At 68.9% G+C, this 56,513-nt stretch carries 53 protein-coding genes and 1 tRNA gene (1 of these 54 running past the window's edge); 22 read left to right on the top strand and 32 right to left on the bottom strand.

All coding sequences use genetic code 11. From position 1 onward, the window contains the following. The 8 genes from FMQ63_RS23440 to FMQ63_RS23405 form a co-directional block, all read right to left on the bottom strand. Positions 1-37, bottom strand: partial view of a DsrE family protein gene (locus FMQ63_RS23440; RefSeq protein WP_225909328.1) — the start only. It extends 425 nt beyond the left edge of the window; 37 of the gene's 462 nt are visible here — the first part of the coding sequence; its start codon is at positions 35-37; its stop codon lies off the left edge, out of view. Between the two features lie 43 nt (positions 38-80). Continuing rightward, on the bottom strand, positions 81-1,124 hold the full coding sequence (locus FMQ63_RS23435; protein WP_011554315.1) for a YeiH family protein: 1,044 nt from the start codon (positions 1,122-1,124) through the stop codon (positions 81-83). A gap of 29 nt (positions 1,125-1,153) precedes the next feature. Further along, a complete protein-coding gene (locus FMQ63_RS23430; protein WP_011554316.1) occupies positions 1,154-2,752 on the bottom strand; it encodes a bifunctional UDP-sugar hydrolase/5'-nucleotidase in 1,599 nt (532 codons plus the stop codon). Between the two features lie 100 nt (positions 2,753-2,852). After that, positions 2,853-3,209, bottom strand: coding sequence for a rhodanese-like domain-containing protein (locus FMQ63_RS23425; protein ID WP_011554317.1), 357 nt, complete (start codon positions 3,207-3,209; stop codon positions 2,853-2,855). Positions 3,210-3,421: 212 nt separating this feature from the next. Next, a complete protein-coding gene (locus tag FMQ63_RS23420; RefSeq protein ID WP_011554318.1) occupies positions 3,422-4,183 on the bottom strand; it encodes an anti-sigma factor in 762 nt (253 codons plus the stop codon). After that, positions 4,170-4,697 carry an RNA polymerase sigma factor gene (locus tag FMQ63_RS23415; protein ID WP_011554319.1) on the bottom strand — a complete coding sequence of 176 codons (528 nt, stop codon included), beginning with the start codon at positions 4,695-4,697 and terminating at the stop codon, positions 4,170-4,172. Before FMQ63_RS23415 ends, FMQ63_RS23420 begins: the two co-directional genes overlap by 14 nt. Positions 4,698-4,791: 94 nt before the next feature. After that, positions 4,792-5,262 carry a DUF6691 family protein gene (locus tag FMQ63_RS23410; RefSeq protein WP_011554320.1) on the bottom strand — a complete coding sequence of 157 codons (471 nt, stop codon included), beginning with the start codon at positions 5,260-5,262 and terminating at the stop codon, positions 4,792-4,794. An 11-nt stretch (positions 5,263-5,273) separates the two neighbouring features. Beyond that, entirely contained in the window at positions 5,274-5,699 is a 426-nt protein-coding gene (locus tag FMQ63_RS23405; protein WP_011554321.1) for a YeeE/YedE family protein, read from the bottom strand. Positions 5,700-5,812: 113 nt separating this feature from the next. Here FMQ63_RS23405 and FMQ63_RS23400 point away from each other — a divergent pair, with 113 nt between their 5' ends. From FMQ63_RS23400 to FMQ63_RS23385, 4 genes are read left to right on the top strand one after another with little or no spacing between them, the layout of a single operon-like run. After that, the gene (locus FMQ63_RS23400; protein ID WP_011554322.1) at positions 5,813-6,514 is read left to right on the top strand and encodes an MBL fold metallo-hydrolase; all 702 of its coding nucleotides are present in this window, start codon (positions 5,813-5,815) and stop codon (positions 6,512-6,514) included. Positions 6,515-6,545: 31 nt separating this feature from the next. Further along, entirely contained in the window at positions 6,546-6,872 is a 327-nt protein-coding gene (locus tag FMQ63_RS23395; RefSeq protein ID WP_011554323.1) for a rhodanese-like domain-containing protein, read from the top strand. A gap of 26 nt (positions 6,873-6,898) precedes the next feature. Then, positions 6,899-7,693: a sulfite exporter TauE/SafE family protein gene (locus FMQ63_RS23390; protein ID WP_011554324.1), complete on the top strand. Its 795-nt coding sequence runs from the start codon at positions 6,899-6,901 to the stop codon at positions 7,691-7,693. Between the two features lie 28 nt (positions 7,694-7,721). Next, a complete protein-coding gene (locus tag FMQ63_RS23385; RefSeq protein WP_011554325.1) occupies positions 7,722-8,345 on the top strand; it encodes a class I SAM-dependent methyltransferase in 624 nt (207 codons plus the stop codon). Positions 8,346-8,599: 254 nt separating this feature from the next. On the opposite strand, the gene FMQ63_RS23380 is transcribed toward FMQ63_RS23385, so the two are convergent. The 3 genes from FMQ63_RS23380 to FMQ63_RS23370 all read right to left on the bottom strand — a co-directional run bounded on the left by FMQ63_RS23380 (position 8,600) and on the right by FMQ63_RS23370 (position 11,282). Continuing rightward, complete coding sequence (locus FMQ63_RS23380; RefSeq protein WP_141276719.1) at positions 8,600-9,058, bottom strand: hypothetical protein; 459 nt, start codon at positions 9,056-9,058, stop codon at positions 8,600-8,602. Positions 9,059-9,392: 334 nt separating this feature from the next. Further along, a complete protein-coding gene (locus tag FMQ63_RS23375; protein ID WP_225909329.1) occupies positions 9,393-9,980 on the bottom strand; it encodes a DUF1629 domain-containing protein in 588 nt (195 codons plus the stop codon). Between the two features lie 9 nt (positions 9,981-9,989). Continuing rightward, entirely contained in the window at positions 9,990-11,282 is a 1,293-nt protein-coding gene (locus tag FMQ63_RS23370; RefSeq protein WP_026113893.1) for an AHH domain-containing protein, read from the bottom strand. Between the two features lie 203 nt (positions 11,283-11,485). On the opposite strand from FMQ63_RS23370, the gene FMQ63_RS23365 reads away from it, so the two are divergent. Continuing rightward, a complete protein-coding gene (locus tag FMQ63_RS23365; protein ID WP_011554327.1) occupies positions 11,486-12,415 on the top strand; it encodes a DUF2381 family protein in 930 nt (309 codons plus the stop codon). Positions 12,416-12,426: 11 nt separating this feature from the next. Then, positions 12,427-12,927 (top strand): hypothetical protein, encoded by a 501-nt coding sequence (locus FMQ63_RS23360; RefSeq protein ID WP_020478659.1) that lies wholly within the window; start codon positions 12,427-12,429, stop codon positions 12,925-12,927. 120 nt (positions 12,928-13,047) lie between these two features. Here FMQ63_RS23360 and FMQ63_RS23355 read toward each other — a convergent pair. Continuing rightward, a tRNA-Thr gene (locus tag FMQ63_RS23355) sits at positions 13,048-13,122 on the bottom strand. Positions 13,123-13,459: 337 nt separating this feature from the next. On the opposite strand from FMQ63_RS23355, the gene FMQ63_RS23350 reads away from it, so the two are divergent. Beyond that, positions 13,460-15,010 (top strand): Glu/Leu/Phe/Val dehydrogenase, encoded by a 1,551-nt coding sequence (locus FMQ63_RS23350; protein WP_020478660.1) that lies wholly within the window; start codon positions 13,460-13,462, stop codon positions 15,008-15,010. A gap of 169 nt (positions 15,011-15,179) precedes the next feature. Here the strand turns inward: FMQ63_RS23350 and FMQ63_RS23345 are convergent, their stop codons facing one another. Continuing rightward, positions 15,180-15,539, bottom strand: a complete 360-nt coding sequence (locus FMQ63_RS23345; protein WP_013940932.1) for a PilZ domain-containing protein — start codon at positions 15,537-15,539, stop codon at positions 15,180-15,182. Between the two features lie 167 nt (positions 15,540-15,706). On the opposite strand from FMQ63_RS23345, the gene FMQ63_RS23340 reads away from it, so the two are divergent. Continuing rightward, the gene (locus FMQ63_RS23340; protein ID WP_011554331.1) at positions 15,707-16,342 is read left to right on the top strand and encodes a DUF6066 family protein; all 636 of its coding nucleotides are present in this window, start codon (positions 15,707-15,709) and stop codon (positions 16,340-16,342) included. A gap of 12 nt (positions 16,343-16,354) precedes the next feature. Here FMQ63_RS23340 and FMQ63_RS23335 read toward each other — a convergent pair whose 3' ends face one another. The 6 genes from FMQ63_RS23335 to FMQ63_RS23310 form a co-directional block, all read right to left on the bottom strand. Then, positions 16,355-17,788, bottom strand: a complete 1,434-nt coding sequence (locus FMQ63_RS23335) for a trypsin-like peptidase domain-containing protein (RefSeq protein ID WP_011554332.1) — start codon at positions 17,786-17,788, stop codon at positions 16,355-16,357. 99 nt (positions 17,789-17,887) lie between these two features. Continuing rightward, positions 17,888-18,517: a nucleotide exchange factor GrpE gene (locus tag FMQ63_RS23330; protein WP_011554333.1), complete on the bottom strand. Its 630-nt coding sequence runs from the start codon at positions 18,515-18,517 to the stop codon at positions 17,888-17,890. 106 nt (positions 18,518-18,623) lie between these two features. Next, positions 18,624-18,869 carry an RNA polymerase sigma factor region1.1 domain-containing protein gene (locus tag FMQ63_RS23325; protein ID WP_026113892.1) on the bottom strand — a complete coding sequence of 82 codons (246 nt, stop codon included), beginning with the start codon at positions 18,867-18,869 and terminating at the stop codon, positions 18,624-18,626. A gap of 112 nt (positions 18,870-18,981) precedes the next feature. Next, a complete protein-coding gene (gene ftsH / locus FMQ63_RS23320; protein WP_011554335.1) occupies positions 18,982-21,006 on the bottom strand; it encodes an ATP-dependent zinc metalloprotease FtsH in 2,025 nt (674 codons plus the stop codon). A 175-nt stretch (positions 21,007-21,181) separates the two neighbouring features. Then, positions 21,182-22,108, bottom strand: coding sequence for a hypothetical protein (locus FMQ63_RS23315; RefSeq protein ID WP_011554336.1), 927 nt, complete (start codon positions 22,106-22,108; stop codon positions 21,182-21,184). A gap of 1 nt (position 22,109) precedes the next feature. Beyond that, entirely contained in the window at positions 22,110-22,517 is a 408-nt protein-coding gene (locus tag FMQ63_RS23310) for a (deoxy)nucleoside triphosphate pyrophosphohydrolase (RefSeq protein ID WP_011554337.1), read from the bottom strand. A gap of 267 nt (positions 22,518-22,784) precedes the next feature. On the opposite strand from FMQ63_RS23310, the gene FMQ63_RS23305 reads away from it, so the two are divergent. The 3 genes from FMQ63_RS23305 to FMQ63_RS23295 all read left to right on the top strand — a co-directional run bounded on the left by FMQ63_RS23305 (position 22,785) and on the right by FMQ63_RS23295 (position 28,369). After that, positions 22,785-23,021: a helix-turn-helix domain-containing protein gene (locus FMQ63_RS23305; protein ID WP_013940940.1), complete on the top strand. Its 237-nt coding sequence runs from the start codon at positions 22,785-22,787 to the stop codon at positions 23,019-23,021. Positions 23,022-23,149: 128 nt separating this feature from the next. Next, entirely contained in the window at positions 23,150-26,959 is a 3,810-nt protein-coding gene (locus FMQ63_RS23300) for a serine/threonine-protein kinase (RefSeq protein WP_225909330.1), read from the top strand. Between the two features lie 78 nt (positions 26,960-27,037). After that, positions 27,038-28,369, top strand: a complete 1,332-nt coding sequence (locus FMQ63_RS23295; protein WP_020478661.1) for a serine/threonine-protein kinase — start codon at positions 27,038-27,040, stop codon at positions 28,367-28,369. Between the two features lie 5 nt (positions 28,370-28,374). Here FMQ63_RS23295 and FMQ63_RS23290 read toward each other — a convergent pair whose 3' ends face one another. Genes FMQ63_RS23290 through FMQ63_RS23280 form a run of 3 tightly spaced genes read right to left on the bottom strand, consistent with a single transcriptional unit; the run spans position 28,375 to position 34,524 of the window. Continuing rightward, positions 28,375-29,754, bottom strand: a complete 1,380-nt coding sequence (locus FMQ63_RS23290) for a sigma 54-interacting transcriptional regulator (protein ID WP_011554340.1) — start codon at positions 29,752-29,754, stop codon at positions 28,375-28,377. A gap of 57 nt (positions 29,755-29,811) precedes the next feature. Then, the gene (locus FMQ63_RS23285) at positions 29,812-32,130 is read right to left on the bottom strand and encodes a hypothetical protein (RefSeq protein WP_011554341.1); all 2,319 of its coding nucleotides are present in this window, start codon (positions 32,128-32,130) and stop codon (positions 29,812-29,814) included. A 15-nt stretch (positions 32,131-32,145) separates the two neighbouring features. After that, positions 32,146-34,524 carry an FdhF/YdeP family oxidoreductase gene (locus FMQ63_RS23280; protein ID WP_011554342.1) on the bottom strand — a complete coding sequence of 793 codons (2,379 nt, stop codon included), beginning with the start codon at positions 34,522-34,524 and terminating at the stop codon, positions 32,146-32,148. A 248-nt stretch (positions 34,525-34,772) separates the two neighbouring features. On the opposite strand from FMQ63_RS23280, the gene FMQ63_RS23275 reads away from it, so the two are divergent. From FMQ63_RS23275 to FMQ63_RS23250, 6 genes are all read left to right on the top strand, one after another. After that, entirely contained in the window at positions 34,773-35,987 is a 1,215-nt protein-coding gene (locus FMQ63_RS23275) for a BON domain-containing protein (RefSeq protein ID WP_020478662.1), read from the top strand. A 108-nt stretch (positions 35,988-36,095) separates the two neighbouring features. Beyond that, positions 36,096-37,751, top strand: a complete 1,656-nt coding sequence (hutU, locus tag FMQ63_RS23270; RefSeq protein WP_011554344.1) for a urocanate hydratase — start codon at positions 36,096-36,098, stop codon at positions 37,749-37,751. Between the two features lie 2 nt (positions 37,752-37,753). Beyond that, entirely contained in the window at positions 37,754-38,509 is a 756-nt protein-coding gene (locus tag FMQ63_RS23265) for a hypothetical protein (RefSeq protein ID WP_011554345.1), read from the top strand. Between the two features lie 3 nt (positions 38,510-38,512). Next, positions 38,513-39,778 (top strand): imidazolonepropionase, encoded by a 1,266-nt coding sequence (gene hutI / locus FMQ63_RS23260; RefSeq protein ID WP_011554346.1) that lies wholly within the window; start codon positions 38,513-38,515, stop codon positions 39,776-39,778. Positions 39,779-39,868: 90 nt separating this feature from the next. After that, the gene (locus FMQ63_RS23255) at positions 39,869-40,702 is read left to right on the top strand and encodes a class II glutamine amidotransferase (RefSeq protein WP_011554347.1); all 834 of its coding nucleotides are present in this window, start codon (positions 39,869-39,871) and stop codon (positions 40,700-40,702) included. A 37-nt stretch (positions 40,703-40,739) separates the two neighbouring features. Then, positions 40,740-41,870 carry a pentapeptide repeat-containing protein gene (locus FMQ63_RS23250; RefSeq protein ID WP_011554348.1) on the top strand — a complete coding sequence of 377 codons (1,131 nt, stop codon included), beginning with the start codon at positions 40,740-40,742 and terminating at the stop codon, positions 41,868-41,870. Between the two features lie 167 nt (positions 41,871-42,037). On the opposite strand, the gene tsaE is transcribed toward FMQ63_RS23250, so the two are convergent. The 8 genes from tsaE to FMQ63_RS23210 form a co-directional block, all read right to left on the bottom strand. After that, a complete protein-coding gene (tsaE, locus tag FMQ63_RS23245; RefSeq protein WP_020478370.1) occupies positions 42,038-42,523 on the bottom strand; it encodes a tRNA (adenosine(37)-N6)-threonylcarbamoyltransferase complex ATPase subunit type 1 TsaE in 486 nt (161 codons plus the stop codon). Further along, a complete protein-coding gene (locus FMQ63_RS23240) occupies positions 42,520-44,055 on the bottom strand; it encodes a bifunctional ADP-dependent NAD(P)H-hydrate dehydratase/NAD(P)H-hydrate epimerase (protein WP_011554350.1) in 1,536 nt (511 codons plus the stop codon). The genes tsaE and FMQ63_RS23240 overlap by 4 nt, the downstream gene beginning before the upstream one ends. A gap of 4 nt (positions 44,056-44,059) precedes the next feature. Further along, positions 44,060-44,440, bottom strand: a complete 381-nt coding sequence (gene acpS / locus FMQ63_RS23235) for a holo-ACP synthase (RefSeq protein WP_011554351.1) — start codon at positions 44,438-44,440, stop codon at positions 44,060-44,062. 6 nt (positions 44,441-44,446) lie between these two features. Further along, entirely contained in the window at positions 44,447-45,172 is a 726-nt protein-coding gene (locus FMQ63_RS23230) for a pyridoxine 5'-phosphate synthase (protein ID WP_026113891.1), read from the bottom strand. 111 nt (positions 45,173-45,283) lie between these two features. Next, the gene (gene glmM / locus FMQ63_RS23225; protein ID WP_043611988.1) at positions 45,284-46,678 is read right to left on the bottom strand and encodes a phosphoglucosamine mutase; all 1,395 of its coding nucleotides are present in this window, start codon (positions 46,676-46,678) and stop codon (positions 45,284-45,286) included. Positions 46,679-46,939: 261 nt separating this feature from the next. Continuing rightward, on the bottom strand, positions 46,940-48,154 hold the full coding sequence (gene folP / locus FMQ63_RS23220; protein ID WP_020478368.1) for a dihydropteroate synthase: 1,215 nt from the start codon (positions 48,152-48,154) through the stop codon (positions 46,940-46,942). Between the two features lie 85 nt (positions 48,155-48,239). After that, a complete protein-coding gene (locus FMQ63_RS23215) occupies positions 48,240-48,644 on the bottom strand; it encodes an OsmC family protein (RefSeq protein WP_011554355.1) in 405 nt (134 codons plus the stop codon). Positions 48,645-48,715: 71 nt separating this feature from the next. Beyond that, the gene (locus tag FMQ63_RS23210) at positions 48,716-49,264 is read right to left on the bottom strand and encodes a YceI family protein (protein ID WP_011554356.1); all 549 of its coding nucleotides are present in this window, start codon (positions 49,262-49,264) and stop codon (positions 48,716-48,718) included. Positions 49,265-49,398: 134 nt separating this feature from the next. Here FMQ63_RS23210 and FMQ63_RS23205 point away from each other — a divergent pair, with 134 nt between their 5' ends. The 3 genes from FMQ63_RS23205 to FMQ63_RS23195 all read left to right on the top strand — a co-directional run bounded on the left by FMQ63_RS23205 (position 49,399) and on the right by FMQ63_RS23195 (position 52,062). Then, entirely contained in the window at positions 49,399-50,280 is an 882-nt protein-coding gene (locus FMQ63_RS23205) for a LysR family transcriptional regulator (RefSeq protein ID WP_011554357.1), read from the top strand. A 128-nt stretch (positions 50,281-50,408) separates the two neighbouring features. Next, on the top strand, positions 50,409-51,104 hold the full coding sequence (locus FMQ63_RS23200) for a pirin family protein (RefSeq protein ID WP_011554358.1): 696 nt from the start codon (positions 50,409-50,411) through the stop codon (positions 51,102-51,104). A gap of 31 nt (positions 51,105-51,135) precedes the next feature. Continuing rightward, positions 51,136-52,062, top strand: coding sequence for a pirin family protein (locus FMQ63_RS23195; RefSeq protein WP_011554359.1), 927 nt, complete (start codon positions 51,136-51,138; stop codon positions 52,060-52,062). Positions 52,063-52,161: 99 nt separating this feature from the next. On the opposite strand, the gene ftsH (FMQ63_RS23190) is transcribed toward FMQ63_RS23195, so the two are convergent. After that, positions 52,162-54,078: an ATP-dependent zinc metalloprotease FtsH gene (ftsH, locus tag FMQ63_RS23190; RefSeq protein WP_011554360.1), complete on the bottom strand. Its 1,917-nt coding sequence runs from the start codon at positions 54,076-54,078 to the stop codon at positions 52,162-52,164. 180 nt (positions 54,079-54,258) lie between these two features. Next, the gene (tilS, locus tag FMQ63_RS23185) at positions 54,259-55,614 is read right to left on the bottom strand and encodes a tRNA lysidine(34) synthetase TilS (RefSeq protein WP_011554361.1); all 1,356 of its coding nucleotides are present in this window, start codon (positions 55,612-55,614) and stop codon (positions 54,259-54,261) included. Between the two features lie 454 nt (positions 55,615-56,068). Here tilS and FMQ63_RS23180 point away from each other — a divergent pair, with 454 nt between their 5' ends. Next, the gene (locus FMQ63_RS23180) at positions 56,069-56,272 is read left to right on the top strand and encodes a TIGR04563 family protein (protein WP_002638649.1); all 204 of its coding nucleotides are present in this window, start codon (positions 56,069-56,071) and stop codon (positions 56,270-56,272) included. A 6-nt stretch (positions 56,273-56,278) separates the two neighbouring features. Continuing rightward, the coding region (locus FMQ63_RS23175; RefSeq protein ID WP_141276716.1) for a TIGR04563 family protein at positions 56,279-56,513 on the top strand (235 nt) is incomplete at its 3' end.

The following is a 56,513-nucleotide window of genomic DNA, read 5'->3' as shown; positions in this document are numbered from 1 at the left end:
CGAGCGCGATGACGAGCAACGGCAGGAAGCGATTCATCTGGATGGACTCCGATGTGGTTCGAGGACGACGGGTTCGAGGACTACTGGATGGACAGCACATGGATGAGCCCCCAGGCGGCCAGCGCGAGGGCGGCGAAGCCAACGAGGCCCGCGTAGACGACCCGCATGCCCGCGCGGCGGACCATGCTCAGGTGGGTGCCAAGCCCCATGGCCGCCATGGCCATCACCATGAGGAAGACGCTGGCGGTGGAGAGCCACGCCTTGGCGGCGGCGGGCAACACGCCCACCGTGCCCAGCACGCCCACCGCGAGGAAGCCGATGACGAACCACGGAATGGGTGGCTCCTTCAGCGAATAGCGCACCTGCCCGCCCGCGCCGGAGACCAGCCCCAGCACCACGAGCGCGGGGGCCAGCAGCACCACGCGGGTGAGCTTGACCAGCGTGCCCAGGTCCCCGGCGGAGGTGCCCCAGGTGAAGGCCGCGGCCATCACCTGCGCCACCTCATGCAACGTGGCGCCCGACAGGATGGCGAGTTGCGCGGTGCTCAGCCCCAGCAGCGGCCCCACGAAGACGTAGAAGAGGACGCCCACCGTGCCCAGGATTCCGCACAGCCCCACCGCCAGCGTGGTGTCCTCCTCCTCCGCGCGGGTGACGGAGCTGGCGGCCACCACCGCGCTGGCGCCACAAATGGAAGTCCCCACCGCCAGCAGCGTGCCCAGCTTCTCCGGCACGCCGAAGCGCTTCGTCACCCAGCGGATGCCCAGAATGCCGCCGACGATGACGGCCAGGGCCAGCAGCAGCACGCGAGGGCCCACCTTCGCCACCAGCCCGAAGTCGAGCCGCGCGCCCATCAACACGATGCCCAACCGCAGCACCGTGCGCGCCGAGTAGCGCGTGCCCTCCATCAGGCCGGGGGCCAGCCCCAGGGCCGTCCGCAGTGAGATGCCAATCAGCAGGGCCACCGTGAGGGGCCCCACCACCTTGAGGCCGGGGAGTGTGGCCAGCCCGTAGCTGACCACCGCCAGACCAGCGGCGAGCCCGAGCCCCGGCAGCCGCCGGCGCCAGGGGCCTCCAGGCGGAGGCGCGGCGGAAATCGAGTCGGAAGTGGCGAGAGGTGCAGTCATTTCAGGGGGACGGTGGGGGGAAGTCGCGCTCACGGTTGAACCTGCTGGGTGCGGAGCACGGCCGGCAGGTCCAGGCCCACCGCGCGGCCCTCCAGCGACTCGCGCAGTCGCGGCTTGCCAGCGAGGAAGCGGCGCACCGCCTCGTGCGCGTCCATGTCGAGCACCTGCGGATCCTGGACCCCGGGGATGCGGCAGAGCATGTCCGGCGAGTCCCCCTCCCGCTCGCAGGCCGTCACGGTGTAGAGGCGCTCATCCACCACCGGCTCGCCAGCGACCTCCAGGGCGAGGAGGCGCTGCCCCTTGGGGGCCTCCGAGCGGAAGCGCACCGTCATCCCCGAGGGGCGCGGCAGCCACCCGCCGAAGCGCTTCTCCGGGTCCTTCGCGAAAACGTTCTCCAGCTCCTGCTCCCAGAAGGCGCGAAGCTGACGGCCACTCACCTTGCCCGTCTTCAGCTTGTTGGTGATGGGAAAGAAGTTCCACAGGTCCGCCTCACGCACGGGCCCGGGCAGCAGCGGCGTGCCGAAGCGGAAGCCGTTGGAGAGGCCAATCTCCGTCCCGCCAGCGGCGCGGATGGCGTCAGCCAGCACGTTGTCCAGCGGGTTCTCCACCACCGCGTAGCGCGCGAGCGTCACGTCGGTGTGCCCCACCGGCGAGGACAGCTGCTCGTCATAAGGCGCGAGCGCGGCGTCCACGAGCCGCGCCATCTCCGGGTCCTCGGGGAAGCGCGACGCGGTCAGCTCGATGAGCTCCCAGCGGCGGTCCACCACCTTCCCGTCCTCCAGCCACAAGTCCATCCGGCCGAGGAAGGAGCCGAAGGCGCCGGGCTCCACCACCCAGCTTCCGCCCTGCTCGATGGGGACATAGGTGCGCTCATGCGTGTCGCTGGACAGGTGGGCGTCCACGCCCGGCACCCGGGCGGCGATCCCCACGGCCTTGGCGAGCCCCACGTGCGACATCAAGAGCACCACCTGGGCGCCCTCGCGCTCGCGCACCTCGCGCACCAGCTCCGGCAGCGCCTCCGGGCCGTCGTAGCGCAGCCCCTTGCTGTACCCCGGGGGCTGACGGCGCGGGACGTCCGGGTCCGTGAAGCCCACCACGGCCACCTTCACCCCGCCCACCTCCTTCACCAGGTACGGCGGGAAGAGCCGTTCACCGCTGGCCGCGTCACGCAGGTTGGCAGCGAAGAGCGGATGCTTCAGCTCACGCGCGCGCTGGCGCAGCACCGCGGGGCCGTACACCACCTCCCAGTTGCCGGGCACCGCGCCGTCCAGCCCGAGCGCATTGAGCGGTTCGATGAGGACGCCGCCCTCGGTGAGAGCAGCCGCGCCCGAACCTTGAATCGTGTCGCCGGCGTCGAGCACCAGCACGTCACCACCGCGCTCGGCCCGAATCTGTTGGATGGCGGCGGCGACGCGGGCGAATCCGCCCGCCATCTCGATGCGCTCCTTCCCATCGTTCCAGAAGAGCTCCGGGTGGGCGCGCAGTTGCGCGTGCAGGTCCGCCACGTAGATGACGGTGAGCTGCTGGCGCTGAGACGTGGGAGCGCTGGCGGTGACCGGAGGCCGGGATGAAGCACAGCCTGAGGCCAGGACGAGCAGCGCGCCGAGCGCGGACAGGAGACGGGACATCGTGGAGCACCTTGCGAGGAGTGAAAGGAGACAGCGGAAGTGACACGAGGTGCGCCGCGCGAAGTTCCCGGACGGCGGCTCACCTCGAACGCCTCGCGCATCACGGCCACGTCGACATGGGGCCGAGATTGAAGACGTCCTGGAACCCCTGCTCCTTCAACAGGCGCTCGGCACGGCCGCTGCGTGCGCCACTGCGGCAGTAGACAACCAGGGGCGTCTGCAGCGAGCCAAGCTCTCCGAACCGCCGTGCCAGTTCATCCACCGGGATGTTCACCGCGCCGGGCAGGTGACCGGAGGCGAACTCCTCGGGCGTGCGGACATCCACCAGCGTGGCGCCTGCCTCCACCCTGCGGCGGGCCTCGGACCCCACCGCGGCGTCACCCGGACGCGGGCGCGTACAGGCGGTGAAGAAGAGACCCATGAACACGGCGGCGGCGACGACGAAAATGACCTTCATGGCGCGGCTCCAAGCGACACCGGTGGCCACTGGGCCCCGGGAAGTGCGTACAGCCTGGTGAGAGCCATGGCGATGGCTGAAGGATTCAGCGCCCTTCCCGCCCGGCAGCCCGGCTGCGACAAGGGCACGCAAACGCGCGCACTCCCGCCTCCCCCAACGGCCGGCGGGGACGGTTCGGCCGCCGCTTCCGGCAGGGCCCCGCCCCAGCCGCCTCAGGGAGAGAGGCGGGCCAGCGCGGCCAGGAGCACCGCGGGCTCCATTTCGGAGACGGCCAGCGCGGCCCGCTCGCCCCCACCAGGCAGCACGCAGATACGCTCGCCCACGGGCCCTTGCGTGCACCGAGGCCCGTCACCAGCGAAGCGGGCCGCCTCCTGCGCCGCCGCCGAGCCCGGCAGGGGAAGGAAGAGCGTCATCGCCTTGCCCTCCTCGTGCCGGTACAGCAACGAGGCGGAGAGCTTTCCATGCAACCGGCAGCGACGGGCACCCAGCAGCGTCGCGCCTGGCACCACCGGCACATCCACCGGATAGCCCACCTCCCGCTCCACCCACGCCTTCACCTCGGCCGGGTCCGAGGACTCGAACTCACAGGGGGCGATCCGGGAGAAGGCCTTGAGGTGATGCCGCTCGAGGTCCATCGCCAGCGCCTCGTTCATGCCACTGGGCCATGACGTCCAGAGGACCCCCACCGACGCGAGCACCGCGGCCAGGCCCGCCGCCAGCCTCCGCCTGGGAAAGGACGGCCGGGGGCGCGTCACCAGCCGCGTGACACGCTCCTCCAGTTCGGGCGGCACTTGCTGCTCCGCGGAGCCCTCCGCTCTCAGCGCCTGCCGCAGCGACGCATAGCGGGCAGCCTCCCGGGCACAGCCTGCGCATCGGGACAGGTGGTGCGCCACCGCCTGCTGTTCATGCGCCTGGACCTCACCGTCGAACCACGCGGAGAGACGCTCCTGCCACTGGGGGCTACAGGCTTCCATGGACCTTCTCCTTCTCGAGGAAGTCGAGCATCGCCAGCCGCGCCCTCGCCAGCCGCGAGCGCACGGTGCCCACCGGGCAGCCCTGCACCTGAGCAATCTCCTCGTAGCTCAGCTCCTCGACTTCCCGCAGCCACAACGTGTCGCGCCACTCCGGCGCCAGGGAGTCGAGCGCCGCCTGCATCCCCGCACTCAAGGTGCGGGCGTGCAGCTCCGCCTCCAGGTCCGCGGATGGCTCCGGAGGAAGCGCCCGGCCCAGCCCGCCCTCCAGCACCTCCAGGTGAGGCCGCAGACCCCGGCGGGAGTTGAGGAACACGGTGCGCTGTACGGCGAGCAGCCAGGCCTTGAGGCGCTCGGTCTCTCTCAGCGCACCGCGCTGCTCCAGGGCGCGCGTCAGCGTCTCCTGCACCAGGTCATCTGCTTCCGCGGCGCTGCCCGTCAGCCGACGCCCCACCCGCCTCAAGACGGGCAGGTGCTCCAGGGCACGTTCGATGAAGGCGCGGGCGCTCACGGGCATGAGGACACGGTGGGGCGGGTGAAAGGTTCCCGGAAAAGGACGAGGGCGCTCGAGAAGGAGGAGCGCCCTCGCCTTCCGCGTGGCGGACGCGGGGTTACTGAGCGGGCGTGGCGCCCACGTGCGGAGCCCCTGGACGCGGTGCGCCTACGCCGCTCCGCGCCTGCAGCACCTGCGCGAGGTAGAAGCCCGCGAACATGGCGGGCACGAAGACGAGCAACGGGAAGGCCCCGGTCGCCAGCGAGGTGAGCGCGGGACCGGGGCAGTAGCCGGCCAGCCCCCAGCCCACGCCGAAGAGGGCCGAGCCCACGAGGAGCTTCGCGTCCGGCTTGCTGGCGGCGAACGCAGGGAACCTGGTGGCGAACAGGGGCTGCGCGCGCCGGTGGATGAGGGGCCGCAGCGCCGCGTGAACGGCGATGGCGCCGCCCATCACGAATGCGAGCCGGTAGTCCCAGTCGCCTGCGATGTCGAGGAAGCCGAGGACGTTGGCCGGGTCCGTCATGCCTGCGAGGCCCAAGCCAATGGCGAAGATGAGGCCGCTGAGGAACGCACTGAGGGAGGAACGCATGGGGGCTTTCTCTAGAGGACGTGGCGGACCAGGAAGACGGTGAGGACACCGGTGGCCATGAAGGTGAGCGTGGCGGAGATGGAGCGGACCGAGCCCCGGCTGATGCCGCAGACGCCGTGTCCGCTGGTGCAGCCGTTGCCCAGCCGCGAGCCGAACCCCACCAGCAGTCCGGCCCCCACCAGCAGCCAGAGGCCGCCCGCGCCAGGAGTCGAGGGCGCCGGGAAGGAACCGGGGCGCAACCAGGCGAGCAGCAGCCCTCCGGCGAGCAGCCCGGCGAAGAAGAGCACGCGCCAGGCGACGTCACCGCGCACGGGGGCCAGCAGCGAGCCCACCACGCCGCTGATGCCGGCGACCCGGCCGTTGGCCAGGAGCAACAGGGAGGCGCTCAGCCCGATGAGGGCCCCGCCCAGGAGAGGAAGGAGGATGGAGGAAGTCATGTCGCGTGAGAGCCAGGCTCCAAAGAAAGGATTCAGCAGGGCCTGAGAATGGATTCAGCAGGGCCTGAATCCTTCTTCCACGCCCCGGCCTCTCATGGACAGGAGGCTTCGACATGATTTTCCGGCAGCTTTTCGATTCCGAGTCCTCGACGTACACGTACCTCATCGGCGACGAGGCCACGCGCCAGGCCGTCCTCATCGACCCCGTGCTGGAGCAGGTCGACCGCGACCTGCAAATGGTGGCCGAGCTGGACCTCACCCTCACCCACGTCTTCGACACCCACGTCCACGCCGACCACATCACCGCATCGGGCGCGCTGCGGGAGCGCACGCAGGCCACGGTGGTGGGGAGCGTGAACGGCGCCAGTTGCGCCAACGTCCAGGTCCGCCACGGGGACGAGGTGCGCGTCGGGCAGCTCGTCTTCCAGGTGCTCGCCACCCCGGGGCACACGGACGACAGCATCAGCTACCTGCTCGGCGACCGCGTCTTCACCGGGGATGCGCTGCTCGTGCGCGGCAACGGCCGCACCGACTTCCAGAACGGGAACGCGAGCCAGCTCTACGACAGCCTCACGCGCGTCCTCTTCACCCTCCCCGATGAGACGCTCGTCTACCCCGGCCACGACTACAAGGGCCGCACGGTGACGAGCATCGCCGAGGAGAAGCGGCACAACCCTCGCGTGGCCGGCAAGAGCCGGGAGGAGTTCATCCACATCATGGAGAACCTCAACCTGCCCAGGCCCAAGCTGATTGACGCCGCCGTCCCGGCCAACCGCGCCTGTGGGCACACGGCGCCCTCACCCCAGGGGGCCTGAGTCCCCTGGCCACTTCGCAGGAGTCCCGACCATGACACTCCGCCCCTATCAGGACATCACGCCCTCGCAGCTCGACACGCTCGGCCCCGAGGTGCGGCGCATCGATGTGCGCGAGCCGGACGAGTACACCGGCCCCCTGGGCCACCTGCCCGGAGCCGAGCTCATCCCCCTGGCCACACTTGAGGCCGCCGCCAGCGCGTGGCCGCGCGAGGCGCCGCTGCTGCTCATCTGCCGCTCGGGCGGGCGCTCCGCGCAGGCGGCGCGGTTGCTCGCCCACGGCGGCTTCAAACACCTCTTCAACCTGGCGGGCGGGATGCTCGCCGTGCGCGAGCCGCTCGCGCCGCGGCCCCAAGGTTGAGCGCGCGTCGCGACAGGACGAACACCATGCCCCTTCTCGGCTTCTCCCTCGCGGCGCTCATGGGCCTGTCGCTCGGCCTGCTCGGCGGCGGTGGCTCCATCATCACCGTCCCCATCCTCGTGTACGTCATGGGCTTCGGGGCCAAGGAGTCCATCGCCATGGGACTGGCCGTGGTGGGCATCACCAGCCTCTTCGGCGCGGCGAGCCACTGGCGCAGGGGCAACGTCCAGTGGAAGGCGGCCCTCGTCTTCGGGGCGGTGGCCATGGCGGGCACCTACGCCGGGGCGCGCCTGTCCGCGCTCATCTCCGGGACGACGCAACTGCTGCTCTTCGCCACGGTGATGCTCGTCTCCGCCGTCTTCATGTTCCGCAATGGCCGGAAGGACTCCGTGCAGGCGCCCGAGCCCAAGAAGGCGTCCTTCCCCCTCATGGCCCTGGCCGCCCTCGGGGTGGGGGGCCTCACCGGTCTGGTCGGCGTGGGCGGCGGCTTCCTCATCGTCCCGGCGCTGGTGCTGCTGGTGGGCCTGCCCATGAAGCAGGCGGTGGGCACCAGCCTGCTCGTCATCGCCCTCAACTCCCTCGTGGGCTTCGCCGGCTACCTCGGCCACGTCGAGGTGCCCTGGGTCTCCCTTGGCATCTTCACGGCCATCGCCGTGGTGGGCATCCTGCTGGGCACCTGGGCGTCCCACTTCGTCTCCCAGGCGACGCTCAAGGCAGCCTTCTCCGGCTTCCTCGTCGTGATGGGCGTCTTCATCTTCTTCAAGAACCGGGAAGCGTTGGGGCTGGGGGGCGGCGCCGCCACGACGCAGAATGCCCACTGACGTCACGCAGAACTCCAGGAGGAGCACCATGGCCGAGCAGCCCCCCGACGCAGCCGCTCAATGGGACGCACGCTTCAGTCACCCGGCGTATGTCTATGGCACCCAGCCCAACGACTTCCTCGTGGAGATGGCCTCGCGCCTCCCTCCCGGCGGGCGCGTGCTGAGCCTCGGTGAGGGTGAGGGCCGCAACGCCGTCTACCTCGCCTCCCTGGGCCACGCCGTCACCGCCGTGGACGCGTCGAGCGTGGGACTCCAGAAGGCCAAGCAGTTGGCAGACGAGCGCGGCGTCAACATCGAGACGCGCGTCAGCGACCTGGCGCACTTCACCTTCGCGCCGGAGGCGTGGGACGCGGCCATCGTCATCTTCTGTCACCTGCCCCCCGCACTGCGGCGGCGGGTGCATGGCGCGCTGGTGAAGAGCCTCCGCCCCGGTGGCCTGGTCCTCCTCGAAGCGTACACGCCCGCTCAGCTGGGCTTCCGCACGGGCGGCCCGCCTGTAGAGGAGCTCCTCTACACGGCGGAAGCCCTGCGCGAGGACTTCGCGGGGCTGGAGTTGCCCGTGCTCCGTGAGCTGACGCGCGAGGTCCGCGAGGGGACCCTGCACACCGGAAGGGCCGCCGTGGTGCAGCTCGTCGGTCGCAAGGCGACGTGAGCCTGAACCTGCACGGGTGGAGGACCCCTGTTCCGGCGCCGTGTCCGCCCTCGCCACCGACCTGCTGAAATCAAACCTGGATACCGAAGCATGATGCCGCCAAGGAGCTTTCCTCCCTGCCCCTCCCCGACCAACCACCCATGATGCGGGACTTGACCTCCGGGAGTGGGTCAGGTGTGCGAGGCAAGGCCCGGGCGATGCTGCGCATTCTCTTGAGGGACATTGAGCATGCGCAGGGATGCGCCGGCGGTTTCCTACGGGTTTGGCGTCCAGCAGAGGAATGGTTCCTCAATGAAATTTGAAACGTAGCCATTGGCGTCAAGCACGCGGAATCGGATGTACTTGGTGTAGTATCGTCCGCCTGTAAAAAAGCCATACCTGCACGGCTCACTGAAAGTAGTGGAACCATTGCGCCAGTAGAAGTTACCTGGGTCTGGATTGGCATCGAGATTATGTGCCATTTGCCACTGATAGATGTACGGCGTTACGCCGCCGCTTGCACTTCCAGAGCACTCAATTCTTGTGAATGATTCATTCTGGAAACAGCTCCCAGTCACTGTCGGAGGCGGTATGTCAAAGGCGACTACCGTGTCGCCCGTATCGACTTCCCTTCCTTCGGCGGAAAGAGGCTCCCCGCAGGCACTGAGCAAGGCCACCGCCGAAGCAGTCACTGCGACGATCGGAAGGTACTTCCTGATGGTGCGAACCGACATGGGCGCTCCTGTGGCAAGGCCGAAAAGGCAGTCGAAATTTAACTGACTTTCGTGAAATTCAGCCTAAGCAGGTGGGAAGTGTTCTGAACTGCTCAGATGCTGCGAGCGTCCGTGGGGCTGCCATCCCCGTTGGCTCGGTCCGCAACTGGGTAGCCGTTCAGCGGGGCAAGTCCCGAATCTTGTGTAGCTATTTCGGAGGGGGATCAAGCAGCGCGGCAATGGTTTCGTGAGCGCTGTCGTGTGGCCCTCCGGGTCGGGGCCACACGCGACACCAGAGGCAAGCCATAGACTTTGAAGATCGGAATCGTCGTCGGCTCGGCCATCAGCCCGACCGTCAATGAAGGTCGGGAGCCTCGGTCACGCGCTCGAACGACACGCCCAGATTCCCGACCCGTTCGAGTTCGTTCTTGATGTCCTCCGAGACAATGAAGGCGATCTTGAACTTTTTCAGCCGAAAGACGTGCGCGCCCTCAGTCTTCGAGGGATCGATTCGCAGTCCGTAGATCCAGTTGTACTCGCCTGGGTAATCAGGGGACGGTTCGTCCTCGTCATAGTGATGCACCTCCCGGCACCGTGCCTCGTCTATGGCGTCAACCACCCTGATTGCATTGACGACGAAGTACCGTTCGGGCTCTCCCTCTATCGACACCGGAAACAGTTGGACGTCATCGGGAGCCAGTGTTCTGAAGACGTTCGCGAGTGCTTCGCTGACGATAGGCGTGCGCTCAACCCCTCCAAACACAAACTCGCGCTTCGTACCCGGATGTGAAATCTGAGAATTGATGGAGCCAGGGTCTGTAAGGACGCACCCATCTGTGAACATCCAAGGCTCGTCGAACTCTTCGCCGGATGTCCGCGTGGGTGTCTCAACAAGCCATCGAGGCACGTCCGCCAAGCCTACCCAATAGAAGTTCCGTTCCACCTTACCCTCCTACTTTACGATGAAGCTGCGCAATTCTGAGCCCGGAGTAAGCAACTCGTCTGCAATCTTCGCGAGCTCCTTCAGCAAACTGGCCCGGCAGCTCTCCGTCGTTCTGCAACGCACAACAGAACGTTCAAGGCGAGTCATCACCTGATTGTGATAAAATTCGGGATGAGGCCCCTCGTGCCCATTGAGCCGCACCTTGTTTGCAGCGTCCTCAAGAGTCATCCCTGCCTTCTTGAAAATCCTCTCGCACTCTGGCGTCCAAGGACCGCCAGTCGCTGCGGAAATCGTGTTCCTGCTCGTGCAGATGTGGTGAACGGGCCCTTCAGTGTCGCCCGGGAAGCGCCCGTCCGAGTACATCGCCAGGGCCGCAGCGGCTCCGGGTGATAGGGCGACGTTCAACACACCGGCAGCGGGAAGTGCGATGGACGTGACGCCGCCATTCATGGCCGCACCGAGCTGAAATCCCGCCTCGGCCTGCGCTCGAATCGCGGCCTGAGGGAAGCCCGGGAGCTTCGGCCCCTGGGCCGCCATCGCGTTCGTTCCTCCAAGCGCCGCCATGACGACGAGCACCAGGACGCGCGTGCCGTTCGTGCCGAGCACCCGCCCGAACCTATGCCCGATGTCTTGTAGCTCGATGACGCTCATCGCCGTCCCCGCATCATCCCACAACCGGACGAATCCGCGCCCAATCTCCCAGACGGGCACCACGCCCAGGTAGGCCACCATCGCCGCCGTCAGCGCCACCGCGATGACCTTGGTGACGGGCTCGGGCAACGCCAGCGTGAGGAGCAGCGTCAGCGCGGCCGACGTCACCAGGGCCTTGAGCGCCGCTGGGTTCAGCACCTTGCCGACCTCGGCCTCGACGCTCTCCCATACGGTATCGAGCGCGAAGGACAGCGCCATGAGCGTCCGGTCCTTTCGCGAGAACGTCAGCCCCGTCCCACCCACCAGGGTCAAGCAGTCGTCCGCGTCGGGGCAGATGCGCGCGTACAAAGATTCAGGTGAACTCCCCGACCCCGAATCCGCGAGGCCCTTCGAGGACGCGATCAGGGCCCTGGAGCGCACCCATCCTCGCTCATCCGCCGCTTCAGCCGCTCGGAACGCAACGTCCATGCGCATGTCGAGGATGAGCCGCGTGAGGACAGACTTGAATTCGCCCTCGCTCACTTCGACTGGGTCAACATCTACCGACTCGTGGACGACTCGCTGACCATTTCCAGCATCGATATTGACGATGCGAGTGGTCGCACACCCCGCTGAAAGAAGCAGCAAAGACACCACTGCAACCCATCTCATAGCATCCCCCGAAGACACCCCTGGGAATCAGGATGCGCTGCAGCCTGACTCCGGGGTCTGACAGCTCCAGCAGAGTTCGCGCGCAGCCATACTACTACATGCATCCCAAATAAATTTCCATACCCTCCAGGTTGCACTGCCCTTCAGACACCACCGAGCAAGAGTGGATTGCCCCACCACGCTCCTGGTAGGTTGTTCGCGCTATGAGACCTACCCAATTCACAAGGTCCATCCTGACTTTCGCAGCGCTAGCGACGTTGAGTGCGCAGGCCGCCGATCACTATCGGCGGTCCATCCTGCTCTCCGAGCATCCGGAGAACGGGACCCACTCCGTCTACGTGAAGGGGCAAGTCATCACGACGTTGCGCTTCGAGCAGCCCGTCAACCCGAGCAAGACGAAGGTGCTCGGCTGGGAAGGTCGACTCGAACCACTCACGGTGGTCCACAACAAGGTCATCCTGGAGCCCATCCGGGATCTCCACCGCGATGACGGCCTTCCGTTGGTCGTGACCTTGACGGATGGAACGGAGGTCCCGTTCCTTGTGAGGCCACCTTGGCCGAAGAAAGACAACGACTGGGCACCAATCCTCGACCAGCAGATCGACGTGTTCAAGAACCGGGAGAGCCACGCGTCGATGCACGCCGCGCTGGTTGATGCACTCGCGAAGAACGACGCCCTGATGGAAGAGAACGAACGCTACCGCAAAGAGGAGACCTCCGAGGACCACGCCCTGGCTGCCCTGCTCGCGTCGGGGGCGGTTGCGCAGACCCCGTTCACAATCTTTGACCACGTTTCTGGCAAAGATGCGGATGCCGAAGTTGATGCCACGATCTTCAAGGGCAAAGGCAAAGCGGCTGTGATCTTCAAGGTCAAGAACCTTGCCACCGAGAAATCCTGGAGCGTCAAGAGGGTGCGCCTTGTGACTGTGAATGGCGGTCATGACCGAGCGGTCGCTGTTCGTGCGACGGTTCGCGAAGTCATGCCCGGCGGGTCTGGTGTGCTGGCCGTTGTCGCTGACGGTGCCGCTTTCGTGGACGACGGCGTATTGACCAGCCTTTGGCTGGAGCTCTACCAACACGATGGACTGCGGCAGGCATTCGTCCAGCTAGATCCCACCCTCATTGCGAGATAAGAGCGGGGGGCATGGCCTCCGACAAGTTCGCGCTCTTGGGCTGCGTCGTCCTGCTCGTCACGTCCACTGGATGCCCTGGCTCCGCGACGGGTGGTGTCGCCGTCCGTCCCGATGGCAGCCCAGGGCCCCAAGCGTGCCCCGAGAAGGCTCGTGAGGCGATGAACTACCTCCGCATGTTCGTGGGGGAAGCCGCGTGGGTACAACTCGATGCGAACCAAACACGAGCGCGTCCCATCACTCTTTACGATGGGAACATCGAGTCCGTGCTCGAGGAGAACATCGGACTGATGGAGGCACCCGCACGGCTTTACGGCCGAGTCTGGACTGGCGGGCCGCAAGTCGTCATCCGGTACTACGCGGCCCAGCCGGTGAAGGGTGGCGACCCAGTGCCCATCTGCGCCGTGGCTCGCCTCGGGTTCGGGCAGCTCCGAAAGCACCCGGAGTCCAAGCCAGGGACAGCCATCCTCGATTCGCCCCGCGCAGGGGTCTACATCGTGGACGAGTTCCGGTGAGGAAGCAGGGCCGCTGAAAATGTCGCGGCCCCCAGCCTGGTTGGAGCAACGCCTGAGCGTCGATCGCGGCGGAAAAGAAAAAGGGCTGGTTGCCTGAAGCAACCAGCCCTTCTCTCTTCTTGGAGCCGACACCCAGGATTGAACTGGGGACCTACTGATTACGAATCAGTTGCTCTGCCGCTGAGCTATGTCGGCGCGACAGGTGCGCGGGGAGTACCATGGCGGCTCATGCCCGGCAAGCAGAAATGAAGGCGAGTACTCACCCTCCCCGCCACCTCGCCCGTTTTCCGCCCGCCCGCATCGTTGGTTTTCCAACCATCCCAACGATTGACCACCCTGACACGGATGACACACCGCGTCTGTCGTAGGTGACACATCGCGTTGACATAAGTGCCCGTTATCGCTCCAGATTCTTGGGAGAGGACGGGTGCTTGGCGCGGTTGAAGTCTCGGAGCGCCTATGTACATAAGGGCCCCGCTACCCCCACGTGCCTCGCCCACGAGCGGCGACGCGACAAGGAGCATCTCCCGTCATGGCCAGCGAAGAGAATTTCATGCGTGCCCCGGCCCCTACGCCCAAGCGCACCGTCTACACCGAGGCGATGGAGATCTTCCATCGTGCAGCGGACCTCATCGCGCTGGACAAGCGCGTCCGCCTCGAGCTGGAGGAGCCGGACTACGAGCACATCTTCTACGTCACGGCGAAGCTGAAGGACCGCCTCGTCCCGCTCTCCGAGGAGAAGGCGCGCACCTTCTCCAACCTTCCCGAGACGCAGGTGCGCAACAAGGAAGGCCTGGAGCTGCTGGCCAACGGCAACATCATCCTCAACGGCCGCGCCCTGCTGGGCTCGGACGTGGACATCCGCCAGGGCCACCTGCGCCTGCCCGACGGCAAGGTGTACCAGTTGGTCCCCGGTGAGTCGCAGCGCTTCAAGGCCTACCGCGTGCAGCACAACCAGGCGCGCGGCCCCTACAAGGGCGGCCTGCGCTACCACCGCGAGGTGTCCCTGGACCTCTTCAAGGCCCTGGCCGCGGAGATGACCTGGAAGACGGCCATCGCCGAGGTTCCGTTCGGCGGCGGCAAGGGCGGCATCCAGATCGACCCGCGCGAGTACGGCCGCGAGGAGATCGAGGCCATCACCCTGCGCTTCATGTACCGGCTCAAGAGCATGATTGGCCCGGACATCGACATCCCGGCGCCGGACGTGGGCACCAACCCCGGCATCATGGCCCTGCTCTACCGCCAGTACTCGGACGGTGAGCGCGAGCGCCACAACCTGCGCGGCATCGTCACCGGCAAGGACGTGCGCATCGGCGGCTCCGAGGGCCGCCACAAGGCCACCGGCCAGGGCGTCGCCTTCTGCATCGAGGACTACTACGCCGACCGCGGCGAGTCCGTGAAGGGCAAGACGTTCATCATCCAGGGCTTCGGCAACGTGGGCAGCCACGCCGCCAACATCCTGTCGCAGATGGGCGCCCGCCTGCTTGCGGTGAACGACGCCGACGGCACCATCTTCAATGGTGACGGCATCGACGTGACCGCGCTCTCCGCCTACGTGCAGGACCCCAAGAACCTCAAGCGCAGCGTGCTCGGCTTCCCGGGCGCCCAGCGCATCGAGAAGAAGGACCTCTGGGACGTCCAGGCGGACATCCTGGTCCCCGCGGCCCTGGGCGGCGAAATCACCGCCGACGTGGCCGAGCGCCTGCGCGTCAAGCTGGTGGCCGAGGGCGCCAACGGCCCCACCACCCCGGAGGCCGACCGCATCCTGGAGAAGCGCGGCATCGAGCTCATCCCGGACATCATCGCCAACGCCGGTGGTGTGACGGTGAGCTACTACGAGTGGATCCAGAACAAGCGCATGGAGCGCTGGAGCGAGGCCGAGGTCGACCAGCGGCTCGAGCGCGCCATGAAGCGCAACTACCGCATCATCCGCGACATCTCGCGCAACCAGCCGCGCAAGACGGAGATGCACGACAGCCGCCAGTACTGCATCGGTGAGACGGTGGACACCCGCTGCGCCGCCATGATTCTGGCGCTCAAGCGCATCGAGGCCCACTACCTCCTCGAGGGCTTCTCGCAGTAGTCGAAGCCACGGGCACCCGCCCACCGCTGGAAACACGAAGGGCACGGTCCTCCATCTGGAAGGCCGTGCCCTTTCGTTTTCACCGGGTCCGGAGGTTGGCTTGGGCGGCCCCCGCTGCTGTTCCGGGAAGCGCCAGGCCGCGAAGCCCCTCACGGGCCCCGGGCGGACGTCAGTGCATCACCCGCTCGCGGTCGACCAGCAAGAGGGGCGCGTCGTCCTGCGTCTCATAGGCCACGATGCGCAGCCCCACGCCGCGGCTGCTGCCCTCGCGCCCGTCCTTGCGCCCGAAGGCCAGGGCCACCTGGTAGCGGACCTCGCACAGGCACGTCATCTCCGTCCCGTCCTCGCCCGCGAACGTCACCTTCAGCTTCTCGCCCAGGCCCACCTGGTCCCGGACCTCCACGAACATGCCCCGCGCGCTGATGTTGCGACCCACCCCCCGAAGCATCCCATCCTGGGTGGTGAGGTAGACGGTGAAGACCTTGTCGAAACGGAGGTGGGAACGGCGCTCGTGAGGACGCTCAAACATGGGGGTAGCTCCCGGAACAGGTGGTGACAGGCGCAACCTACACGGTAGCCACATGTAGGCAAGTTCTTCACCCACATCCACCCTCACACACCCATGTAACGAGTGCCGGATGCTTTCCGAAATGGCACGATTCCGGGCTGAACCCCTGTTCCCCGGAGACCTCGCCCGTGAATCGCATCCTCCTCGCCGCCGCCCTCTTCCTCGCGCCCGCGCTTGCCCTGGCGGACGCGGACCCTCGCTTCGCCAAGCTGCGTGACGAAGCCGAGCCGCTGGGCGGGCTGGGGACCTTCTTGGATAAGTTCGTGGGCGCGTGCGACGGCCCCTTCGTGGACTCGCAGTGCAAGGCCAACGCGGAGGCGTTCCGGAAGAAGTACCAGGGCAAGCGGCTGTACATGATCGTCACCGAGGACGACGCCAGCATGCTCACCCCGGGGCCCTATTCGCTGGGAACGGGCGAGTACAGCATCAACATCACCCCGTTCTTCCCCGGCGGCAGCTCGGCGCTCACCCACGGGGCGCCCAAGAAGACGGACGGCAACGGCAACCCCATCCTCCCCTACCTCACCGTCACCGGTGACATGCCGGCGGGGTGGAACCTGCAGATGTTCAACCGCCTCTTCTCCACGCGCTCGGTGCGGGCGCAGATTGTCTTCACCCCGCAGAGCGTGTGGACCCTGCCCAAGAAGGGCGGCGGGAAGAGCCACGGCGTGACGGCGCGCATCGAAGCCATCTTCATCACGGAGGGTCGCAGCGGCCAGGCCATGGGCCTGTGGCTCCACGGCAAGGACGCCAAGAAGCGCTAACCGGGCGTCACCTCACCGGGCGATGGCGATGTACTGGAGCGCCTCGCCCCGCTTCACCCGCAGGAGGATGCTGACCCCGGCGCTCCCCTTCCCCAGCGCCGCGCGCACCCCAGCCACGTCCTTCACCCGGCGGCGGTTCACTTCCGTCACGACGTCTCCCGCCCGCAGGCCGGCCGAGTCCGCCGGGCTGCGCGGCGTGACACCCGACACCAGCACGCCGGACCAGGCCGTCTCCCCCAGGGGCGCGGCCACCTCCGGTGTGAGGTCACGGATCACCAGCCCCATCTCCTCCTCGCTGGCCGTCCGCTGGATGAGCCCCTCGGTGGCCTCCTGCGCGGGGCGCGCCACCAGCCGCACCGTCACTTCCTGCGTCTCAGTGCCCCGCGTCAGCGACAGGCGCGCCTCGGTGCCCGGCGCCAGCAGCGCCACCTTGCGCAACAACTGCAGGTAGGAGCCGATGGGCCGCCCGTTCACCGCCACCAGCCGGTCTCCCGGGCGGATGCCCACGGCCGCGGCCGGGCTGCCCTTGTAGACGTCCTTCACCAGCGGGGCCTGGCGCTCACCGCCCCCATTGCTCCCGTCGTCATTGATGACGACGCCCAGCCACCCACGCGCCAGCTTGCCGTTCTCCCGGAGGTTGGGCAGCAGCTCCTTCACCAGGTTGCTGGGGACCGCGAAACCAATGCCCTGCCCCTGACTGATGATGGCGGTGTTCACCCCCACCACCTCCCCCTTCATGTTGAAGAGCGGCCCACCGGAGTTGCCGGGGTTGATGAGCGCGTCCGTCTGGATGAAGTCGTCGAACTGGCCCACGCCCAGGACGCGCTCCTTGGCGGAGATCATCCCGTGGGACACGGAGTGGTCCAGGCCAAAGGGGTTGCCTATGGCCACCACCCAGTCGCCCACCGCCATCCGGTCCGAGTCCCCCAGGTAGACGGCGGGCAGCTTACCCAGGTCCACGCCACTGAGCCGCAGCAGCGCCACGTCCGTGGAGGCGTCACGGCCCACCACGGAAGCGGCGAACTCGCGGCCATCCGCCAGACGCACGGCAATCTGCTGCGCGCTGGCCACCACGTGGTTGTTGGTGACGACGAGCCCGTCGGGCGTCAGCACGAAGCCGGAGCCGGTGGACTTCTTCATCCCCTCCAGGCCACCGGCCCGGGGCCCCACGGTGGTGATGTTGACGACGCTCGCCTCCACCGCGCGGATCAGCGGCGCCAGCGAGGACGGGGGCACGAAGTGGGGGATGCCCGGGTCTCCCTCGGCGCGCTCGCGCCACAGGCCCAGGCTGCCCGTCTGCCCCTCGACACCGGCGGCCTGCGCGGCGAACCACGCAGCATGCTCCCGGGCCCGCGCGGAAAGCCACGCGTCGAGAGGACCCTCGGCGGCCGCCGCGACCGGGGCGAGCGCCAGCACCAAACACAGGGAGAAGAATCGGGAGAACACGGAGCGGCAGTCTACACGGCGGACCAGGGTCGAGCGGACTCAACAGCCTGGCCCGGCGCCCCCTTCCCGTGAGTGACGGGGGCGCCCTGGACGGCGGCGTCAGGCCTGGACGGGGGCGACGTACTTCGCCACCTTCACCCGGGCCGGACGGATGACGCGGTCCTTCAGCCGGTAGCCCGCACGCAGCTCGGCGACGATGCGGTGGTCGTCGTCCGGCGTGGCGGTCACTTCCATGTCGACGGCATCGGCCGTGTTCGGGTCGAAGGTCTGCCCGACGACCTGAAGGCGCTCGATGCCCGTGGACTGCGCCTTGCGCAAGAGCTCGTCACGAATCATCCGGACGCCCTCGGCCAGCGGCGAGGTGTCCTGGGCGCTGACGGACAGGCACCGGTCCAACTCGTCGATGGCCTCCAGCAGCGTGACAGCCACGTTGCCGCGCTCCACGTCCAGCATGCGCTCACGCTCCCGCGTCACGCGCTGCTTGAACTCCTCGCGGTCCTTCTCCGCGGCCTGCACCGCGCGGACGGCGATGTCGAACTTCTTGCGAAGCGTCTCCAGCTCCGCGACCATCCGCTCCCGCTCCGCGTCCTGACCGGCAGCCGCGTGCTCCTCCGGAGCCTGCTGCTGGGAGGAAGCCTCCTCGGCGGCGGAAACAGGTCCCTCGCCATTGGCCGAGGGGGGCTGCTGGGGGGCTTCGGGGGCTGCGTCGGTGCGGGTGTTACCGGCCATGTCTAACCTGAGGCGATGGTGGATGCGCAGTCTCGCGCGATAAGGTAGGCAGTCACTGCTGCCCGGAACCTAACCGCGAGACGGCCCCTGTCAACGCGGGAGCGAGCTAGTGCTCCTGCGGCGCGGCGGGAGCCTCGGCCATGAAGCCGTGGTCCACCTGCCCTGTCACCTCGTCGATGATTTCCACCTGGGCGGCCCGCAGCGAGTAATAGAGGAGCCACCGCTCCGCCGCCGTCAGGGTTCCCGCCGGCAAGGCCTCCTCAATCTCCTGAACCGTGAGCCGGCCCTCCTTGAGCCCCTTCGCGAAGAGGGCCTTGCGGGCGATGTAGCTCTTACCGATCCTGTTCTCCACGGCGACGCCTCCTTTCCTCCAAAGATAATTTCGCCCACCGGTCACCGCAGGACGTCGCGGTGGCGGTGGGTTTCGGGACGGCAGGAGGGCAGGCGCCCAGCCAACCGAAGTCTCAGGAGTCGAGCGCGTCCGAGTGCTGCGTGGGCGGCGTCTGGTCGTCACCGCCCCCGACGTCCACCGGGTGCGCGGAGATGACCTGACGCGCCTCCGGGTGCAGCAGGCCACGCTGCGCCAACACCTTGGGACCCAGAATCGTCACCATGGTGTCCTCCTCCACCACCTCCACGGCCAGAAGCCGGGCCGCCAACGCCTGGGCCCTGTCCTTGTGGGTGGTCAGCACCTGACGGGCCCTGTCGAGCGCTTCACTGACGAGCTTGCGCACCTCCTCGTCAATCATCCGCGCCGTCTGCTCGGAGTAGCTGCGCGTCTCCGGCACGCCCGCCGAGCGGAGGAAGCCCGGGCCATGGTCCGCGCTCAGGGCCACCGGCCCCAGCGTGCTCATGCCGTAGTCCCGCACCATCATCCGGGCCATTTCCGTGGCCTGGCGGATGTCGTTGGACGCGCCGGTGGAGATTTCCCCGATGAAGATCTCCTCCGCGGCCCGGCCGCCCATCATCCCCGCCATCTTGTCGCGCAGCTCGTCCAGCGACATGAGATAGCGGTCCTCCAGCGGCAGCGACATGGTGTAGCCCAGCGCCGCCAGGCCGCGCGGGATGATGGACACCTTCGTCACCCGCTCCGCGTGAGGCAGCATCCACCCCACCACCGCGTGGCCCGCCTCGTGGTGCGCGACAATCTCCTTCTCACGCTCGTTCATCCGGCGGTTCTTCTTCTCCAGACCGGCGACGACACGCTCGATGGCTTCCTCGAAGTCCGCCCGCATCACCGCGTCGCGGTTGCGCCGCGCGGCCAGGAGCGCGGCCTCGTTCACCACGTTGGCCAGGTCCGCGCCCGCGAAGCCCGGGGTGCGCGAGGCAATGGCCTTGAGGTCCACGTCCGGTCCCAACTTCACGCCCTTGGCGTGAATCTCCAGCACCCGCTCGCGGCCCCGCTTGTCCGGCCGGTCCACCAGCACCTGCCGGTCGAAGCGGCCCGGACGCATCAGCGCGCTGTCCAGGATCTCCGGACGGTTGGTGGCCGCCAGGATGATGAGACCCGCGCGGCTGTCGAAGCCGTCCATCTCCGCGAGCAGTTGGTTGAGCGTCTGCTCACGCTCGTCATGCCCACCGGCCACGCCCGAGTTGCGGCTCTTGCCAATGGCATCCAGCTCGTCGATGAAGATGATGCACGGCGCCTTCGACGTGGCCTGGGCGAACAAGTCGCGGACTCGCGCGGCGCCCACGCCGACGAACATCTCCACGAACTCGGAGCCCGACAGACTGAAGAAGGGGACGCCCGCTTCACCCGCCACGGCTCGCGCCAGCAGCGTCTTGCCCGTACCCGGAGGGCCCACCAGCAGCACCCCCTTGGGGATGCGCCCGCCCAGGCGGCGGAACTTCTCGGGCGTCTTGAGGAACTCGACGATTTCACGCAGCTCGTCGACCGCCTCGTCCACGCCAGCCACGTCCTTGAAGCCCACGCCGGTATCGGCCTCGGCCTGCACCTTGGCGCGCGTCTTCCCGAAGCTCATGACGCTCTGCGGGCCCTGGCCCATGCCGCCGGCCACCCGGCGCATCATGAAGCTCCAGAAGAGGAAGAAGAGGCCCAGGGGCAACAGCCATATCCACAGCGCCTCGCCCAGCCCTGACTGCGGCACGGCCTCGAACTGGATGCCCTTCTGCTCCAGCAACGGCACCAGCCCCTCGTCACCGGCGACGCGGTAGGCCATCCACGGCAGGGCGCTCGGCTCGCCGCGCAGCGTGCGCTCCCCGTCCGCTGGAGGAGGAGGCGGCTGCGCCGTGTCCTTGAGGAAGCCCTTCACCCACTCGTTCGAAATCTGGACCCGGCTGAAGTTCCCAGCTTCCACCCCGTCACGGAACTGGCTGTAGCTCACGCGCCGCACGCCCGCGTCCTGGAAGACGTTGCGGAACAGCAGGAAGCCCAGGACGAGTAACAGGATGTAGCCCAACGGAGAGCCGAACTTGAACCCCTTCCCCGTTGGCGTTGGCTTGTCTGTCTTCTTTCCGCGTGGGCCCATCCCAGGCGGCAAATCCTGTGGCTTCATCGTCGGCACGCTCGACCCTCCCCCTCCCCCGCCCACGCGGACACAGTGACCGCGAGGCGTCTTCCCTGGCGGGCCAAAGATGTTCACCGTTGCCATACCGTCAACCCGCCAGGCGGGCTTCACGCTATGTGCGGGCCCTTGCGCCGAATCAGCGACACCCGATGAGCCACAAGGGTTGGCCAGTGAACTCCGTGCCCAACAAATAGCCGTTGCCGTCTTGCACGAAGGTGATGGCTTCTGCCTGGGCTTGGCTCCCGCTCGGAACCTCGACGAGCTCTCCTTGCAACAGGTCCTCCAGCCGCGCGGCGCCGGGGCGGCGCAGCTCGTACGCGCGCGAGTAGGTGCGCAGCAGCAGCCGCTCACCGGAGGGATGCAGGGAGGCCGCGGTGGTGGCCCGGTCCATCCCGAGCGGCGCCGTCAGCGTCCCCAGCTTCCGGGCCTGGATGGGGGTCTCCGCGCTCAGGCCATCCAGCGCGAAGACATCTCCCAGGGAGTCCAGCGTCTTGGTGATGACGGCCAACCGGCCAGAGCGGGCGTCGATGATGACCGACTCCGCGTCGCGGGGCCCGCCCGGGTACATGAAGGACAGTACGTCCACCGGCACCGTGGCATCCTCGAGCGCCTCCGGTTCTGGCAGCCGGTAGAGCCGCACCTGCTCCCGGCGCGCGAAGTTGTCACCGATGTCCGCAAGATAGACGCAGCGGCGCGACGCCCCCGAGGCGCAGGGCCCCACGGTGACGTCCTCGATGTCGCGAGGGGTGGCCCCGGTGAGCGTCAGCCGGGCGAGGATGCCGCCCTTCGCGTCCATCGCGAACAGCTCGAAGCCGTTGCCGGAGTCGTTGTGCGCCCAGAAGGCCCCCGGGTGGCGCTGGCTGGCGGCCAGGCCGGAGAGCTCGGGCAGCACGTCGGGCACGGTGCCGAACCGCTGAGGCTCGCCGTAGAGCGTGCACCCCGGCACGCCCTGGGCAGGGACCTGGTTCGTCGCCTCGGGTGGAGGCGGCGCGGGCGGCGGCTTGGAGCGGGAGCACGCGCCCAGCACTCCGGCCAGCACCGCCAGGAGGAGACGGCGCGGCACGTCAGTTGTCCAGGTCGAGCAGCTTCGCCAGCGTCTTGGCATCCGCGTCCGGGAAGCGGTACGCGGACATCTCCTCCAGCGTCACCCAGCGGTGGTCATGCACGCGCAGGTGTTGGACTTCCTCCGTCGGCCGCGAGAGCCGGCAGTGGAAGACGCGGAAGTCGATGTCGTAGTTGGGGTACTCGTGGTGGGTGTGCATGGCCTGACCCAGCACGTCCACCTCCACGCCCATCTCTTCCTGGATTTCCCGGGCAAGGGCCTCGGCGTCCTCTTCACCCTCCTCCACGCGCCCGCCGGGGAACTCCCACAGCAAGGGCAGTGACGCGGTGGGGGGGCGTTGGGTGATGAGGTAGCGCCCCTGCTCATTCTGGAGCATCGCACCGACGACACGGACCTGACGGCGGGCCATTCGCTTCTCCTCTTTCTGGCGGGACACCGGGGGGAGGGGCGAACTAACACACCCCCCGCCCGGCGCCAATGCCGCAACCCCAGTCGCCCAGCCTGCGCACGTCCGGACAACCTGACCACCCTCCCCCTGGGCCGCACAGTCGCCGCGGACGCCCGGGGGGCTTGCCCCGGCCGACCGCCCCCCGGGCAATGTTCGGGTCCGTGCGCCAGCGCACCGGCATGTGGTGAATTGGATGACGGGAACGCGAGAAGGCGTCATGCTCGGCCCATGACGACGAGTCGTAGGGAAAGGGCCGAGGTGCTCGGAGCGGCACTGAAGGCCGCCCGCCAGCAGGCGGGGCTCGGCATGGAGGAGGTCGCCGAGCAACTGGAAATCCCCGTGGAAGTGCTCGCTCGGGTGGAACGAGGGGTGATGGTGCCGACCATTCCCACCCTGACGCGCCTGTGTGTGATTCTGAAGCTGGACCCGGATGTGCTGCCCGAGCTGCCGGAGATGAGTGACTGACGTCCGGGCGTGGCCGGCCTAGCTCCCGGCCCCGAGCTCCCACGCCCATGCGTTGCCCCACCTGCCATCGCCGCGTGGCCGAGCGCTGTCCTCGCCACGGCCCGGTCGAAGCGCGTGCCCCAGGCTCCGTGCCGGAGCCTCCGGATGTGGTGGGCTATGTCCTGGGAGCGCCCTTGGGGCGCGGTGGGTTTGGACGGGTGTTCGCCGCGCGGCGTGAGGTGGATGGGCAGGACGTCGCGCTGAAGGTGTTGGAGCCGCTCGCGGGCGAACGGCTGGGGCGGGAATTGGAGGCCCTGCGCCGCATCGGTCCCCCCGCCGTGCCGCGGCTGCTGGGCGAGGCCACGACCCGCGCCGGTGAGCGGGTGGTCATCATGGAGCGCATCGAGGGCCCGACGCTGGCTCGGCGGTTGGCGACGCTGCCGGGCGCCGGGGCCCTGCCCTGGGCCGATGCGGCCCTGCTGACACGAGCCCTGGCGGAGGCGCTGGCCCAGGTCCATGCGGCGGGCGTGGTGCACCGGGACCTGAAGCCGGAAAACGTCGTGCTGTCCGAAGGGCGGCTCGTCCTGCTGGACTTCGGGCTCGCGCGGCTGACGGCCCAGGATGATGGGGAGGGGCTCTCGCCAGGGCTCACCCGCACGGGTCAGCGGCTGGGGACCCATGAGTACATGTCACCCGAGCAGTGCCGGGACGCGCGATACATCGACGCGCGCGCGGACCTGTATGGGCTTGGGGTCATGTTCTTTGAGTTGCTGTGTGGTCGGCCTCCCTTTGTCGGAGAGGCGGCAGCGGTGCTCCAGGCGCATGTCTCGCGGCGGCCTCCGGCGATACGGACGCTCGCGCCTTGGCCGGTGCCCCCGGCGGTGGAGACATTGGTTCAGCGGCTGCTGGCCAAGGTGCCCGAGGACCGGGGAGACAGTGCACGGTCGCTGGCGGAGGAGTTGCGCGAGCTTCAGGGCGCTGGCGACGCGCTGGGCACCCATGCGGTGTCCGGGGCCCTGGCGGAGAACCCGCGCCACGCCACGGGGGCGTCATGGACAGACACGGGCCCTTCAACCGCCCCCACCCCAGGCTCCAGCCGAGCCACGCGCGAGGTGGCCGTCCTGGGTGTGAAGTCCTCACTGGATGCACCGGCCTTGCAGGCCTCCCTCACCGGAAGCGGCGTCATCCTCGCGCGCGTGGAGCCGGGCCTTTGCCTCTTCGCGTTCCCCCACGAAGCGGCGGTGGAAGCCGGGCTGCGCGCGGCGCTCCGGGCCGCGGAGGTGCTGAAAGCCGCCCTCCCCCCAAACGCAACGCTCGCACTTCATTGCGCACCGCTGCGCATTCGTGAGCGTGCAGGTCGCTTGACGGTGGGTGGCGCGGCGGTGGAGCGGCCCGAGCGGTGGTGGCCATCGCTTGAATCCGTCTCCACCCCTGAGACGGTCGCACTGACGGCCAGCGCCCGCGCCCACCTGGGCGACCTGCCATACAGCACGCCGCATGGGGACGCGCTGACATCTCCTGACGTCCTCCTGGGCCGGGACACGGAACGGCAGTGGCTGCGCGAAGCCCTGTCGCGCGTGCAGGCACACGGCGCGCCCGTGCTGCGCACCCTGCTGGCGGAAGAGGGCCAGGGCAAGACACGCCTGCTCACGACGTGGCGGACCGAACTGGAGGGCACGCCCGGCGTCTCCGTGCGCTTCGTCGAGGCGCTCCCGGATGAAGGCAGCGCGAGCGAAAGCGGCCTGCGAAGTCTCATCAACACCGTCCTCGGCCTGCCAGCCCAGACGCCCTCGGATGAAGCGCTGCGCCGGCTGCTCGCGGACGCGCGTCCCCCGTTGGATGTGGCCACCGTGCACCCGGCGGCGCGCAGGCAACTGGTGGCGAGGGCCATCGCAGCACACCTGTGGCGGCTCGCGGCCGCTCAGCCCCTGGTTCTGCTGGTCGATGACGCGCACACGCTGGACCCCACGGCCCTGGATGCATTGGAACTGGCGACGCTCTCTGGCGAGGGGGCCCCCCTGTGCGTGGTGCTCGCCGGCCGGCACCGGCTGCTGGGCCTGCGCCCCTACCTGGGGGAACGCGCACGAGACGCCGAACAGCGAGAGCTTCCTCCCCTTCCGGAACACGATGCGCGCGAGCTGCTTCGCCAGTGGCTGCGCCCCGTAGACCTGATTGCCGAAGGCGTGTTGAGGGAGCTGGTGGACCGCTGCGGTGGCTCACCGCTGCGCATGCTGGAGACGGTGCGTGCCCTCCGAGGCGCGGGCGCCATCCGTACCCGTCCGGATGGGGGTGGCTACCTCGCCGCGGACGCCCTGAACGGGCTGGCCCCGGACCGCCCGGGCGCGGATGAACGGCTCGCCGAACGAAGCCTGTCGGGCCTGCCCCCTGGCATGCGCGCCCCTCTCCAGATCGCGGCACTCCTGGGAGACGACGTGCGGCTGGAGGAGCTCACCGCCACGCTCGCCCACCTGGAGACAGACGCGGACCTGGACCTGTCGCTGGACCCGGGCGTCGCGATGGAGCGGCTGGCACGAGCGGGCATGCTGGAACCCCGAGGTCCGCGACGCTGGCTCTTCGAACACACCACCCTGCGCGAAGCCTTCACCGCCCTGCTCCCTCCGCCACTGAAGCGGCGCATCTGCACGGCCGCCTTGCGCGCCCTGCCCGCGACGCCCACCGCCCGAAGGGCCCGTCTGGCCGAGTCCGCCGGAGATTCCCTCCAAGCCACGGCCCTCCACTGGAACCTGGCCGAATCCGCTCGCCACGCGCACCGGCTCCTGGAGGCGGAACGGCACTACTCGGCCGCCCTGTCGCTGGTGCCACGCACCGAAGAGGCCGTCCGGCTGGAGCTGCTGTCGGGACGAGGACGCGTGCGCTACCGCCTCCAGCGCATCGACGACGCCGTGGAAGACCTGCGCGCCGCCCGCCTGCTGGCCGAGGCCCACCGCGATGGGGTGCGCGAAGCGGACTTGCTGCTGGAAGAAGCCACCGCCCTCGACTGGCAGGACGACGCGATGGGCTCCACCGCGCTGTTGGAGCAGGCCCTGCACTGCCTGAAGGACGCCGTCCCTCCGGAGCTGGCCGCGCGCCATGCCCTGGCCCAGGCGCGCGTCTTCGTGCGGCGGGAGGACATCACGGGGGCCGTGCCCGCCCTGGAGCGCGCCGTGGAGGCCGCGCGGTCCGGAGAGGACTCGGAGACGGAGGCCATCGCCCTGGCCATGCTGGGCGCGATGCTGGCGTGGACCGACCGGCTGGACGACGCCTCGCGCCGCTTCGACGAAGCCATCGCCCTGTGCGAGGCGACCGGCGACACCCTGCACCTGGGCGTGGCCCTCAACAACCGGATGGTGCTGCATGTCCAGCGCCGGGACGCGGCGGGCGCTCACGCGGACCTGGAGCGCGCGGTGACCCTGGGACGCGAGCTGGGCAACGTGCAGATTGAACGGACCTCCGCCTTCAACCTGGCGCTGCTGCTCGGCTACCAGGGCCGGGCCATGGAGGCATTGCCCCTGGCGCGGCGGGCCGGCGTGCTCAGCCAGCGCTTCTTCCCCCGGTCCATGGCCCAGGATGCGCTGCTGGTGGCGCGCCTGTGCTGCGAACTGGGAGACCTGCCCGAAGTCGCACGTCAGCTCGCCTGGCTCGAGGAGCCGGACACGCGGCAGCGTCTGTCACCTTCGGACGCGCTGATGTTGTCCGTGGTCCGGCGCGTCGTGAACGAGGCTCGAGACGCCCTTCCCTACGGCGCCGATGCCTGGGCCCACCTGGTGGAAGAGTCACGCCGGTTGGCCGCGCCTGATGAGCGGCTGGAGATTCTCGTCTGGGCGGCTCGCGCGGCTCGCAAGGCCGGAGACACGGAGACGCTGTTGGCTCGGGTCGCGGAGGTCGAGGAGACCGCACGCGAAGCGCCGCTGTGGACGGACCGCGTCCGCGCGCTGGTGGCCCCGGCCGAAAGCCCCTAGCGGGACGGCCACGCCCAGTGCGGGGCCGAGAACCGTGTTAGCACGGGGTGTCACCGCAAAGGCACGGAGGGATGTCCCATGGCCGGTGGGCCCCCACGCGAACACGCCATATCGCTCTACGGAGACGAGCTGGAACCCGGAGCGCTGGTGGGCGACTGGGTCATCGAGTCACGCGTCCACGCGGGCGTGACCGCGTGGCTCTATCGCGCGTCGCACCTGTCCACCCGGGCTCCCGCCGCGGTGAAGGTGGTGCGTGCCGAGTTCAACCACGTCACCAACGTGCTCCGCCGCTTCCAGCAGGAAGCGGACACGCTCCGGGCGCTGCGCCATCCCCACATCGTGGAGGTGCTCGAGCACGGCGACCTTCGCGACGGACGCCCCTGGCTGGCCATGGAATGGCTGGGGGGCGAAAGCGTGGACCAGTGGCTCACGCACCGAGGTCCCTTCTCCCTCGCGGAGGCGCTGACGGTGATGGAGGAACTGGGCGCCGCGCTGCACTTCGCTCATGGCCGCGGCATCCTGCACCGGGACCTCAAGGCCCAGAATGTGATGGTCATCCCCCTGGCGGAGGGCTTCACGGTGAAGCTGGTGGACTTCGGCATCGCCCGCGTGGAGCCACCGGAGGGGCTCGCTGGCCTGACGTCCGGCGGCGCCGTGCTCGGCACGCCCGTGTCCATGGCCCCCGAGCAGATTCGTGGACAGGCCCTGGACGCACGCACCGACCTGTACGCGATGGGTGTGCTTCTCTACCAACTCCTCACCGGGAGCCTGCCTTTCGAGGGCACCAGCGTGGTGGAGGTCGAGGAGCAGCACCTCCATGCGCCACCACCGCACCTGGATGAACGGGTGCACGCACCGCCAGCACTGGACGCCGTGGTTCAACGGTGTCTCGCGAAGGCCCCAGGGGACCGCTGGCCGGACGTGCCCGCCTTCCTCGATGCCTTGCGCGCGGCGCTGGCGCCCACCCCGGATGCGACATGGGCCGTGGCTGTCTATGTGGACCTCCGCTTCCCGGTGGCCCTGGATGAGCCCACCGACGCGGACCTGGATGCCAGGGACGCCACGCTGGACGCGACGCTCACCGAACTGGAGACCCGAGGCTGGATGCTCGCCCTGGAGAGTGGCAACGCCGTGCTCGCGTGGAAGTCACTGCCTCCCGCCTCCGAGGCCCGTGTCCCTGCCCTGGTGGAAGCGCGCCAGGTGGCGGATTCGCTGTTGCGGCAAGCGTGTGAGGCCGCGGGTGACAGCGTGGAAGTCCGCGTCTATGCGCACGCGGCCCTGTGTGAGCTGAACACGGACGCCCAGGGCCTTCCGCGGTTGGCGGGTGGTGAGTTGCTGCGCCTGGAGTCCTGGGCTTCGGGAGGCACGGCGGGCGAGGTCCTGCTGTCGGATGCACTCGCCAGCCGGTGAGCGGGCTACGTCCGCAGCCGGTGCCGGCGCAGCAGGCGGTACAGGTACACGCGGTCCATGTCCGCGGCGGTGGCGGCCTGCGACACCTTGCCTCCGTGGAGCTTGAGGAGCGCATCCAGGTACTCGCGCTCGAAGACCTCCAGCGCGCGGCGGCGGGCCTCCGCGTAGGGCTGCTTCGGGTCCACCAGGCTGCGCAGCACCGCTTGCGCGCTCACCTCCTCGGCGTCCGGCGGCATGGCGTCCTGGAAGACGAGGCAACGCTCCAGGTGGTTGCGCAGCTCGCGCACGTTCCCCGGCCACGCGGCGTGCTGGAGCTGCGCGATGAACTCCGGCGTGCTCAGCGCCGCGAGCTGCTCGGAGCCGGCCCCGAAGGCCATGAGGATTCGCTCCGCGATGAGGGGGATGTCCTCGGGCCGCTCCCGCAGCGCGGGGATGATGATGCGCACCACCGCGAGGCGGAAGAACAGGTCAGAGCGGAAGCGCGCCGCGTTCACCTCGGCGCGCAGGTCCCGGTGCGTGGCGGCGATGACACGCACGTTGACGGGCTGGTACCCGTTGGCGCCCAGCCGGCGAATCTCCTTGTTCTCCAGGACGCGCAGCAGCTTCGGCTGCAGCTCCGCGGGCAGCTCGCCAATCTCGTCCAGGAAGATGGTGCCGCCATCCGCCTCCTCGAAGGCGCCAACGCGGCGCTGGATGGCGCCGGTGAAGGAGCCCTTCTCATGGCCGAACAGCTCGCTCTCCAGCAGGTTGCCGGGAATGGCGCCGCAGTCCACGGTGAGGAAGGGCCCCGAGGCCCGGGCGCTGGCCTGATGGATGGCGAAGGCGGCGCGGCTCTTGCCCGTGCCCGTCTCCCCCTCCAGCAACACCGTCGCGTCGCTCGCGGCGGCTCGCTCCATGAGGGCGAAGCTGGCGCGCGTCACGGGCGACGAACCCACCAGCTCACCGAACGTCGTGCGGTCGGAGATGAGCAGCCGGTTCGTCTCCGGGCTGAAGTCGAACCGGACGCTCACCCGGCCCAGGCGCAGGATGCTGCCGCCACGAAGGTACGCGTCGCGCACGTGGACACCGTCGAGCACCGTGCCATTTCGGCTGTCCAAATCCCGCAGGCGGGCGCCGTCGTGGTCGACCTTCACCTCGCAGTGGAAGCGCGAGACGGTGGGCTCCTCGATGACGAAGTCGTTGAGCCCATGCGAGCCAATGGAAAACGTGTCCGCGTTGCTGTCCTTCGACTGCCCAGGCTGCGGACCTTCGAGGACGGTGAATCGGAAGCGGCGAACAGCGCCCGAGGTCCCGGGCCTTCCTGTACCTGTGGGCCGCGTCTGCTGGACGGAATCAGGCCCTTCGGCTGGACGGCCCGCCCCCTGGGGTCGCTCGGTGTGACTCATAAGGAATGGACGCTATCACCGTGGACGCCACGCCAGCGGGCCCGGTGGCCATTTGACCTACCGGAGGCCCCATTCGACGACGAAGTCCGGCCCGTCCTCCACGCGAGACAGCCGGGCAAACGACTCCGGGCGTTCGTCCCCCGTCCACAGACCGACGACGTCGCCCAACAGCCAGTGGGACAGTGAGCGCGCCACCCGCTGCACCCCGTCTCGCGGCACACCCGACAGCGAGCGCTGCGATTCCATCATCGCGCGCACCGTCCGCGACGGAACCACCCAGCACTCGGCCCGAGGAAACGGAGGCGCCAGGAACAGGCAGAACGCGGCATCGGTCCGCAGCAACTGCGCGTCCAGGTGCTCCCGGCCCAGCCGGAATGCGGGCAGCCACTGACCTTCTCCGCGCTGTTCGAGCTTCACCACCTGCACGGACACCACGCGCCGCGTGCGCAGGAAGTCGCCCACCGCCACGTCGAGGACGAAAGCCACCTCCACCCCCAGCCGCGCGGCGGCCAAAGGCGGAGGCACGGCCTCCGGAGCCACCTCGCCGTCCACCGGGACAGGCTCGGGCACGGGCTCCGGTTCACGGCGCCGGACCGTCATCGATAGTTCCCACGGCGAGGGCTGCCCCTGGGCCATCAACGCGGCGACGTCCGCCTTCACCCGCGCCAGCTCGGCGCGCAGTGCTTCGAGCAGGTCCGCCGCCAGCGTCTCGGTGTCCTCGCGGAAGCGCTCCGGATAGCGAGAAGAGAACTCCGCCTCCACTCGACCGAAGGCGCCCAGCAACAGCTCCTCCAGGTCCCGGTCACGCAGCCACGTCCGGCCTCCGAGCGGCACCGCGCGCGTCACATGCAGGTGCCGCAACGCCTCCGTCAACGTCGCGGGGCCTGAAGCCTGCGAAGGCTCCACGGGGGCACCCGGCTTCCCCTTCGCCGACGGGCCCTGGAACCAGGACTGGAGCGTCCGGACGCGGAGGCGAACACGTGACGACGGGTGCTCCTTCAGCCGCTTCACCTGTCTCCGGTCGGTCGCGGTGCGCACCAGCGCCAGCACCGTGAGCTCCGCTTCGGACGAAGCGGCATCCGGCGCGCACCAGAGGAAGAACTCGATGGCCGCCTTGCGCAGCACGGGCTTGCGCCCCACGCGGTCGGCGACTTCCTGACGCCACGCCGCCAGCTCGTCCAGACCGGGCCGCACGGCACCGGGCATGAAGCGAGGCCACAGCTCGGCACATTCTTCCGCCAACCAGTGGAGCTGGTCGAATCCCGGCGCCCCCGGCTTGAGCTTCGACAGCGCGCGCTTGCGGCGGTCAAAGGCATCTGGCGCGCCCTTGCGCACGGCGGCACGGAACAACCGCTCCTCCAGCCACAACAGCGTGAGCACCAGACCCGGCTCGCCCTTGCGCAGCGTGGCCTGGCAGTGGTCGAGCACGAAGCGCACGGGGCCCAGGTCCGCCGAGGCCTCGAAGTCGCCGTTCACCAAAGCGCCCAGCGCCCCGCGCAGGCCGTCCACCGGCGGCGCATCGAAGCGCGCCAGCAGCTCGCACAGGTTCTCCACCACTTCGGGAGGACCGCCGACCTCCAGCGTGCGCGACAGCAAGAGCCCCGCCCGAGCGCACCAGTCCGGCTCCTTGCGTCCACCGGGGTAGCACGCCAGGAAGCCACTCATGCCGCTGCGGCCCTCCGGCGACGTCGCCAGCGAGAAGAGCCGCTCGGCCAGGACCTCCGAAGCTTCCCGCCACGGCAGCCGCGCGGCCCGCGTCCGGATGAACTCCGCCAACCGGTCGCGCCCGTCCGCAGCCGTCGCCGGCATCAGCGCGCGCAGTTGCTCCAGCAGCGCGACGGACTTCGCGCCGGTGCCCAACACCTGACGCAGGTCCACCTCCACCGCGCCGTGGAAGCGCAGGGCCCGGCCGTCGAAGGTACACGGCGCGTCGCCGACGAGGGACTGGAGCGCGTCCGGGTGCCGCTTCAGGATGCGCGTCAGTACCGTGGTGACGGTGGCTTCCGTCTCACGCCGCACCCGCGCGGCCGTGTCCACGTCCCCCACCTCCTGCAACGCAGCCAGCATCGTCTCCTGCCGCGCCATCAAGCGCGGCAGCAGGCCCCGGGGCGGCACGGCATAAGGCCACAGCAACTCACTGCATGAGGAGAGCAGGAACAACAGCTCGCCGAGGGTCCGCTCGCCCTCGTCCAGCCGGCTCCAGGCCGCCGCTTGCGCCAGGGTGCGCTCATCCAGCGAAGCGCCTCGCACCCAGGCCGCGAAGGACTCGCGCCACTGGGTGGACGCGGCCATGGCCTCCGCCGCGGGCGTCCCCGTCACCGTCTCATAGAGGGGCCGGAGCGACTCCGGCCACCCGGTTTCATTGACGGGCTGCATGCTCTCTCACGCGCCTCATGCCACCGCGCCAGCGGGCAGGGCCCGCGCTTCTCCGGCCGGGGTGATGCTGATGACCACCGACTTCGACGTGGGCGTGCGGCTCTTCTCCGCGAAGCTGTTCACGGGGACGAGGACGTTGGCCTCGGGGAAGTAGGTGGCCGCGCACCTGCGCGGGATGTTGTACGGCACCACGCGGAAGCCACGCGCCAGCCGCGTCTCGCCTTCGAAGTGGCTCCGCAGGTCGACAAGCTGGTCAGCCGCCAGCCCCTGCGCCTTCATGTCGGCGGGATGCAGCAACACCACCCGGCGGCCATTGCGGATGCCGCGGTAGCGGTCATCCAGCCCGTACACCGTCGTGTTGAACTGGTCATGCGTGCGAATCGTCATCATCAGGAGCTGTCCCGGCTCCAGGGCAATGGGCTGTAGCGCATGCACCGTGAAGTGAGCCTTGCCACTCTTCGTGGTGAAGCGTCCCTCACGCGGACCATTCGGCAGCGCGAAGCCGCCCGGCTCCCGCACGCGGCGATTGAAGTCATCGAAGCCGGGGATGACGCGCGAAATCTGCTCACGGATGCGGTCGTAGTCCTCCACCAGCGACAGCCAGGGCACGCGAGAGCGCGCCCCCAGCACCGCCGTCGCCAGCCGGGCGACGATGACGGGTTCGCTGAGCAGGTGCTCCGACGCGGGCGCCACCGAGCCCCGCGAAGACGACACCACGCCCATGGAGTTCTCCACGGTGACGAACTGGGCCCCGCCGGCCTGCACGTCGCGCTCGGTGCGGCCCAGACACGGCAGGATGAGCGCCCGCCGTCCGTGGACCAGGTGCGAGCGGTTGAGCTTGGTGGACACGTGGACGGTGAGGCGCGTGCGGCGCAGGGCCTCGGCGGTGAACTCCGTGTCCGGCGTGGCGGAGAGGAAGTTGCCACCGAGCGCGAAGAACACCTTCACCCGGCCGTCGTGCATGGCGTGCAGCGTGTCCACCACGTCCATGCCGTGGTGCCGCGGCGGCTCGAACCCGAACTCCCGGGACAGCGCCGTCAACAGGGCCTCGGGCGGCTTCTCCCAGATGCCCATCGTGCGGTCGCCCTGCACGTTGCTGTGACCGCGCACCGGGCACAGGCCCGCGCCCGGCTTGCCGATAGCGCCGCGCAGCAGCGTCAGGTTGACGATTTCCTGAATGCACGCCACGCCGTTGCGGTGCTGCGTCAGCCCCATGGCCCAGCAGAAGATGGTGCGCTCGGAGCGCGCGAGGATTTCCGCCGCCGCGAGCACCTGCGCGCGCGGCACCCCACTCCCCTCCTCCACGTCCTCCCACTTCACCGCGCGCATGTGGGCCGCGTAGGCCTCGAAGCCGAGCGTCTTGTCGTCGATGAAGCCCTTGGCCACCACCGAGCCAGGGTTCGCGTCCTCCATCTCGAACAGCGCCTTGGCGATGCCCTGCAGCAGCGCGGCGTCGCCGTTGATGCGGACCTGAACGAACAGGGAGTTGAGCGCCGTTCCGGGCCCGATGAGGTGCAGCACGTCCTGCGGGTGCTTGAAGCGGTTGAGCCCCGTCTCCGGCAGCGGGTTGATGCTGACAATCTGGCAGCCCCGTCGCGCGGCGGCCTCGAGCGACGACAACATGCGCGGATGGTTCGTCCCCGGGTTCTGCCCGATGACGAAGATGGCATCCGCCTGGTCGAAGTCCTCCAGCGTGACAGTGCCCTTGCCGATGCCCACCGTCTCATTGAGCGCGGAGCCGCTCGACTCGTGACACATGTTCGAGCAGTCCGGCAGGTTGTTGGTGCCGAACTGCCGCACGAAGAGCTGGTAGAGGAACGCCGCCTCGTTGCTCGTACGCCCGGAGGTGTAGAAACTCGCGGCGTCTGGCGTGTCGAGCGCGTTCAGTTCCTCGGCCACCAGCGCGAAGGCTTCGTCCCAGGACAGGGGCTCGTAGTGCGTGGCGCCTTCGCGAAGCACCATCGGGTGCGTCAGCCGGCCCTGCTTGCCCAGCCAATGGTCCGTCTGGAGGGCGAGGTCCGCCACGCTCCATCGACGGAAGAACTCCGGCGTCGCCCGCGCGGACATGGCCTCTTCCGCCACCGCCTTGGCGCCGTTCTCACAGAACTCCGCCATGGAGCGGTGTCCCGGGTCGGGCCACGCGCAGCCGGGGCAGTCGAAGCCCTCCTTCTGGTTCACCTTGAGCAGCAGCTTCGTCCCGCGCACCACGTCCATTTCACCGTAGACGTGCCGCATGGCGGAGATGACGGCGGGGAGGCCGCCCGCCACCGTCGCGATGGGCCCCACGGAGGGGCCACGGGCCTCCTCGGGAGGCTGGGCGCAGGGCGTTGCCTTCGTGAGCGCGGACGACGCTCGCGCGCCAGGCCCCTGTGCGTTCCGGCTCCCGTCGTCCATGGCACTCCCTCCAGGCATCGCGCGGCTGGCTGGCTGGCCGGTCGCGACTGTGGACTCTACCGCGCTCTGGCCGCGCGGGAATGCTCATGGAACGACTGGCGCCTCCCCCGGCATACAGCGGCCACTCCGGGGCCCCCATGCCCGGCCGAGCCTCTGACGGGGCCTGCCTGCGTTGCCAGCAGCGCTCGCGGTCCAGAACGTCAGGAGACAGGCCCTGGGCGAACGCTCAACGAGAGGAGGCCATCCAGATGAACGGCAGGCGCGATGACGACCGGCGATGGGGAGACAGGGAACGGGAGCAGCGGCCCTCGAGGGGCTGGGAGGACGAACACACCCAACCGAGGGGCACCTGGGCCCGCGCCCCGGACAGGGATGAGCACGGTGACGAGCGCGGGTCCGAACGCAGGGGCGACTTCGAGCGGGACGACGCCGGCGCCGAGCAACGTCGGGGCGGTCCGCACCGGGGCCACCACCGCCGAGGCGGTTGGGCCTCCGAGGATGATGCGTTTCCACGCTCCTTCGACAGCGAGCGGCACTTCCGGGACGCCGCGAGGGACCGGGACACACGCGATTACCAACAAGACGTGGACTTCGGACGCGCCGCGCGCGCCCTGGACCAGGGCCGGGAGTATGGCCGCGACTTCAACCTGGACCGGGAGCTGGACCGCCGCGCCCGGCACTTCGACCCGGAGCACATCGCCAGACGGCCCGGCTACAGCCCCAGCGGCACGTTCCGCGAAGTCGCGGAGGACTGGCGCCTGGAGCCTCCCTACCTCGGCGTCCTGGAGGACGTGGGGACGGAGGGAGGACGCCGGGGCGGCCGTGAGATGCCAGAGCGCCGGGAACACGGCGGGAGGCGCCATGGCCACCGAGGCGCCGAAGACGTCCACGAGCGCCGCCGACGGGAAGCGGGCGGCACGGACCGGGGCCGGCCCTGGCGCGCCGCCGGCCACATGGCCGAAACGGATGTCCGCTACGGGGGCACACAGCCTGCGGGCCATGGCCCCGGTGTGGAGAACATGGCGCCACCGTGGGATGGGTACTCCACCAGTCCGTCACGGTCGGACGACCACGACCTGGGGCAAGGCGGCTTCTCGGGTGGGCGCTACCGGTCCGAAGGCCCTGTGCGGACGCCACCCCGGGGACGCGCGCCGCGAGGCTACCGGCGCTCCAGTGAGCGAATCCTGGCGGACCTCTGCGACGGGCTGATGCAGAGCTGGGTGGACGCCGAGGACGTGGACATCCGCGTGCGGGACGGCGTGGTGCTGCTGGCCGGCGTGGTGCGCAGCCAGGATGAACGGCACGCGACGGAAGCGCTCGCCCGGGACGTGCTGGGAGTGAAGGAGGTCATCAACGACATTCGCATCGACCGCGAGGACGGCGTCGTGGACCGGCCCGCGTCACGCAGCCCCGTCCAGACTCCGGGCATGGACGCCTCCGACGACGACACGCTGCATTCGTGAGGCGGCGGACGCGACGCGGCGCGACGCGGATATCGCGGTGGCCCGGAAGCACCCCGGTTCAGGTAGTGTGCCGGGCCTTTCCGTCCGCCACACGCTAGGAGTCCGTTCATGTCCCGCGTCATCCGCGCCCCCCACGGTTCCACCCTGTCCTGCAAGGGCTGGGTCCAGGAGGCCGCGCTCCGGATGTTGATGAACAACCTCGACCCGGACGTCGCCGAGCGCCCCGAGGACCTCGTCGTCTACGGCGGCACCGGCAAGGCCGCCCGCGACTGGCCCTCCTTCGACCGCATCGTGTCGAGCCTCCAGAACCTGGGCGACGATGAGACCCTGCTCGTCCAGTCCGGCAAGCCCGTGGGCATCTTCCGCACGCACCCGGACGCGCCGCGCGTGCTCATCGCCAACTCCAACCTCGTGGGCCGCTGGGCCAACTGGGAGCATTTTCACGAGCTGGAGAAGAAGGGCCTGATGATGTACGGCCAGATGACCGCGGGCTCGTGGATCTACATCGGCACGCAGGGCATCCTCCAGGGCACCTACGAGACCTTCGCCGCCGCCGGCCGCTTCCACTTCGGCACCGACGACCTGGCGGGCCGCCTCATCCTCTCCGGCGGTCTGGGTGGCATGGGTGGCGCGCAGCCGCTGGCCGCCACCATGAACAACGCGGTGTTCCTCGGCGTGGAGATCGACCCCACGCGCGCTCGCCGCCGCGTGGAGACGCGCTACCTGGACGTCGTCGCCAAGGACCTGGATGAGGCGCTGGCCCTGGTGAAGGACGCCCAGGAGAAGCGCGTGGGCCGCTCCATCGCCGTCATCGGCAACGCGGCGTCGGTGTTCCGCGAGCTGTACCGCCGTGGCATCAAGCCGGACCTCGTCACGGACCAGACGAGCGCCCATGACCCGCTCAACGGCTACATCCCCACGGACCTGTCGCTGGAGGCCGCCGCCGAGCTGCGCCAGCGGGATCCGGAGACGTACGTCCGCCGCGCGCGCGAGTCGATGATGATGCACGTGCAGGCGATGAACGACTTCCAGAAGGCCGGCAGCCACGTCTTCGACTACGGCAACAACCTGCGCGGCCAGGCGGAGCTGGGCGGCATGGAGAACGCCTTCGAGTTCCCCGGCTTCGTCCCCGCCTACATCCGTCCCCTCTTCTGCGAGGGCATGGGGCCCTTCCGCTGGGTGGCGCTCTCGGGTGACCCGGAGGACATCCGCGTCACCGACCGCGTGGTGCGCGAGCTGTTCCCCCAGAAGGCCTCGCTCCAGCGCTGGCTGAACATGGCCGAGGAGCGCGTGGCGTTCCAGGGCCTGCCCTCGCGCATCTGCTGGCTGGGGTATGGCGAGCGCGCCAAGGCGGGCCTCGCGTTCAACGAGCTGGTGCGCAAGGGCGAGGTGAAGGCGCCCATCGTCATCGGCCGGGACCACCTGGACTGCGGCTCGGTGGCATCGCCCAACCGCGAGACGGAGGCGATGAAGGACGGCACGGACGCGGTGGCGGACTGGCCCATCCTCAACGCGCTGGTGAACGCGGTGAACGGCGCGTCGTGGGTGTCCTTCCACCACGGCGGCGGCGTGGGCATGGGCTACTCGCTGCACGCCGGTCAGGTCATCGTCGCGGACGGAACGCCGGAGGCCGCGCGCCGCATCGAGCGCGTGCTCACCAGCGACCCCGGCATGGGCGTGTTGCGCCACGCGGACGCGGGCTACCCGGAGGCCATCGAGGTGGCGAAAGAGCGCGGCGTGAAGATTCCCGGCATCACCACCTGAAGATGAAGCAGGAGGCCGCAGTGAAGCGCTTGTGCGCGGCAGGGGTCGGACTGTGGGGCGCCGCCGTCGTGGGACTGACGGGGTGCGCCCCCACGGCGATGGGCCCCATGGTGATGCGGATGGGGCCCGGGGCGCCGGACCGCAACGTCATGCAGATCGGCATGCGCTCCGGCCCCCGGCTGAGCGCGCCCATCGCGGGGACGCAGGGCGGCCTCGGAACGGGAAACAGCTTTCGGGGAAACGAGTCGAGCTTCTCCACGCAGCAGTGGGGCGTGGCGTTCGACGCGGCCCTGACCGTGCCCGTGTCCGAGCGGCTGCACCTGCACACCGGGCTTCAGGGTGAGTTCCTCCTGCCCATCCCGCTGCCCGGGTACGGGCTGTACGCCGGGGCCTCGTACTACGTGGGCTCGGAGCGGCTGGGCCTGGCCCCGGCGTTGTCGCTGCGAGGCGCCAGTGATTTCGGGGTGGGCACCCCGCGCGGCGGGCCGGGCACCATCTTCGGCGCGGAGGTGTCGTGCGCGCTCACGATGCAGCCGGAGAAGAACGTGTCCATTGGCCTGGTGCCCTTCGCGTCGTGGCACACGGTGGCGTCGCACGGGCGCAACGAGCAAGCGTTGTATTACGGCGGCGTGGTGGCGGCGCGCGTCTCCTGGGGCGGAAAGAACGACTTCGAGCTGTCGGGCGGGTTCGGCCGCGCGAAGGTTGGCAAGGGTGTGAGCTGGAACGTGCCCATCATGGGCGCACGCGGAGGACGTTGAGCCATGGACGTGCTGGACCTGCTGGTGCGCAACACCTCCGAAGTGCTGACGGTGGAAGGCTCGCACCGCGAGCGCGCGGAGGACGCCCTCACCCCACGACCAGGTGCGGTTGTGGGTGTCCGTGAAGGACGCATCGCCTACGTGGGCCCCGAGGCCGGTCTCCCCACGGGCGCGGTGGGCCCTGGCACCGAGGTGGTGGACGCCCAGGGTGGCTTCGTGGGCCCCGGCTTCGTGGACCCCCACACGCACCTCGTCTTCGCCGGTGAGCGCTCCGCGGAGTTCGACCTGCGCAACCAGGGCGCCACCTACCTGGAGATTGCCAAGGCGGGCGGTGGCATCGCCAGCACGGTGCAGGCAACGCGGGCCGCGAGCGAGGAGGAGCTGGTGCGGCTCGCCCTCCCCCGCACGAAGCGCCTGTTGGAGCAGGGCGTCACAACGGCGGAGGTGAAGAGCGGCTACGGGCTCGACCTGGCGACGGAGCTGAAGATGCTGCGCGCGGTGCGGCGGCTCGGAACGCTGACGCCGCTGGAGCTGGTCCCCACACTGCTGTGCGCGCACGCCGTGCCGGAGGAGTACCGCGGCAAGCGCGAGGACTACGTGCGGCTGTGCATCGAGGAGATTCTTCCCGCCGTCGCGCGCGAGGGGCTGGCGCGCTTCTGTGACGTTTTCGTGGAAGACAGCGCCTTCACCGTGGACGAGGCGCGCCGCATCTTGAGCGCGGGCCGGGCACTGGGAATGGTGCCGCGGCTGCATGCAGACCAACTCACCGTGTGTGGTGCCTCCGAGCTCGCCGCGGAGCTGGGGGCCGCCACGGCGGACCACCTGGAGCAGGTGACGGACGCGGGACTCAAGGCGCTGGCGGACGCCAACGTCACGGCGGTGCTCGTTCCCACCTCCACGCTGTTCCTGCGCATGCGGCCCTACGCGCCTGGACGCCGCATCCGCGATGCGGGGCTCAACGTCGCTTTGGGCACCAACGTCAACCCCGGTTCCGCCATGAGTGAAAACACAGCACTGGCGCTGGGACTTGCGTGTCTGGAAAACGGGCTTACTGCGGCAGAGGCGTATTGGGGAGCCACCCGTGGCGCGGCGATGTCCTTGGGGCTGCAACAGCACGGAAGGCTGACCGTGGGTGACGCGGGCGACCTGGTGGTCTTCAGCTGTGCTTCGTACCGCCACCTGCCCTACCATCTAGGGGTAGCGCACGCGCGAGTGGTCGTGAAGGCCGGACGCATCGCTGTCCGGCAGCAGATGGAAGGCTGCGCGTGAACCGGCGTCGCAGAGACACAGCGGCTCCGAGTGGATAAAGACGGAACGACATCCGTCAGGGCCGGACGTTAAGAATATTCGTTGCTAGCCATGTGCCGACTATTTGGATTTCGTTCAGCGATTCCCGCCGCCGTACACCCCTCGCTGGTGACGGAGAAGAACTCGCTCCTCATCCAGTCGCGCGAGCACAAGGATGGATGGGGCATCGCGGCCTACGGCGCCGAGCAGGCGCCGGTGGTGGCGCACGGTGTGGGACCCGCGCACAGCGACCCGGACTTCGAGCGGGTGAGCAGCCGGGTGTCCTCCCACACGGTGGTGGCGCACATCCGCCTGGCCTCGGTGGGCGCGGTGGAGCTGCGCAACTCGCACCCCTTCCTGCATGGCCGCTGGTCGTTCGTGCATAACGGTACGCTGCGGGAGTTCGCGCAGCACCGGGCTGCCGTGGAAGCGCTCATCTGCCCGAGCCTGCGGACGAACATCAGGGGCACCACGGACAGCGAGCGGTGCTTCTACCTGTTCCTCACCCGCTTGCATGCCCGTCATCCGATTGACCGGAAGGTCCCCGTGGAGGCCGTGGCGCGCGCGCTGGCGGAGACGATGTCGTTGGTGGCCGCCATCACGGATGCCGTGGGACAGGATGGCCGCTCGGCAATGAACTTCCTCGTGTCCGACGGCGAGTTGATGGTGGCCTCGCGGCGCAACCGAACGCTGTTCGTGTCCACGGGCCCGTCGCGCGACGACGTGTCGACGCTGCCAGCGCCAGGGACGAAGCTGGAGCAGCTCGTCGTGGCCAGTGAGTCGCTGTGTGGCGGTCCGTACTGGGCACCGGTGGCCGAAGAGGACGTCATCGGCGTGGACGCGAACCTCGTGTTCCACCACTGGCGCGTGCCGGAGCTCGCGGGCCCGGACCTCTTCCCCGCGTGAAGCCGGCCACGTCACCCATCGTGGCCTGAGGCCTCGGTTGCGCGCCGAACTCATCGAACGGTGGAAGACGGCCGACGGTCAGCGGCGGCGCTCGGAGCTCCTGCAAATGGGGCTGCGGGGCAACTGGCCCGAGGCCTTGAGCGGTTTCGTGGCAACCTCCGAGCTGGGTGACAACCCACGAGACCTCCGAGGCATCGACCTGTCAGGGCAGGACCTGGCATCCGCAGACTTGGTGCGCGCGCGGCTGGACGGGGCGAGGCTCGATGGCAGCGGGCTGGAGTACGCCCAGCTCGACCTGGCAACACTCACGGGCGCATCGCTCCGGTTCGCGCGGCTGAACCACGCGAGCCTCCACGCGTGTGTCGCGCGAGGTACCCAATGGGATGACGCTCAGCTGGAAGGCACCCGGCTCACGGCGTCCAACTTGACGGGGAGTTCCTTCCGCCGAGCCCGGTTTCGAGGTGCTCAGCTCGAACAGACCATCTTGCTGAACGCGGACCTTCGCAACGCGGACCTCCGTGACGCGAGGTTGTTCCTCTGCGACCTGGAAGGCGCACTCCTCACGTGCGTCCAATGGAATCCGCCACGAACGTATCCCGTCACGAGCCAACACCTGGCCGAGATTGCTCGTCGTGCCGGCTTCCCCTCATTCATCGAGCCGTTCCTGCTACCCGGCGGCATCATGGACCTTCTCCACATGTCGAACAGGCAGGTTCTGCTCCATGTGGAGGCCGCGATAGAGGCCAGCACGGACGTCCAGTCGGAGCTGCGCGCCATTCTGCACGAGAAGAACTGGCGCATCGTGCTGATGGCGGCTGCAGGCATCGTGCTAGCGGGAGCCGACGAGGCCACGCTGGCGGCACTCTGGGCGCGGCTCGATGAATGGAGCTGGGTCCACCCTCAGCTCATGGTGGCCGCGGTGCTCCGCGATCCATCCTGCGATGACCGGGTGCGCGAGCGACTCATGCATCATGAGTTGCCGCGACGGAACAACATCCGAGAGAGCCTGGAATGGGCGGCGACCGTTGGGCGCAACGTGCCCGGCTTACGCGAGCCTCACTCCGGGCACCCCACCTGCCAGGCCCACCGCTGGCTGAGGCAACTGCAAGCCTTCGCCCCCCTAAAGGTCCAGGAACAATGGTTACGCGGAGGCAGCGCCAAAACGTGAACAGGCCACGCGGGCGGCGGGGTCCCGATTGAGATTGAGCAGCTCCTGTTCGGAAATGTCGGGACTTTTGCCGCCGCTAAAACCCCCGACATTTCCGAACAGCACGCGCCCAAACCACCCTGGGAGGCGTGACCAGGCCGGTGGCAGTCCGGCACTGCCCCTTCGGGTCAGCCCATCCACGCATCGAGCAACGCCGCGGGCCGTACACCAAACGCCTCCGCCATCAGCACGCGTGCCTCGCCGCCCGCGTGCTTCAGCGTGACGCGCAGGTAGTCGCGCGGCGCGGCCTGCGGAATCTTGTCCAACCACTCCACCAGCATCGCGCTCTCGGTGCCTTCCAGGTCCAGGAAGCCCGTGGCGTACAGGTCGTCGTAGTCCGTCAGCCGGTACAGGTCCGCGTGGTACAGCGGGATGCGTCCCGAATACGGATACACAATCGCGAACGTGGGGCTCGCCACCTCGGAGCGAGGAACGTTCGCCCCGTCCGCCACTCCGCGCACCAGGTGCGTCTTTCCCGCGCCCAGGTCGCCAATCAGCCCCACGAAGTCACCGGGCTCCAGCAACTCCCCCAGGCGCACCCCCAGCCGGTGTGTCTCTTCGGGAGACTCCAGCCGTACCGTCCGCACACGCGCAGCCGACGCTTCCGTGCTCATCGTTCCCACCGCAGCCACACCTCGCACAGCCCCTGCTCCACGATGTCCCCTGCAACCAATCCCAGTTGCCCGCGCTTCGCCGCCGCCAGGTCCCCAGCGAGCCCGTGCGCGTACACCGCCGTCCAGACGGCCGAGGGAACCGGAAGCGACTGAGCCAGGAACGCGCCACAAATCCCGGACAGGACATCCCCCGAGCCCCCCGTCGCCATGCCCGGGTTGCCCGTGGTGTTGAGGTACACGCGCCCGTCCGCGTCACTCGTCAGCGTCCGGTCTCCCTTCAGCACGAGCGTCACCTTCAAACCCACGGAGAACTGCCGCGCCACGTCCAGCCGGTGTGCTTGGACTTCCTTCGTGGACTTGCCCGTCAGCCGGGCCATCTCTCCCGGGTGCGGCGTCATCACCACCGGCCCCTTCGCCCGGCGCAGCACCGACAAGTCCGTGGCCACCGCATTGAGCGCGTCCGCGTCCAGCACCGCGGGCGCCTCCACGCGCGACAACAGCTCGCCAATCAGCGCCCCCGTCTCCGGGCCCCGAGGAATCCCCGGCCCGATGACGAGCGCATCCTTCCCTTCCGCCGCCGCCACCAGCGCGTCCAGGTCACCCATGCCCAACGGCCCGGAAGCCTCCAGCGGGATGCCCATGATTTCCGCTGAATGCGCCTGGATGGTGTCCAGCGCATCCGCGCGAGCGGCCACTGTCACGAGCCCCGCCCCAGAGCGCAGCGCCGCCTTCGCCACCAGCGCCGCGGCCCCCGTCTTTCCCCGGCTGCCCGCCACCACCAGCACGTGGCCAAAGGTCCCCTTATGAGAGTCCGCCTTCCGCACTGGCAATGTGCGGCGCGCGTCCGACTCCTCCACCACGAAGAACTCGGGACCGGAGACCTCCTTCGAGGACTCGCCCCCCATGCCGATGTCCACCCGGTGCACGCGGCCACACAGCGAGGCCCCCGGCTCCAGCACCTGCCCCGGCTTGAGGAAGCCGAACGCCACGGTGGCATCCGCCTCCACACACGGCGAGAACGGCGCTCCCGTGTCGCTCTGAAGCCCGGACGGCACATCCGCCGCCACGACCTTGGCCCCTGCTGCCCGCCAGCCGCGAATCGCCGACACGGCGTCCGCGAAGGCCCCCGCGGGCGCACGACTCAAGCCCGTGCCAAAGAGCGCGTCCACCACCACGTCACCGCGCCTGGCCGGCTCCACGGCCTCCAGCGTGCGCGGCGTCACACCGAAGCCCTTCACCGCCTCCACGTTCCGGCGCGCCTCGGGCGTCAGCTTCGCGGCGTCGCCCACCATCACCACCGACACGCAGGCGCCGCCCTCCCGGAGGAAGCGCGCGGCCACCAGCCCGTCCCCTCCATTGTTGCCCGGTCCACACACCACCACGAAGCGCCCACCCGAGCCGATGAGCCCCCGAGCCACCTCCGCGAGCCCCCGCCCGGCATTCTCCATCAGCAACGCGGAGGGCATGCCGTGGCGGGCTTCGGCGGCCTGCTCGGCCTGACGCATCTGGGCGGCGGTGAGGACGCGCAACATGGCTTCAATCCCCCTTCGATTGGAGCACCACCGTGGCGGCGGCGACGTCCGCATCGTGGGTCAGCGCGAGGAAGGCCTCCAGCCCTCGCGCCTCCATGACCTCCAGGGCCACGCCGGACAGTGCGAAATAAGGCGCTCCGCCCTGCCGCCGGACCTCCATGTCCTTCCAGCGGATGCCCGGCGGGGCGCCCAGCGCCTTCACCAGGGCCTCCTTGGCGGCGAAGCGCGCGGCATAGGCACTGGCCGCGTCACTGCGCCGGCCGCAGAGGGCCCGCTCCGCCTCGGTGTAGACGCGGTTCAGAAAGGGCTCCGCGCGAGGCCCGTCCAGGATGCGCTGGATGCGGGAGATGGAGCAGATGTCCAGGCCCAGGCCGCGGATTCCCATGGCGCCCTACCCCGGGTTGCGCATGATTTCGAGCATCTCACGCACCGCCCGCTCGAAGCCCACCAGCACCGCGCGACCGACGATGGCGTGCCCGATGTTCAGCTCGTCGATCTCGGAGATGCGGGCAATGGGGTGCACGTTGTCGTAGTTGAGCCCATGGCCCGCGGCCACGCCCAGGCCCAGCTTGGTGCCCGCCTTGGCCGCGTCGATGATGCGCGCCAGCTCCCGGGCCCGCTCCTTCTCGTTGCGCGCCTCGCAGTAGCGGCCCGTGTGCAGCTCGATGCGGTCCGCGTTCACCTTGTGCGCCGCCCGCACCTGGTCCAGGTCCGGGTCGATGAAGAGCGAGACGGCAATCTCGCCGTCCTTCAGGTTCTTGATGATCTTCGCGATGTGCTCGCGCTGGTTGGCGACCTCCAGGCCGCCCTCCGTGGTGAGCTCCTCGCGGCGCTCGGGCACCAGCGTCACCACGTCCGGCTTGTGCTCGTAGGCGAGCTTCACCATCTCCGCGGTGGCGGCCATCTCCAGGTTCAGGAGCGTCTGCACCGTCTCACGGAGGATGCGCAAATCCCGGTCCTGGATGTGACGCCGGTCCTCGCGCAGGTGGATGGTGATTTGCTGCGCGCCGGCAAGCTCCGCAAGCGCCGCGGCCGTCACCGGATCCGGATACGTGGTGCGCCTCGCCTGACGCAGCGTCGCCACATGGTCCACGTTGACACCCAGTCGCTGTCCCATCGACCGCACCTCGCTCATGCGCGGCCATGGGATTGTCGAAAGGCCCCGGTGCGCGCCGGCCCTTCTTCATGCTGGCTGCGTCCGGAAGTCAACCACCGTTCGCAGCGGCCCTCAGACGCTGAGGGCCTTGGACAGCGCGTCCGCGATTTCCTTCGCGTAGGCCTGGTTGCGGGCGGCGTCCTCGCCCTCGATGAGGACGCGGGCCTTGGGCTCGGTGCCAGAGAAGCGCACCAGCACCCGGCCGGTGTTGCCCAGCCGCTGCTCCACGCTCTTGATGACCTTCATCACCGTCGGGAGCTCGCCCAGCTCCTTCTTCTGCTTCACGACGACGTTGACCAGCGTCTGGGGCACGGGCTCGAAGATGGAGGCCAGCTCGCTCAGGGGCTTGCCCGCCCGGCACATCACCGCCAGCAACTGGAGCGCCGCCAGGGTTCCGTCACCCGTGGTGGTGTGATCCAGGAAGATGAGGTGGCCGCTCTGCTCGCCGCCCAGGTTGTAGCCATTGCGGCGCATCTCATCGACGACGTAGCGGTCACCCACGCGCGTGCGAGCCACCTTCACGCCCCAGCGCGCCACCGCGCGCTCCAGGCCGATGTTGCTCATCACCGTGGAGACCAACATCTTCTTCTTCAGTTGCTTGCGGGCCACCAGCTCGCCCGTGCAGATGGCCATGATGGCGTCGCCGTCGACGACCTTGCCCTTCTCGTCCACGACGATGAGGCGGTCGGCGTCACCGTCCAGGGCGATGCCCAGGTGCGCGCCGTGCTTCACCACCGTCTTGGCCAGGTTCTCCGGATAGAGGGCGCCACACTTGTGGTTGATGTTCTTGCCGTCCGGCGAAACGCCGAGCGCAATCACCTTGGCGCCCAGCTCCTCCAGCACGGCGGGCGCCGTCTTGTAGGCCGCGCCGTTGGCGCAGTCGACGACGATGGTCATCCCCTCCAGCGTCAGCTCGCGCGGGAAGGTGGCCTTCAGGAAGACGATGTAGCGGCCCCGCGCGTCCTCCATGCGGAAGGCCCGGCCAATCTTCGTGGCCGTGGGCCGGATGGAGTCGATGGAGCCGCTGGACACCAGCTCCTCAATCTTGCCTTCCGTCTCGTCCGGCAGCTTGAAACCGTCGCGCCAGAAGAACTTGATGCCGTTGTCCTCGTAGGGGTTGTGGGACGCGGAGATGACGGCGCCCGCGTCCGCCCGCATGGAGGTGGTGATGTTGGAGATGCCCGGGGTCGGCAGCGGCCCGACGAGCTCCACGTCCACGCCCATGGAGGTGAGGCCGGAGGCCAGCGCCTGCTCCAACATGTAGCCGGACAGCCGCGTGTCCTTGCCAACGATGACGCGGTGGCGGTGCGGGCCGTTGCGGATGAGGAACGCGAGCGCCCGCCCGAGCTGCATCGCGACCTCGGCAGTCATGGGATAGACGTTCGCCTTCCCGCGAACACCATCCGTGCCGAACAGCTTCTGCGAAGCCTGCGCCTCCTTCGGAGGCATGTTCATCCTGTACGCCATGTGTGCCGCTCCGCCTTTCCCACGCCGGGCCTGCGCCGGCCTCTCGACGTCGGGGCTTATACCCCGCCCACCACGCGGGCTCGAAGTTAGGAACCCACTGCTCCCTGGGCAACCACCCAGGCATGCGGGCCGACGCAGACTAAAAGAGGTTGCGAAATCAGTACCAACCGAATCGCCGCCGTCCATACACGGCGGCTCGGGGGGCGGCCAGCGGAAGGTGAAGGTACCGGCCACAGCTTGGGGGCTGTAGGCCACACCTTGTTACCGGGCGTAGAACGTTCCTCCGTCTTCGCACCGCCGGATGGCGTCCGCGACGGCCAGCGCGTCCCGGGCCTCGGTCACGTCATGGACGCGGGCCACGTCGGCCCCGCCCAGCGCCGCCATGGAGGCCACCGAGCCCAACGTCGCCGCCAGCCGTTCGGAGGCAGGCTTGCCGCCCGCCAACCGGCCGAGGAAGCCCTTGCGGCTCGTACCCACCAGCAACGGTAGCCCCAGCACGCGCAGCTCCGGGAGGCGGCGCAGCAGGAAGAGGTTGTGCTCGAAGGTCTTCCCGAAGCCGATGCCCGGGTCCAGGAGGATGCGCCCCCGGGGGATGCCCGCCGACTCGGCCCGGAGGATAGCGGCCTCCAGGAAAGCCAGCACGTCCTCGACGACGTCGTCGTAGCGCGGCGCCTGCTGCATCGTGGCCGGGGTGCCCTGGATGTGCATCAGGCAGCAGGCGGCGCCGGCCTCGGCCACCACGCGGGACAGGCCGGCATCAGAGCTGAAGCCGGTGATGTCATTGATGAGGTGCGCACCGGCCTTCAACGCCTCGCGCGCCACCGCGGCCTTGGTGGTGTCCACGGAAAGAGGCACATCGGTCCGGGCCCGGAGGCCCTCGATGACGGGAATCACCCGCGCCAGCTCCTCGTCGGCACTGACCGGCAGAGAGCCGGGCCGGGTGGACTCGCCGCCCACGTCGAGCAGGTCCGCCCCCGATTCGGCCAAGGCCAACCCGTGGGCGATGGCGGCGTCCGTCCCGGCATGGCGCCCGCCATCCGAGAAGCTGTCCGGCGTCACGTTCACCACGCCCATGACGTAGGTGCGGGAGCCCCACTCGAAGCGCCGGGCGCCCAGCGTCAACGCCGCCGGCGCCACGCCCGCGGCCAGCGCGGACGCCACCGCCGATGCCAACGCGGACAAGCCCCGGGCGTCGGTGCGAGCAGCCGTCACCAGCCGCTGGAACTGCGCTGCGCGCCCCGTCAGCAGCCCCGTCCCCGAACGGGAATGGACGTCCCCGGGAAGCCACTCGGGGAACGCCTCAGACAGCGTCTGGAGGAAGGCCTCGTCCTGGGGACTCAACCCGGTGAGGAGGAGCCGAGTGAATGGCAGCGTCTCCAGCAGGGCCCGTTGCGTGGACTCCGTCAGCCCCATCCGCCGGAAGGCCAGGATGAGGTCTTCCGGGTGCTCTGAAGTCAGGGGACGAGCGCGAATCATCGGGAGGCTCCAGGGAGGGGGCCGCGTACCGCCACCAGGACGGGACGCGCTTCCCTACCCTACCGCTCCCGAGTGCGCCGGGGGCTCAGGCTTCGAGCGGCTCGGTCACGATGTCCACCGTGGACGTCGTCATCAGCTTGTGGATGGGGCACTGCGCGACGGCGTTGTACAGCCGCTGCTTGTCCGCCGGCGACAGCGCCCCGTGGAACGCCAGCTTCACCTTCAGCGTGTAGGTGCCCTGCCGCTCCCGCGAATCATCCCGTTCGACGTGCGTCTCCACACGCTCCAGGGCCAGGCCGTGACGCTTCGCGTACCACGTGGCCGTCAGGGCCTTGCATGCCGCCAGCGCGGCGTCGAAGTAGTCGTGTGGACCGGGCGCGGAGTCCTCTCCACCCAACGCGGGGGCCACGTCCGCATGCAGGGTATGGGTGCCGGTCTTCAGGACCTGGCGAAACGCTCCGGGCTTCTCGGTCTGGCTGTGGGTCGTCATGGGGGCTCCGGGAGAAGAAGGTGGACCGGAGGCCCGGTGAAGGCGCCTCCGGAGCGGTCCGCGGGGGTGGCTCAGGCCGCCTGCTCGGCCTGCGCCTTCACCGCCTGGACCTCGATGGCGATTTCAATCTTCTCACCGACGAGCACGCCGCCGGCCTCCAGCGCCTGGTTCCACGTCAGGCCGAAGTCGCGGCGGTCCACCGACGTCTTCGCCTCGAACGCGGTCTTGACGTTGCCCCACGGGTCCTTGGCCCCGCCGAGCTGCTCGGCGTCCAGCACCACCTCGCGGGTGATGTCGCGGATGGTCAGGTTGCCCGTCACCTTCAGCCCGTTGCCGGACGCCTTCTCCACCTTCGTGCTCTTGAACGTGATGCTGGGGAACTTCTCCACGTCGAAGAAGTCCGGCGAGCGCAGGTGGGTGTCACGCTGCTCGACACCGGAGTCGATGCTGGCCGTCTCGATGGTGACGGCGACGGAGGACTTCGTGATGTCCTGCTCGTCCAGCGAAATGGCGCCGCTGTACTTGCGGAAGCTGCCGCGAACCTTCGCGATGACCATGTGGCGGACGGAGAAGTGGATGGCGGAGTGGGTGGTGTCGATGTTCCAGGTCGTGGTGGCCATGAGGTGCCTTCCTTTTTGTGTGAAGCGGTGTGTTCGACGAGGAGGAAGGTAGCGGTGTCCCCCGGGCTTGATTAGATGGGCCAGACTGGAAGAACTGTTCCACCCACGGAACAACGCTCCGGGAAGGACGGGAGATGGACCTCAACGAGCTGCTCGTCTTCGCACGCGTCGTACAGGCAGGCAGCTTCACCGCCGCGGCGCGTGGGCTGCGGATGCCCAAGTCCACGGTGAGCCGGAAGGTGTCGGAGCTGGAGACGCGGGTCGGCGCGCAGTTGCTCCAGCGCACCACGCGCAAGCTGCGCCTCACCGACGTGGGCCGGACGTACTACGAGCACTGCGCGCGCATCGTCGCGGAGGCGGAGCAGGCCGAACTGGCCGTGACGCGGATGCAGGCCGCCCCCCATGGCCTGCTGCGTGTGACGACGCCGCTGACGTTCAGCTTCATCGGGCCACTGGTGTCCACCTTCATCAAGCAGTACCCCGAGGTCCAGCTCGAGATGGTGTGTACCGACCGCAACGTGGACCTGGTGGCGGAAGGCTTCGACTTGGCGATTCGCGCCGGGCGGCTGGCGGACTCGTCACTCATGGCGCGGCGGCTGGGCATCGTGGAGCGCGTCGTCATCGCCGCGCCCAGCTATCTCAAGGCGCGCGGGACGCCCAAGGCTCCGAAGGATTTGGAGAAGCATGACTGCCTCCTCTTCGGCGCGGGCCTGGAGAACAACGTCTGGACGCTCCACTCCGGCAACCGCTCGGTGGACATCAAGGTGCCCGCCCGAATCGTCGTGAATGAGCCGGACATGCTCTACGCGGTGGCGCGGGCGGGCTCCGGCATCGCCCTGCTCCCCAACCTCCACTTCACCTCGGAGCTGGCCGCCGGGCGCTTGCAGCGCATCCTGCCGGACTGGAGCTCCACGGGCGCGCCCGTCCACGCCGTCTACCCAAGCACGCGGCACCACTCCCCCAAGGTGATGGCCTTCGTGGAGTGCCTGCGCGAGCACTGGCCCATCCCCGGCTGAACGGGACATCGTTCCATCAACGGAACGATGCTTCCCATTGTCCACGCCTAGTCCCGAAAGGCCCTCGCGCACATCATGACTCTCGAAACAGCGGCCGCCATCCAGGTTCTGCCGCGGAAAGGAACGCCATGATTGCCATTCGCCCCTCGGAAGCCCGCGGTCACGCCAACCACGGTTGGCTGGACTCCCACCACACCTTCTCCTTCGCCGGTTACTACGACCCGGACTTCATGGGCTTCCGAGCCCTGCGCGTCATCAACGAGGACCGCGTCGCGCCCCATGAGGGCTTCGGTACGCACCCTCACCGGGACATGGAAATCATCACCTACCCGCTGAGCGGCGCCATTGCCCACCGCGACAGCACGGGCGGCGAGGGCCTGCTGCGCGCCGGTGAAATCCAGCGGATGACGGCCGGCACCGGTGTGCTGCACAGCGAGATGAACGGCGCGGATGAGAACCTCCACTTCCTGCAGATCTGGATCATCCCGGACCGCAAGGGCCTGACGCCTGGCTACGAGCAGAAGGCCTTCCCGGAGGCCGAGCGCCAGGGCCGCTGGCGGGTGGTGGCCAGCCCGGACGCCCGCGACGGCAGCCTCACGGTGCACCAGGACGTGGTGCTTCACGCGACGCTGCTGGGCACGGGCGAGCAGGCGACGTACACGCTCGCTCCGGGCCGCCACGCCTGGCTGCAGTTGGCGCGGGGCAAGGCCACGCTCAACGGCGTTGAGTTGAAGGCGGGGGACGGCGCCGCGGTGGCGGACGAGTCGCAGCTCGTCCTCTCCGCCACGGAGCCGGTGGAAGCGCTGCTGTTCGACCTGGCCTGAGGCCACATCGCTGAATGAAAGAGAGCACGACATGAGCCGGGACGACTTGAACGCGGAGCAGCTTCCTCCTTCGATGGAGACACTCATCGTCGCACCCTCACGCGACCTGGGCGACGGGTTCGAGGTGCGGCGCGCGCTGCCCTCGGCCCGCCGCCGGATGGTGGGACCCTTCATCTTTCTGGACCAGATGGGCCCCGCCGGCTTCCAACCCGGCCACGGCCTGGATGTGCGGCCCCATCCGCACATCGGGCTGGCCACCGTCACCTACCTCTTCGACGGAGAAGTCATGCACCGGGACAGCCTGGGCACCGTGCAGCCCATCCGCCCCGGCGCGGTGAACTGGATGACGGCGGGCAACGGCATCGTCCACTCGGAGCGCACCGGCCCCGGCCCACGCGCCGCGGGCAGCAAGCTCTTTGGCATGCAGGCGTGGGTGGCGCTGCCCAAGCGCCACGAGGAGACGGCCCCAGCGTTCGTCCACCACCCCGAGGACCAGATGCCCTGCCACGAGGGCGAGGGCGCGCGGATGCGCGTCATCACCGGCACCGTGCACGGTCAGCGCTCGCCGGTGCAGACGCTGTCGGACATGTTCTACGCGGACGTGGCGCTGGAGGCCGGCGCGCGCTTCGTGGTTCCGGCCGAGCACGAGGAGCGGGCGATGTACCTCGTCCAGGGCACCGTGGAGGTGGACGGCATGGCCTTCGAGCCGGGAGAGCTGCTCGTCTTCCGGCCCGGCGGCGCCGTCACCCTCCACGCCACCGCGGCGGCGCGGCTGCTGGTGCTCGGCGGGGAGCCCATGGACGGGCCGCGCTACATCTTCTGGAACTTCGTCTCCAGTTCGAAGGAGCGGCTGGAGCAGGCGAAGGAGGACTGGAAGGCCGGCCGCTTCGCCGCCGTCCCGGATGAGACGGAGTTCATCCCCCTGCCCGAGGCCCCCCTCCCAGTGCGCTACCCGTAGGCGCGCGGACTCCCAGGAGCCCGCAAAGCAGAAGGCCCTTCCCACGCTGCTGGGAAGGGCCTTCTTCATTTCAGCTCAATCGCTGGAAGGGCGTGAAGCTCAGGCCTTCTTCGGCTCCATCGCCGGCAGGCCCTCGAGCGCGTCGAGAATCTTCCGCTTGTCCTTCTTCTCCGTCGCCTTCGGGGGCGCATTCACGCGCGGGGGCGGACGCTCACGGGTCAGCTGCCCACCCTGGAGGAGGATGTTGACGTCCTCGGCGTCCAGCGTCTCGTACTCCACCAGCGCGTCGGACACGCGGCGCAGAGCCTCGATGTTCTCCGTCAGCAGGTTCTTGCCGCGCTCGTAGCAGCCCACGACGATGTTGCGGACCTCGGCGTCAATCTGCCGGGCGGTGTCCTCGGAGTAGTCCTTGGACGAGTTGAAGTCGCGGCCCAGGAACACCTCACCGTCGCTCTTGCCGAACGCCAGGGGGCCCATCTTCTCGCTCATGCCCCAGCGGCACACCATGGCGCGGGCCGTCTCGGTGGCACGCTCGATGTCGTTGGCGGCGCCGCTGCTCATCTCGTTGAACATGAGCTCTTCGGCGATGCGGCCGCCCATGGCCATGGAGATCTGGTCCAGCATCTGCTTCTTGTAGCCGTTGACCTTGTCCTCGGTGGGCAGGCTCCAGGTGACGCCCAGGGCCTGGCCGCGCGGGATGATGGTGACCTTGTGGAGAGGGTCGCAGCCCGGGAGGAGCTTGGCCAGCAGCGCGTGGCCCGCCTCGTGGACGGCGGTGTTCTTCTTCTCCTTCTCGGTCATGATCATGGAGCGCCGCTCGGGGCCCATGAAGACCTTGTCCTTGGCGGCCTCGAAGTCGCTCAGGTCCACGCGCTCCTTGTTCTGCCGCGCGGCCATCAGCGCCGACTCGTTGACGAGGTTCTCCAGGTCCGCGCCCGTCATGCCCGGCGTACCGCGAGCGATGACCTCCAGGTCCACTTCCGGCGCCAGCGGCACGCGGCGGGTGTGCACCTTCAGCACGCCCAGGCGGCCCTTCACGTCGGGACGCGGCACCACGATGCGCCGGTCGAAGCGGCCGGGACGCTGGAGCGCCGGATCCAACACGTCCGGACGGTTGGTGGCGGCAATCAGGATGACGCCGTCGTTGGACTCGAAGCCGTCCATCTCCACGAGGAGCTGGTTGAGCGTCTGCTCGCGCTCGTCGTGTCCGCCGCCCAGGCCCGCGCCACGGTGACGGCCCACGGCGTCGATTTCGTCGATGAAGATGATACAGGGGGCGTTCTTCTTGCCCTGCTCGAAGAGGTCACGGACGCGGCTGGCGCCGACGCCCACGAACATCTCCACGAAGTCCGAGCCGGAGATGGAGAAGAACGGCACGCCGGCCTCGCCGGCCACCGCGCGGGCGAGCAGCGTCTTGCCCGTTCCCGGCGAGCCCATCATCAGCACGCCCTTGGGAATGCGGCCGCCCAGCTTGGTGAACTTCTTCGGGTCCTTGAGGAAGGCGACAATCTCCTCGAGCTCTTCCTTGCACTCGTCCGCGCCGGCCACGTCCGCGAAGGTGACCTTGTTGTGGCTCTCGCTGAGGAGCTTGGCCTTCGACTTCCCGAAGGTCATGGCCTTGCCGCTGCCACCCTGGAGCTGGCGCATGAAGAAGATGAAGAACAGGAACAGGAAGACGACCGGCATCCACTGACCGAGGATGGTCAGCCAGAGGCTGTTCTGCTCCTCCCGCTCGTACTTCACGTCCACGCCGTTGCTGCGGAGCTGGTTCAGCATGGCCGCATCCGGCGCCGGCCCCGTCGTGCGGAACTTCTCCGACGTGTCGGTGAACTTGCCGGAATAGGTGTTGCCCTTGACGGCAACCTCCTGGACCTTCTTCTCCTCCACCTTCGTCAGCAACTGGGTGAAGGACGGTTCCTGGACCTGGTCGTTGCCCTGGGAGAAGAAATTGTAGAAGGCGACGAAGAGGACGATCAGGATGACCCAGAGCCCGATGGTCTTGTAAGTCGAACGCACGTGTCAGCTGCCCTTTCGGAACTCGCCGGGATGAGGGCCGCGCTGGGAAGAACCCCAGCTTTTTCCATCACTTGGCCGACACCAGGCGAGCTACCCAGCGACGGACCGTATCAGCAACAGCAAAAAGCCCTCAACTATTTAGGGGGCCGCGCCCATCCCCCGAACTGCGACTCTGCCACTCTATAACGCCGCGGTCCGCTGAATGCTCGAACCGGGAGGGACCGCCCAGAGGTACTCCCTGGCGGCCGCACGCGGAGCCACCGGAGACCAGAGGCCGGGGAGCCACAACACCTGCCCCTCGGCATCCGCCACCACCGGCCGCGTGGCCCGTGCTTCCGCGGGCACTCGAAGATCAACCAACACATCTTGAAGCTTGCGTTGTCCCCCAGCAGTGCACACCCGATCGCCGGGGCGGCGTGTCCGCACGGTCAGCGGCCAGCGCGTCCCGTCCCCGAGCGCCAGCCCGAGCACGCCCGCTGGTGGAGGTGCGAACTCGACGGAAAAATTCCAGCCCGTCCCCGCGAGCGCGCCCCGCGAACCCGCGTGCTCCAGCCGGAGTTCCGCCGGTGGGGTGGACGGCACCTGCCGCACGCAGCGCACCCGTCCGCTGGTCGCGCGCAGCACGTAGCCCCGCCCCAGCGTGGCCGTGCCGCCCTGGGCCACCGCGCGCTGCACGCGGGCCAGCGTGGCCTCATCCACCGCGGCCTCCGTGCCGGCCACCAGCCGGGCGAGCACCCGCCGGCGCAGCGCGGGCTCCAGCGCGCGCACGCCCACCGCATCCAGGGCGCCATCCTCCAGGCGCAGCCGGTCGAAGGCCGCGTCCGCCATGGACGCCAGCAGCGACTCGTCCTCCGCGACCACCCGCGCGAAGGCGGCCAGGTGCCCCTCCACCGCGAAGCCAGCGGCGCGCGACAGGGCGGGTAGCACTCCAAGGCGAACGCGCGTCCGGAAGTGGACAGGGTCGGTGTTCATCGGGTCTGTCACATAGGCGACACCCTGCTCCGCCAGGAAGGCCACCACCTCCTCCCGCGTGCACGACAGCAGGGGGCGCACCAGTCCGGGGCGCGCTTCGTGGATGCCCACCGCGCCGCGCAGGGCGGTGCCTCGTGCCAGGCGCATGAGCAGCGTCTCCGCCTGGTCCGTGGCGGTGTGCGCGGTGGCCACCACGTCCAGGCCCCGCTCGAGGCGGAGTGCCTCCAGCGCCGCGTAGCGAGCCTCCCTCGCGCGCGCCTCGATGCCGACCCCTGGATGCAGCCGCAGCGCCTGGACGTGGCAGGGCAGCCCCCGCGCGGCCGCCAGGACCGACACCTGGCGGGCCTCCTCCGCCGCTTCGGGACGCAGGCCATGGTCCAGCGAGGCCACCTCCACGCGAAGCCGGAGTCGCTCGGCGACGAGCACGGTTCCCATCAGGAGGGCCGTGGAGTCCGCGCCGCCGGAAACGGCGAGCAGCACCGAACCTCCCTCGAGTCCCAGCCGGGTGTACGCCTCTTGAAGCGTCGTCGTCAGCAGCTGCGTGGCGGAATCGTGACGGGGCATCGGACCGCGGTGGAATGGAGTGTCGGGTGAGCGGGTTACAGAGGCACGTGCGGTTGAAGGCAGGGGGGCTGATTCTTATGATCGCCACAACATCGAATCAGCGTTGATGCGGTAGCGGAAATACACGCGGCCGCGAACGCTGTTCTTGAGACGGTCGAATTTTGAGCTGTTGGACCTAGGGGTCCCCCCCCTCCCCCTCTGGGTCCACGGGCCCGCCTGGAGATTTCTCTAGGCGGTCCCTCTTTCCGAAGCGCCCCGGACTTCCTCGTGGAGTCCGGGGCGTTTCCTTTTTCGCGCATGGTTGCACAGCTTACGTGCAACTGGACGAGCACGGGGACGGACCGTGCGACCTCGGAATGAGTCCTTGGAAACCGTTGACCCACTTGGGAGTCTGTCGGATAACGGCCCAGGTGTGTTCAGGTCGTCACCCCGAATCCGCCCCGGAGACCCAAGTATGGCAGGCACCGACAAGCGCAAGCAGTCGCTGTACTTCCCCGAGGAGATGCTGAAGGAGATCCAGGAAGAGGCGACCCGCCAGGACCGCTCCCTTTCCTGGGTCGTGCAGCAGGCGTGGAAGATCGCCCGCGAGCGCATCAAGTCGTTCCCCGCCGTGAATGATGTGACTGGCGACGAGCGCCAGGACCCTCGGGAGGAGTAACGACGGATGGCTACGACGGACCATCGTAAACAGAGTCTCTATTTCCCCGAGGACATGCTGGAGGAGATCCAGCGTGAGGCGACGAGGCAGGACCGCTCGCTGTCCTGGATTGTCCAGCAAGCGTGGAAGGTGGCGCGCGGGGACATCCGGAAGATGCCGTCGGTCAACGACGTGCTCAGCCCGCCTCCTCGTCCCGCGGCCCCCGCGCGCCACCTTCCACGCTTGCTGGACAATCCAGGAC

It is taken from the genome of Myxococcus sp. CA005, from assembly GCF_006518205.1.
In the GTDB taxonomy this organism is placed as follows: Bacteria; Myxococcota; Myxococcia; order Myxococcales; family Myxococcaceae; genus Myxococcus; species Myxococcus xanthus.
Note: the sequence above shows the minus strand (reverse complement) of the source record. Positions and strands in the feature narration are given on the sequence as shown.

Coding starts and splice junctions, on each gene's coding strand:
- FMQ63_RS23435 (WP_011554315.1), bottom strand. CDS start 1,124: ATGACTGCACCTCTCGCCACTTCCGACTCGATTTCCGCCGCGCCTCCG.
- FMQ63_RS23430 (WP_011554316.1), bottom strand. CDS start 2,752: ATGTCCCGTCTCCTGTCCGCGCTCGGCGCGCTGCTCGTCCTGGCCTCA.
- FMQ63_RS23425 (WP_011554317.1), bottom strand. CDS start 3,209: ATGAAGGTCATTTTCGTCGTCGCCGCCGCCGTGTTCATGGGTCTCTTC.
- FMQ63_RS23420 (WP_011554318.1), bottom strand. CDS start 4,183: ATGGAAGCCTGTAGCCCCCAGTGGCAGGAGCGTCTCTCCGCGTGGTTC.
- FMQ63_RS23415 (WP_011554319.1), bottom strand. CDS start 4,697: ATGCCCGTGAGCGCCCGCGCCTTCATCGAACGTGCCCTGGAGCACCTG.
- FMQ63_RS23410 (WP_011554320.1), bottom strand. CDS start 5,262: ATGCGTTCCTCCCTCAGTGCGTTCCTCAGCGGCCTCATCTTCGCCATT.
- FMQ63_RS23405 (WP_011554321.1), bottom strand. CDS start 5,699: ATGACTTCCTCCATCCTCCTTCCTCTCCTGGGCGGGGCCCTCATCGGG.
- FMQ63_RS23400 (WP_011554322.1), top strand. CDS start 5,813: ATGATTTTCCGGCAGCTTTTCGATTCCGAGTCCTCGACGTACACGTAC.
- FMQ63_RS23395 (WP_011554323.1), top strand. CDS start 6,546: ATGACACTCCGCCCCTATCAGGACATCACGCCCTCGCAGCTCGACACG.
- FMQ63_RS23390 (WP_011554324.1), top strand. CDS start 6,899: ATGCCCCTTCTCGGCTTCTCCCTCGCGGCGCTCATGGGCCTGTCGCTC.
- FMQ63_RS23385 (WP_011554325.1), top strand. CDS start 7,722: ATGGCCGAGCAGCCCCCCGACGCAGCCGCTCAATGGGACGCACGCTTC.
- FMQ63_RS23380 (WP_141276719.1), bottom strand. CDS start 9,058: ATGTCGGTTCGCACCATCAGGAAGTACCTTCCGATCGTCGCAGTGACT.
- FMQ63_RS23370 (WP_026113893.1), bottom strand. CDS start 11,282: ATGAGATGGGTTGCAGTGGTGTCTTTGCTGCTTCTTTCAGCGGGGTGT.
- FMQ63_RS23365 (WP_011554327.1), top strand. CDS start 11,486: ATGAGACCTACCCAATTCACAAGGTCCATCCTGACTTTCGCAGCGCTA.
- FMQ63_RS23360 (WP_020478659.1), top strand. CDS start 12,427: ATGGCCTCCGACAAGTTCGCGCTCTTGGGCTGCGTCGTCCTGCTCGTC.
- FMQ63_RS23350 (WP_020478660.1), top strand. CDS start 13,460: ATGGCCAGCGAAGAGAATTTCATGCGTGCCCCGGCCCCTACGCCCAAG.
- FMQ63_RS23345 (WP_013940932.1), bottom strand. CDS start 15,539: ATGTTTGAGCGTCCTCACGAGCGCCGTTCCCACCTCCGTTTCGACAAG.
- FMQ63_RS23330 (WP_011554333.1), bottom strand. CDS start 18,517: ATGGCCGGTAACACCCGCACCGACGCAGCCCCCGAAGCCCCCCAGCAG.
- ftsH (WP_011554335.1), bottom strand. CDS start 21,006: ATGGGCCCACGCGGAAAGAAGACAGACAAGCCAACGCCAACGGGGAAG.
- FMQ63_RS23310 (WP_011554337.1), bottom strand. CDS start 22,517: ATGGCCCGCCGTCAGGTCCGTGTCGTCGGTGCGATGCTCCAGAATGAG.
- FMQ63_RS23305 (WP_013940940.1), top strand. CDS start 22,785: ATGACGACGAGTCGTAGGGAAAGGGCCGAGGTGCTCGGAGCGGCACTG.
- FMQ63_RS23295 (WP_020478661.1), top strand. CDS start 27,038: ATGGCCGGTGGGCCCCCACGCGAACACGCCATATCGCTCTACGGAGAC.
- FMQ63_RS23290 (WP_011554340.1), bottom strand. CDS start 29,754: ATGAGTCACACCGAGCGACCCCAGGGGGCGGGCCGTCCAGCCGAAGGG.
- FMQ63_RS23285 (WP_011554341.1), bottom strand. CDS start 32,130: ATGCAGCCCGTCAATGAAACCGGGTGGCCGGAGTCGCTCCGGCCCCTC.
- FMQ63_RS23280 (WP_011554342.1), bottom strand. CDS start 34,524: ATGGACGACGGGAGCCGGAACGCACAGGGGCCTGGCGCGCGAGCGTCG.
- FMQ63_RS23275 (WP_020478662.1), top strand. CDS start 34,773: ATGAACGGCAGGCGCGATGACGACCGGCGATGGGGAGACAGGGAACGG.
- hutU (WP_011554344.1), top strand. CDS start 36,096: ATGTCCCGCGTCATCCGCGCCCCCCACGGTTCCACCCTGTCCTGCAAG.
- FMQ63_RS23265 (WP_011554345.1), top strand. CDS start 37,754: ATGAAGCAGGAGGCCGCAGTGAAGCGCTTGTGCGCGGCAGGGGTCGGA.
- hutI (WP_011554346.1), top strand. CDS start 38,513: ATGGACGTGCTGGACCTGCTGGTGCGCAACACCTCCGAAGTGCTGACG.
- FMQ63_RS23255 (WP_011554347.1), top strand. CDS start 39,869: ATGTGCCGACTATTTGGATTTCGTTCAGCGATTCCCGCCGCCGTACAC.
- tsaE (WP_020478370.1), bottom strand. CDS start 42,523: ATGAGCACGGAAGCGTCGGCTGCGCGTGTGCGGACGGTACGGCTGGAG.
- FMQ63_RS23240 (WP_011554350.1), bottom strand. CDS start 44,055: ATGTTGCGCGTCCTCACCGCCGCCCAGATGCGTCAGGCCGAGCAGGCC.
- acpS (WP_011554351.1), bottom strand. CDS start 44,440: ATGGGAATCCGCGGCCTGGGCCTGGACATCTGCTCCATCTCCCGCATC.
- FMQ63_RS23230 (WP_026113891.1), bottom strand. CDS start 45,172: ATGGGACAGCGACTGGGTGTCAACGTGGACCATGTGGCGACGCTGCGT.
- glmM (WP_043611988.1), bottom strand. CDS start 46,678: ATGGCGTACAGGATGAACATGCCTCCGAAGGAGGCGCAGGCTTCGCAG.
- folP (WP_020478368.1), bottom strand. CDS start 48,154: ATGATTCGCGCTCGTCCCCTGACTTCAGAGCACCCGGAAGACCTCATC.
- FMQ63_RS23215 (WP_011554355.1), bottom strand. CDS start 48,644: ATGACGACCCACAGCCAGACCGAGAAGCCCGGAGCGTTTCGCCAGGTC.
- FMQ63_RS23210 (WP_011554356.1), bottom strand. CDS start 49,264: ATGGCCACCACGACCTGGAACATCGACACCACCCACTCCGCCATCCAC.
- FMQ63_RS23205 (WP_011554357.1), top strand. CDS start 49,399: ATGGACCTCAACGAGCTGCTCGTCTTCGCACGCGTCGTACAGGCAGGC.
- FMQ63_RS23200 (WP_011554358.1), top strand. CDS start 50,409: ATGATTGCCATTCGCCCCTCGGAAGCCCGCGGTCACGCCAACCACGGT.
- FMQ63_RS23195 (WP_011554359.1), top strand. CDS start 51,136: ATGAGCCGGGACGACTTGAACGCGGAGCAGCTTCCTCCTTCGATGGAG.
- tilS (WP_011554361.1), bottom strand. CDS start 55,614: ATGCCCCGTCACGATTCCGCCACGCAGCTGCTGACGACGACGCTTCAA.
- FMQ63_RS23180 (WP_002638649.1), top strand. CDS start 56,069: ATGGCAGGCACCGACAAGCGCAAGCAGTCGCTGTACTTCCCCGAGGAG.